This window comes from Streptococcus infantis, from assembly GCF_000963255.1.
Lineage (GTDB): Bacteria > Bacillota > Bacilli > Lactobacillales > Streptococcaceae > Streptococcus > Streptococcus nidrosiense.
Genome location: NZ_JYOV01000006.1, coordinates 1 through 57,671, shown reverse-complemented (window position 1 = coordinate 57,671; position 57,671 = coordinate 1). Strand labels below are relative to the sequence as shown.

The following is a 57,671-nucleotide window of genomic DNA, read 5'->3' as shown; positions in this document are numbered from 1 at the left end:
AAGTCAGCCTAGTTATCTTTGAAGATGTTTTAAGACTCTTGTTTGAACAGGATTTAGTGACTCGTCAGGAGATGAATCTATTACTAGCAATGGCGACAGACCGAGTTCTAGGTGAGGATGCCAATCTTATCCGTGCCAATATGCTCCGACAGTTATTACAAGAGGTAGATAGAAAGGGAAAATAGAACTAAATGAAATATTCAAAAGCATTGAAAGAATGTATAGACAGTGCCTTTCTGGTCGCAAGTCATTTTGGGGCAGAATACCTAGAGTCTTGGCACCTATTGATTGCTATGGCCAATCATAATTACAGTGTAGCTGGGACGACTTTAAATGAATTTCCCTATGAGATTGATCGTCTGGAGGAAGTTGCTGTAGAGCTGACTGAAACAAAGTATAGCGATAAGGAAAATTATCAGGAGTTGCCTTTTTCACACCGTTTGAAGGTATTGTTGTTGGAAGCAGAGCATGTAGCTTCTGTTGTGCATGCCAAGGTTTTAGGAACAGAGCACGTGCTTTATGCTATCTTACATGATGGCAATGCCTTGGCTACTCGTATTCTAGAAAAAGCGGGATTTTCTTACGAAGATCAGAAGGATCAGGTCAAGATTGCTGGACTTCGTCGTAGTCTTGAAGCGCGTGCTGGTTGGACTAGAGATGATTTGAAGGCCCTTCGTCAACGCCATCGTACGGTAGCGGACAAGCAAAATTCTATGGCTAATATGATGGGTATGCCTCAGACACCAAGTGGAGGTTTGGAAGATTATACGCATGATCTTACAGAGCAAGCTCGCTCAGGTAAATTGGAACCAGTCATCGGGCGTGACCAAGAAATCTCTCGTATGATTCAAATCTTGAGCCGTAAGACAAAAAATAATCCAGTCCTAGTTGGAGATGCAGGTGTCGGTAAAACAGCTCTAGCACTTGGTCTTGCGCAACGTATTGCCAACGGGGATGTACCTGATGAAATGGCTAAGATGCGAGTTCTAGAGCTTGATTTGATGAATGTGGTTGCGGGGACTCGTTTCCGTGGTGATTTTGAAGAACGTATGAACAATATCATCAAAGATATTGAGGAAGATGGCAAGGTCATCCTCTTTATCGATGAGCTGCATACCATTATGGGTTCAGGAAGTGGGATTGATTCGACCTTGGATGCGGCCAATATCCTAAAACCTGCCTTGGCACGTGGAACTCTGAGAACTGTCGGTGCAACCACTCAGGAAGAGTATCAAAAGCACATCGAAAAAGACGCAGCCCTTTCTCGTCGTTTTGCTAAAGTGATGATTGAGGAGCCAAGTTTAGCAGATAGTATGGCTATTTTGCAGGGCTTGAAAGCAACTTATGAGAAGCACCACCATGTCCAAATTACAGACGATGCAGTCGAAACAGCTGTCAAAATGGCACATCGTTATTTGACGAGTCGTCATTTGCCAGACTCAGCAATCGATCTTTTGGATGAAACGGCAGCAACAGTGCAAAATAAATCGAAACACGCTAAACAAGAAGAGTCAGGTTTAACACCAGCTGATAAGGCTTTGATGGATGGCAAATGGAAGCAAGCAGCACAGCTCATTGCAAAAGAGCAGGAAGCCCCTGTTTATAAAGATCTAGTAAAAGAATCTGATATTTTGACCACCTTGAGTCGCTTATCAGGAATTCCTGTTCAAAAATTGACACAAACGGATGCCAAGAAGTATCTCAACCTTGAAGCTGAACTGCATAAACGTGTGATTGGACAGGAACAGGCGGTCTCTAGCATCAGTCGTGCTATTCGCCGTAATCAATCTGGTATTCGTAGTCATAAACGTCCAATCGGATCCTTCATGTTCCTAGGACCAACAGGTGTCGGTAAGACCGAGTTGGCCAAGGCCTTGGCAGAAGTCCTCTTTGATGACGAATCGGCCCTTATCCGTTTTGACATGAGTGAGTATATGGAGAAATTCGCAGCCAGCCGTCTCAACGGAGCTCCTCCAGGTTATGTAGGCTACGAAGAAGGTGGAGAGTTGACCGAGAAGGTTCGCAATAAACCATATTCAGTCTTGCTCTTTGATGAGGTAGAAAAGGCGCACCCAGACATCTTTAATGTGCTCTTACAGGTTTTGGATGATGGTGTCTTGACGGACAGTAAAGGTCGCAAGGTTGACTTCTCTAATACCATTATCATCATGACGTCAAACCTTGGTGCGACAGCCCTTCGTGATGACAAGACAGTTGGTTTTGGAGCTAAGGATATTCGTTTTGATCAAGAAAATATGGAAAAACGGATGTTTGAGGAGCTGAAAAAGGCTTATCGTCCAGAGTTTATTAACCGTATTGATGAGAAGGTAGTCTTCCATAGCTTGTCAAGTCAAGATATGCAAGAAGTAGTTAAGATTATGGTCAAACCATTGATTGCTAGTCTTGCAGAAAAAGGAATTGACTTGAAACTCCAAGCATCTGCCCTTAAACTTCTAGCTCAGCAAGGCTATGATCCAGAGATGGGGGCTCGTCCACTACGCAGAACTTTGCAAACAGAAGTAGAAGACAAACTAGCAGAACTTCTCCTTAAAGGTGAATTAGAAGCTGGCAAGACTCTGAAAATTGGTGTTAAAGCTGGTCAATTAAAATTTGAGATTGTTTAAAAATGTGAGGTTGGAACAGATTGTTTCAGCCTCTTTTTTGAAAAGTTGTTGCCCAAATAGCTACTTGGATTGTGCATTTATTTTAAGGTTTTCAAAACAGAATTCTCCTGATCTGGTTTTGCATATCAAGTAAAAAATCTTATAATTTAGAAATGTTTTTATAAAAAATAATAAAAAAGTGTTGACAAAGGCAGAAAGATGAATTATAATACAAAATATAAAAAGTTATAAAAAGGTTAAACAGATATGAAAAAGAGTATAGCGGTGGTTTTTGGAACCTTTGCTCCCTTACATCAAGGGCATATTGATTTAATCCAAAGAGCAAAACGACAATGCGATGCTGTATGGGTGGTAGTTTCAGGTTATAAGGGAGATCGTGGTGAACAGGTTGGACTTACACTACAAAAGAGGTTTCGCTATATTCGTGAAGCATTTCGAGATGATGAGTTGACCTCTGTTTGTAAACTTGACGAAACCAATATTCCACGCTATCCAATGGGCTGGCAGGAATGGTTGGATCAGATGTTGCAGGCCATTTCCTATGACCAGACTGGTGAGGAACTAATCTTTTTTGTAGGAGAGTCCGAATACCAACAAGAATTGTCAAAACGTGGTTTTGAGACTGTTCTACAGGAAAGAAAATTTGGAATTTCGGCTACCATGATTCGAGAAAATCCAAGCAAATATTGGAAATATATCGCTCAACCTTTCCGCCGTCAGTTTACGAAAAAAGTGTTGATTATGGGAAGTGCGAGTAATGGGAAAACAACTCTAGCCAAGGATTTAGCTCGTTTTTATGATGCGCCAGTCAGTCTGGAATATGCTCGTGAGTATCAGATAAAAAATAATGTTCGAGATGATGAGCTTACCCCAAAAGATTATTATTACCTTCTTTTGGGCCAATACGACCAAACTTCCAAGTTAATCGATAGCAATGCCAATCGAGGCTTGGTCATTGCAGACACCAACTCATTGGTAACCAAGGGCTACTACGATTACTACATGGAAACTGAAGAGCAGGGGGATTTGTCTGTAGAGACCTTTGATAATCTCTTCGTTTCCATCTTAGCCAAGGAAAAGTGGGATTTAATCCTCTTTGTGCAACCTGTTGGCTCTTATGTCAATGATGGTTTTCGAGACATGACCATGGCAGAAGACCATATCCGTCATAGTTTTTCCCAGCATTTGGATATGATGAGGGAGCAATATCTAGCTACTATCCCTCATGTTTATCTAGCTGATGACTATCTAGGAAATTATGAAGCAGCAAAAGTAGCTATCGATGCCATTTACCAAGCAGATTAGGAGAAGAAAATGAAAAAAATAACTGAAAAAATTACTCGATTTATCGCAAATTTTAAAAATGTTCACGCAGAAGCTCGTAAAATTGGTTTTGCAGGAGTTATGCGTTTGCTTTGGAAAGACCTCTTTGTGGGACGCAGTCTTTTCCAGTGGCTCTATTTGATTGCTTTATCAAGTGTCCCTCTTATTCTGGAGTTTACACAAAACACGGAAAGTCATGACTGGGTTGGTCTCTTGGCCTCTTGGACAGGGATTGTCTGCGTTATCTTGGTTGCAGAAGGTCGAGCTAGTAACTACCTTTTTGGAGCTATTAACTCTGCTATCTACTTGGTATTAGCAATGGATGCTACTTTCTACGGAGAAGTTTTGACAACAGTTTATTTCTTTGTGATGCAGCCCATTGGTCTCTATACTTGGTTGTCTAATCGGATCAATGAGCAAGGAAAACCAGAAGAATCCCACTTTGAATCTAAGAAACTTGGCCTGATTGATTGGCTCAAATATTTGGCTTTGACAGCCATCATCTGGATTGGCATGGGCTTTGCCTACCAAAGTATCCATAGCGCTCGTCCTTTCCGTGACAGTGTTACCGATGCAACCAATGGTGTTGGTCAGCTCTTGATGACACGTCTTTACCGTGAGCAATGGATTTTCTGGATTGCTACCAATCTCTTTAGTATTTACCTCTGGTGGGGTGAAAATATCCATATCCAAGGTATGTACTGGGTTTATACCATCAATAGTTTAGTCGGTTGGTACCAATGGACAAAAGCTGTCAAGGAGGGATAAGATGACTGAAAGGATAATCCCGGATGGAATGACAGAAAGAGAATATTTTGAAATTCATGCGACTGAGAAGGAATTTTTAGACTGGTACTGCAAACAGGATCTTCCTCAGTATGAAAAACCGAGCGTGACGGTGGATATGGTAGCTTATTGCTTTGTGGAAGGGAAAATCAAACTCTTGCTGATCCGTCGCAAGGCCCATCCTTATCAAAATTGCTTGGCTTTGGTCGGTGGTTTTATGGATAAGAGCGAAGATGCAAGACATGCTTGTCAGCGTGAAGTGAGAGAGGAGGTTAACCTCGACCTTCCTTTGGAAAAAATCGAACAGTTGATGACAGTGTCTACCCCAGGTCGTGATCCGCGGGGCTGGGCGGTTACTATCGCCCACTTGGTGTATCTACCTAGCCGCGCACTTGATCTCGTTCAAGCTGGAGATGATGCCAAGGATGTGGTTTTTGTCGATGTTGATTTTCAGACGGGCAAATGCTTCCTAGAGGGACTAGAGTTGGAGGAGCACGCCTTCGCCTTTGACCATTATGCCATTATCCAAGAGTCTATTAAACGAATCCAAGGGCGTCTTGACTGGAATCCGACCTTTCTCTATCTGCTAGAGGAGGAGTTCACTGTCTATGAAGGGACCGAATTGGTCAATCTCATCAACCCAGGACGACCAATCGTCAGCAATAACTTTCTCGTAAAATACGGTGAGTATGTAGAAGAAGTTGGGCTCAAACGAGTGCCTAAAAAGAAACCAAGAAAAACCTATCGATTGAAATAAAAAGCTTTGGGACAGAAATCGATAGATCAAGTCTCGATTTCCTAGTCTCAGTCCTGAGAAGTTTCAACAAATCCGATGGCTGGTTCAAGCTTGAGAATAGAGAAAATAAAGTTTGCGTCACAAGCCAAGTCAGCTATCGTGTCAAAGGTTTATTATTCATAAAAAAGCGAGGTCGGGATTCTTCCCGGCCTCTTTTTGTTGTTATTTTTTGTTTAAGGATGTTTATCTTTTTTAGGATTACTCATAAAACGAATGAATAAATCTTTGTATTTATATTTTAAATAATGTTCGTGTAAGTACATTAGAGCCACATAAACAATCATGAAAATAGTGGTTAAGTAGAACAAATCAAATGTTGTTTGAGCGTAATGAGTAGCAACCCCATAAGAAGAGAAAGCACCAATAATCATCCAAGGAAGATATTTGTAATATTTGCTTGACATAGGCCTACACCTCCAATATCCTATTTCAATTTTATTATAGTCCTTCAAGAAAAAAATGCAAGCGATTACACTTTAAAATATAGCACTTTATCAGGAAGAACTTTTGTGTTTTTTAAATTCTTTACGAATAAAAGATATAGAAGGGGTAAGAAAATAAATATACTAAAAAATAATTCTAAAAAATTTTAGATAAATAGTTGACAGATTTAAAAACAAATATTACAATAATGTTACAAAAATATTTCTTAACATTTCAAAAATGTTACAAAGGAGCATAAAATGAAAAATAAAACTTCTATCAAATTAATGGCCGCAACTGTACTCGCTTCAACATTGCTATTGGGGGCTTGTGGTAATAAGAAAGAAAATACCACAAGTGATAGTTCTAGCAAGACAACACAAGCATCTTCTAGTTCTAAGGCAAGTTCTTCAAGTAAAGAGAACAAGACTCAGAAATCCTCAAGTTCAACTTCATCAGAAAAAGCTAAATCATCATCTTCTGATCAGTCAACGACTACTGCTAATCAATCGCAAGCAACACCAGCACCAGAAACAAAACAAAATCAAGAACCTTCTGCTAAGCAAACCCCTTCGCAAGCCCCATCCAATCAACAAGGAACACAAGCAAAACAGAATCAGTCGGCTTATGATCCAGCAACTGATCGCAAACTTCAAGACAAGCAGGCAGAACATAACAAACGTTATAAAGGTGTCTTGACTATGGTGGACAAAGATTTTTCGGCTGCGGCTGGAAATTGGAAGGGTGCGAATGGTGAAACGATCACTGTTTCATCAGGTGGTCAATTTACAGTAGAATCTGCTGATGGCAAGAAAGAAAACTACTCTATTCAAAGCTATTCTTATACCCTTGATGATGGGAAATACAATGCTGAAGTAGGTGGTGGAAAAGTCATCCAAATTACAACAGGTGCAGATGGTACTGTTTCAAGTGTTACTTTGATTAAGCCATAGACTTCAGTACAGAAATAATTTGTTTAAAAATAGTTCAGCTGAGGAGTACTACAGTATTCCGATTTGATAAGAAGTCATAAATGAACTCCAGAGATGAGACTAACTTAGGAATATATGTAATCATGTCTACCTGAACTGACCGTTTTTCACTTAGTTTCTTTCAGAGAAAGTGGTATAATGAAAAAATCAAAGGGAAACGAGTGATGAATCAATGCCAGATAAATTAATTTTACCTCAAAACACACGACTCATGGGAGTGTTCCTTGGCTTTATCGGTGGTTCTTTGGATGTATTCTGTCACATCCAGTACCATAGTTTGGTGGCAACGCAGACAGGGAACATTCTCCTACTGATATCAGATTGGCACGATTCACATGTCATCAATACCATGTTGAGATTCTGCTCGATTATATTCTTTTCCCTAGGCTTTCTGTTTGCCTTACACGTGAAAGAATATCGCAAAACAGCCTATTGGCGGGTTAAGATGCTACTTCCCTTATTTATCGGGACCCTTGTTTTGCCCTTCTTTTCTCGATTTCCTTTACTAGAAGTACCTTTTATTGCTTTTGGAACAGGCATGATGATGCTAACATTTACGGGTAGTTTGATTGAAGATCATCCCTATGTCATTTTTATGACCTCTGGAAATTACCGAAAGATGTTGACTGCTTTGTATCGCATCGTTAGAGGAGAAGGAGATGTTCAAGAATATCGTCGCCAAGCCTTGAATTATGGCATTGTTGTAGGCAGTTTCGTAGTAGGCGCTATTAGCTTGGCTGTATCTATGCATTTTCTCCATGAATGGTCTATTTGGATTGTCAGCTTCAATTTGTTTTTGATCATGGCATACTATATTGCTAGAGTGAAGCAACTAGATTTGCAAGATGAAAATATATAAAAAAGGCAAATCTCAAATTGAGGGATTTGCCGTTTTTGGTATGATGGACATGTCGTACATCTGAGGTGGAAGTCCTCCGTAGGACACACACTACCAGTGAACTTTTGAGCAACTGAATTTGTCCATTCGGGGATGTATAACTATTTCTTACTAGGGAATATGAAGCGCATAGTCATCATCATAGATGAGCGCTCGCGTACTAGCCTACGAGTGATTATCTAGAAGCGGTGGAAGAAGAAATCTACTTAAGCTAGGGTTTCCTAAATGGAGATAAGGTATCTAGCTGGGGTGATCACTATCAATTAGGGCTCAGAAGTCGGTACTTAAACATGATATATAAAAACCAGTCCTCGAAAAGCGCGGACTGGTTTCTTACTTGGTTTACTACCTTGAACGGCATGTACCATGGTGTGAGTGGGGTTAGTCTTAGCCGCTACTCGATTTTATTTCACCAACTTCTTCATCTCATCAATACGCGCTACGGTCGCGTCGTATTTGGCTTGGTAGTCGGCTTGTTTGTCGCGTTCTTTTTGGACGACTTCTGGTTTGGCATTGGCTACGAAGCGTTCGTTAGAGAGCTTCTTACCTACCATATCCAGTTCTTTTTGCCATTTAGCCAGTTCCTTGTCGAGACGAGCGAGTTCTTCTTCGACATTGAGGAGGTCTGCGAGAGGCAAGTAGATTTCTGCTCCTGTGATGACGCTTGACATAGCGAGTTCAGGTGCAGGGATGTTTGATGCGATTTCCAGGTGTTCTGGATTTGTGAAGCGTTTGATGTAGTTGACATTGCTGTTAAAGAAGGCTTCCAAGTCGCTATCGCTTGTCTTCACGAGAATGGTGATAGGCTTGCTTGGAGCAACGTTTACTTCCGCACGCGCATTACGAACGGCACGAATCAAGTCTTTGAGACTTTCCACACCAGTGTGGGCAACAAGATCTTCAAAGGCTGGATTAACAGTTGGGTAAGCAGCTGTAACGATAGAGCCTTCTGAGATTTGTCCAAAGATTTCCTCTGTTACGAATGGCATGATTGGATGGAGGAGACGAAGGATCTTGTCCAAAGTGTAAAGGAGAACAGAGCGTGTGATGACTTTTTCGTCCTCATTGTCGCTGTAAAGGACTTCCTTAGTCAACTCAACGTACCAGTCCGCAAATTCATCCCAGATGAAGTTGTAGAGGATGTGGCCAGCCACACCAAACTCAAACTTATCAAAGTTTTCAGTGACTTTTCCGATGGTTTCATTGAGGTTGTGGAGAATCCAACGGTCTGTGACGTTCCCAGCTTCCTTGTTAACAACTTTTTCCACATTGGCAGTAGCTTGCTCGAGGGTCAAACCTTCATTGTTCATGAGGATGTAGCGAGAGATGTTCCAGATTTTGTTAATGAAGTTCCATGAAGCATCCATTTTCTCGTAAGAGAAGCGGACGTCTTGTCCTGGTGCAGAACCGTTTGAAAGGAACCAGCGAAGGGCATCGGCACCGTATTTCTCGATGACATCCATTGGGTCAATCCCGTTACCGAGAGATTTAGACATCTTACGTCCTTGCTCGTCACGGATAAGACCGTGGATAAGAACGTTTTGGAATGGCTGACGGCCAGTGAATTCCAAGGATTGGAAGATCATACGAGACACCCAGAAGAAGATGATGTCGTAACCTGTTACCAAGGTTGAAGTTGGGAAGTAACGTTTGAAGTCTTCTGAATCGACATCAGGCCAGCCCATAGTTGAGAATGGCCAAAGGGCAGAACTGAACCACGTATCCAAGACGTCTTCGTCCTGAGTCCAACCGTCGCCTTCTGGAGCTTCTTCGCCGACATACATTTCACCCTCGGCATTGTACCAAGCAGGGATTTGGTGACCCCACCAGAGCTGACGAGAGATTACCCAGTCGTGGACATTTTCCATCCATTGGAGGAAGGTATCGTTGAAACGAGGTGGGTAGAATTCTACCTTATCATCTGTATCTTGGTTGGCAATGGCATTCTTAGCTAATTGGTCCATCTTCACAAACCATTGAGTAGACAAGCGTGGTTCAACCACTACACCTGTACGCTCTGAGTGACCAACACTGTGGACACGTTTTTCGATTTTAACGAGGGCGCCGATTTCTTCCAACTTAGCAACGACTGCCTTACGAGCTTCGAAACGGTCCATGCCTGCAAATTCAAAGGCCAAGTCATTCATGGTTCCGTCATCGTTCATAACATTGACTTGTGGCAAGTTGTGACGTTGACCAACCAAGAAGTCGTTTGGATCGTGAGCAGGAGTAATTTTTACGACACCTGTACCAAACTCAGGATCTGCGTGTTCGTCCCCAACGATTGGAATCAATTTATTAGCGATTGGAAGGATGACGTTTTTACCGATCAAATCCTTGTAGCGTGGGTCTTCTGGATTGACCGCAACGGCAACGTCCCCAAACATAGTCTCAGGACGAGTTGTCGCAACTTCAAGGGCGCGTGAACCGTCTTCAAGCATGTAGTTCATGTGGTAGAAGGCACCTTCCACGTCCTTGTGGATAACTTCGATATCAGAAAGGGCTGTGCGAGCTGCTGGATCCCAGTTGATGATAAACTCACCACGGTAGATCCAGCCTTTCTTGTAAAGGTCCACAAAGACCTTGCGAACCGCTTTTGACAAACCTTCGTCAAGCGTGAAACGCTCACGAGAGTAGTCTACAGAGAGCCCCATCTTGCCCCATTGTTCCTTGATAGTAGTGGCATATTCGTCTTTCCATTCCCAAACCTTATCGAGGAATTTTTCACGACCAAGGTCATAGCGGGAAATGCCCTCACCACGCAAGCGCTCCTCAACCTTAGCTTGAGTCGCAATCCCCGCGTGATCCATCCCTGGAAGCCAAAGCGTATCAAAGCCTTGCATGCGTTTTTGACGGATGATGATATCTTGCAAAGTCGTATCCCAAGCGTGACCAAGGTGAAGTTTCCCAGTCACGTTTGGTGGTGGAATCACGATTGAATAAGGCTTAGCCTTTTTATCTCCAGAAGGCTTGAAAACATCTTCGTCAAGCCATTTTTGGTAACGTCCAGCCTCAACCTCGGCTGGATTGTATTTAGGTGAAAGTTCTTTAGACATGTGTTTGTCCTTTCTAGTTATTAACTCGTTTCTCATCTATGACTTTATCTACTATTTTATCAACTAAAGTTTCAACCATAGATTTCATTTGTTTCTTAAATTCTTCGCTTTTTAGATAGTCTGTTATCAAATCTAAAATAAACTTAATAACAGCTTTTCCTCCTTTGACAGCTAAATTCCCAACATTTGCCATTTTATACTCCTTTTTTTAACTCACGAATAATCTTTTTCAGGTATTTATTCTTTGTTGTTTTCTCCAAGAAATCATAAGCACTTTGTTTTAGCTTTTCTTTTTCAATATCAGGATTGAGTTCAGCTTCAACTTTTAAAGCATGATATAGCGCTTTGGGTTTCAAATCAATACTTTTTTGAAATTCAGCCAACTGTAATTTGACTTCGTTATCAATCTTATCCTGTAACTGTGGTGTTATTAATTCAGCAGGTATAATTTCTTTATATTTATTTAATCCTTCGGATAAGTTTGTTTCAAAACGAACTAATTCTCTCTCTTGTTGATTTTCTACTTCTTTAATGATTAAATCTAAACTTTCCTTTTCCATATTTACATCTCAACTTTCTAACTAAAATTGTGAGTTTTCAACGAAGACTAAAAGATAGCTTTTTACTTAATACTTCCCACTCACTCTTCAGCAAGCCGTATCTCAAATCATCACAACGATTGCCTTGGGCATCTTTGTGGTCTCGGATGCGAGCTTCGAGGGTAAATCCAAGTTTTTCTGCGACACGTTGACTTTGGACATTATAGCCAAAACAAGTCAGCTCAATCTTGTGAAGACCCAATTCTTTAAAAGCCAGATCAATCAAGGCACTCGCCGCTTCTGGTACATAACCTCGTCCCCAAGAGTCTGGGTGCAAGGTATAGCCAATTTCTAGCACATCGTCTTCGTGGCGATGGTTGAAATCAACAGAGCCGATGACTTTATCGGTTCCTTTGACCACAATGCCATAACCAGCTGGGAGATTGTCCTTTTGATTGCGCTCAGGAAGGATATGCTCTAGATAATAAATCTCATCATCCAAGGTCTTGACGGGTGGAAATCCTGCTGGGTAAGAGACTTCTGGACGACTGGCATAGTCAAAGATATCCTCTGCATCATCTACTGTACGGACTCGCAGGACCAGACGATCCGTCTCGATTCGTTCAGGTAGTTCTGCTCTGGTCATCTTTTTTCCTCGCTTTCTTGATGAAGCTTCCCATGGGGGCGACTCGTTCATCTAGATAGCGGTAAACACGCTGATGGCCATCACCCATAAAGTAAGTCGGTGCAAAGCGGTCATTTTTAAAATGCCCTTTTTCGTCCAGTAGTTCTGAATCAGCCAATCGATCAAGAATCTTAGCAAAGATATGGCAGATGCCATCCTCCTCGATGATCCGATCTACCTGACAATCCAATACGACTGGGCAAGCCTCTAAAATAGGTGCCTGTGTCCGTTTAGAAATCTTATAGTCTAGTCCCAAGTGTTTCAACTTTTCTCGATGGCTGATAAAACCAGCCTGCTCCATTTCGAGCATGAAGTTTTCATCAGGGATGTTTACGGTAAACTGTTGATAATGCTTAATCTGGTCAGCCGCATTTTCCTCAGCACCAACACCGATGACCAGCCAATCGCCCAGGCTATAAGAGGAACTGCAGGTCGTGATATTGTGCCCAAAGTTCTGGTCCTGATATCCCAAGATGAAGATTGGAAAACCATAGTAGAGCTTGCTGGTGTTAAAAGATTGTTTCATGACAACCTCCTTTGGCTAGGGGTCTAAAATAAAAATCGCCCCTGCCATCAATCTGACAGGGACGAATGTGTTAATCCGCGGTACCACCCAATTTCGGGCAGATGCCCGCAGCTTTAATCTTCTTGTTTCTCTTTTATGACGTCGTTAGCTCGTCTTGCCGTACTTGAGTACAGCCTGCAACTCGCTGTCTAGTCCTAAAAGGAAACAAAAAGATTTATATTTCAATTTTTAATTTCATCCATTAGCAACCAGTTTTGACACATTTGTGGACTTCTCAGCACCGCCACTTTCTGTAAAATGTGGGACTCAAAACACCTCTAATGGCTTTATTTTAACAAGTTTTTGACGGAAAAGCAAGGAACAAGAAAGATTACTTGAACTTGATGCCGTTTTCTTTTAATTTCTTGATAGTAGCTGGACCGATTCCTTTCAAGGCAAGGAGTTCTTTTTCTGTCCAGTTTTTGAAGTCAGCAGCAGATTTGATACCTTCATCGTAGAAAGTCTTGGCACGGTCTACTGAAAGTCCGCCCAGATTCGCTGCGAAATCTTCTACAGAAGTAGCAACTTTTTGAGCTTGCTCTTTGGTTGCTTCTACAGTTTTTTCAACCTTTTTAGAGACAGCTTTACCTGCATCGCTTGCTGCTTTTTCAGCATGTTTTACAACTTTTTTTGTTTCTTCGACAACCTTGTTTACAGTGCTTGAAAATGCACCTGAGCGACGTAGGCTGTTTCTCAATTGTTTTTTACGTTGGAGTGTCTTTGACATGATAAAATCCTTTCAATAAAAAATCCCTGTGGCTGAACAAGGATCGAATCTCTATGATTTTATTGTATCAACTTTCTTTAGGAATTGCAAGGCTTGATATACTGGAAATATAGGAGATATATGGGAAATTTCGCCGTAGAATGATAGACGATAATAGAAGAAAAGTGAAAAATATGGTATAATGAAACGATAGATTTTTGAATAGGAATACAATCATGTTTGGATTTTTAAAAAAAGATAAAGCAACAGAAACCCCCACAATGGTGCCAGACCACATCGGTGTGATCATGGATGGTAATGGTCGTTGGGCTAAAAAACGGATGCAACCGCGTGTCTTTGGGCATAAGGCTGGGATGGATGCTTTGAGAACGGTAGCCATTGCTGCTAGTGATATGGGAGTCAAAGCCTTGACGGTCTATGCCTTCTCAACTGAAAACTGGACCCGTCCAGATCAGGAAGTCAAATTTATCATGAACTTACCCGTTGAATTTTATGATAAGTTTGTTCCCGAATTGCATCAGAAGAACATGAAGATTCAAATGATTGGGGAGACTGATCGTTTGCCGAAGCAGACTTTTGATGCTCTTAAAAAGGCAGAAGAGCTGACTAAGTTAAATACAGGATTGATTCTCAATTTTGCCCTTAATTATGGTGGACGAGCTGAGATTACACAAGCGGTCAAGTTGATTGCACAGGATGTTTTAGATGCTAAGATCAATCCTGGTGATATCACCGAGGAGTTGATTGGGGAATATCTCTTTACGGGACATTTGCCAAAAGTCTTGCGTGATCCTGACTTGATTATTCGGACCAGCGGTGAACTTCGTTTGAGTAATTTCTTGCCATGGCAGGCTGCTTATAGCGAGCTCTATTTCACGGATGTCTTGTGGCCTGACTTTGATGAGGAAGCCTTGAAAGAAGCTATCATCGAGTACAATCGTCGCAACCGTCGTTTTGGAGGAGTTTAGGAGATATTATGATACAGGATTTACAAAAGAGAACCCTTTTTGCTATCTTGGCCTTGGCTATCTTTATCCCAATCTTGGCGATTGGTGGCTTATGGCTCCAGATTGCCATGGGGATTGTGGCTATGTTGGGAGTACATGAGTTACTGCGCATGAAGGGTTTAAATACCATGACGCCTGAAGGACTCTTGACTTTACTAGCAACCTTTTTTCTGACTATTCCTTTGGAAAACTACCTGAAGTTTTTGCCTGTGGATGGGAACGTTGTTGCTTATAGTGTCGTGATACTGATTTTACTAGGGGCAACAGTCTTCAGCAAGAACTATACTATTGAGGATGCTGTTTTTCCGATTGCCATGAGTTTTTATGTTGGTTTTGGCTTTAATGCTTTGGTCGATGCTCGTATTGCAGGTTTGGATAAGGCGCTTTTGGGACTGTGTATGGTCTGGGCAACCGATAGTGGAGCCTATCTAGTAGGAATGAAGTTTGGTAAGAGAAAACTAGCTCCGAGAGTTTCCCCTAACAAGACCATAGAGGGTGCTATGGGAGGTATCTTGGCTGCTATGCTAGTGACTTTGATTTTTATGCTAGTTGATAGTACCGTTGCTTTACCTTATGGGATTTACAAAATGATGGTCTTTGCTATTTTCTTTAGTATAGCTGGTCAGTTGGGTGATTTGATTGAAAGTGCAATGAAACGTCACTTTGGTGTCAAAGACTCAGGTAAGTTTATCCCAGGTCATGGTGGGGTATTGGATCGTTTTGATTGCATGCTGGCTGTCTTCCCTATTATGCACCTCTTTGGCTTATTTTAAGGAAAGGTAAATAGAAATTAAATGATAGGATTACTAACATTTATCCTGGTCTTTGGGATTATCGTAGTGGTTCACGAATTCGGACATTTTTACTTTGCTAAGAAATCTGGGATTTTAGTTCGTGAATTTGCCATCGGTATGGGCCCCAAAATCTTTGCCCACATCGGAAAAGATGGAACTGCTTATACCATTCGTCTCCTGCCACTTGGTGGTTACGTTCGGATGGCAGGTTGGGGTGAAGATACGACAGAAATTAAGACTGGAACTCCTGCAAGCCTAACATTGGCAGCGGATGGTAAGGTCAAACGCATCAATCTCTCTGGGAAAAAGGTTGACCAGACTGCTTTACCCATGCAGGTTACCCAGTTTGATTTTGAGGATAAACTCTTTATTAAAGGCTTGGTCTTAGAAGAAGAGAAGACTTTCTCAGTTGACCATGATGCAACTATCGTGGAAGCTGATGGAACGGAAGTTCGTATTGCTCCATTAGACGTCCAATATCAAAATGCGACTGTCTGGGGCAAATTGATTACCAATTTTGCTGGTCCTATGAATAACTTTATCCTAGGAGTTATCGTCTTCTGGATTTTGATTTTCATGCAAGGTGGCGTTCGTGATACGCAAACGAACAATTTCAGCATTATTCCAGATAGTGCTTTGGCTAAGGTTGGAGTTGAAAATACGGCCCAAATCACTAAGGTCGGAAGTTATGAGATTTCAAACTGGTCAGATCTGATCCAGGCGGTTGATGCAGAAACCAAGGACAAAACAGCGCCCGTTTTGGATGTGACAGTCTCTGAAAATGGAACTGAAAAACAAGTGGGTGTGACACCTGAGGAAAGCCAAGGGCGTTATATCTTAGGTGTCCAGCCGAGACTCAAATCAGATATCTGGTCTATGTTTATGGGTGGATTTACAACTGCGGCTGATTCAGCTTTGCGCATCCTCAATGCTTTGAAAAGCTTGATCTTCCAACCGGATTTGAATAAACTAGGCGGTCCCGTTGCTATCTTTAAGGAAAGTAGTGATGCTGCAAAAAATGGTCTTGAGAATGTCTTGTTATTCTTGGCTATGATTTCCATCAATATCGGGATTTTCAACTTGATTCCAATCCCGGCGCTAGATGGTGGAAAAATCGTGCTTAATATCCTAGAAGCTATCCGTCGCAAACCACTGAAACAAGAAATTGAAACCTATGTCACTCTGGTCGGAGTTGTCATTATGGTCGTTTTGATGATCGCCGTAACTTGGAATGACATCATGCGAACCTTCTTTTAAGAATTAGAGGAGTCATTATGAAACAAAGTAAAATGCTTATTCCAACGCTTCGCGAAATGCCAAGCGATGCTCAAGTTATCAGCCACGCCCTTATGTTGCGTGCTGGTTATGTTCGCCAAGTATCAGCAGGAGTTTACTCTTACCTACCGCTTGCTAACCGTGTTATCGAAAAAGCTAAGAAGATCATGCGTCAAGAGTTTGACAAGATGGGTGCTGTTGAGATGTTGGCTCCAGCCCTTCTTAGTGCAGATCTTTGGCGTGAATCTGGCCGTTATGAAACCTACGGAGAAGACTTGTACAAATTGAAAAACCGTGAGAAGTCAGACTTCATCTTGGGGCCAACTCACGAAGAAACTTTTACAGCTATTGTCCGTGATTCTGTCAAGTCTTACAAGCAATTGCCACTGAATTTGTATCAAATCCAGCCTAAGTATCGTGATGAAAAACGTCCACGTAATGGACTTCTTCGGACCCGTGAGTTCATCATGAAAGACGGTTATAGCTTCCATGCTAACTACGATAGTTTGGATGTTACTTATGATGAGTACAAGGCAGCCTATGAGCGTATCTTCACTCGTAGTGGTTTGGACTTTAAAGCTATCATCGGTGACGGTGGAGCCATGGGTGGTAAGGATAGTCAAGAATTTATGGCCATCACACCTGCTCGTACAGACCTTGACCGTTGGGTGGTATTAGATAAGTCTGTTGCATCATTTGACGAAATTCCTGATCAAGTGCAAGAAGAAATCAAGGCAGAATTGCTCAAATGGATGGTTTCTGGTGAAGATACCATTGCCTACTCAAGTGAATCAAGCTATGCAGCCAACTTGGAAATGGCAACCAACGAGTACAAACCAAGCAATCGTGTTGTGACTGAAGATCAAGTGGCTCGCGTGGAAACACCAGGTGTCAAATCAATTGATGAAGTCGCAGCCTTCTTGAATATCTCTGAAGAGCAGACAATCAAGACCTTGGTTTATATCGCAGATGAAGAGCCAGTTGTGGCTCTACTTGTCGGCAATGACCAACTCAATGAAGTTAAGTTTAAAAACTACCTTGGAGCAGATTTCTTAGAACCTGCAACTGAGGCAGAAGTGAAAGAATTGTTGGGAGCGGACTTTGGTTCACTTGGCCCAGTAAATCTTCCAGAAAATGTCAAGATTATCGCAGACCGCAAGGTACAAGATAGCCGCAATGCTGTAGTGGGGGCTAACGAAGATGGCTACCACTTGACTGGTGTAAACCCAGGTCGTGATTTCACTGCTGAGTATGTCGATATCCGTGAAGTTCGTGAGGGCGAAATCTCTCCAGATGGACAAGGTGTGCTCAACTTTGCCCGTGGGATCGAGATTGGTCACATTTTCAAACTCGGTACTCGTTATTCAGCAAGCATGGGAGCAGATGTTTTGGATGAAAATGGTCGTGCTGTGCCAATCATCATGGGATGCTACGGTATCGGTGTGAGCCGTCTCCTTTCAGCAGTTATGGAGCAACACGCTCGCCTCTTTGTTAACAAAACTCCAAAAGGTGAATACCGTTACGCTTGGGGAATCAATTTCCCTAAAGAATTGGCACCATTTGATGTACACTTGATTCCAGTTAATGTCAAGGATGAAGCAAGTCTTGAATTGACTAATCGTATCGAAGAAGCCTTGGTCAACAAAGGCTACGAAGTCTTGACAGATGACCGTAACGAACGTGTCGGAGTTAAATTCAGCGATAGCGACTTGATTGGTCTTCCAATTCGTATCACTGTTGGTAAGAAAGCAGCTGACGGTATCGTAGAAGTGAAGATCAAGGCGACAGGGGATACGATCGAAGTTCATGCAGATAACTTGCTTGAAACCCTTGAAATCTTAACCAACAAATAAAATCTATAATCAGAAGAAAAACAAGACAAAAATGTAACTAGTTTTTGCCTTGTTTTTTCTGTATAATGAGAGAAAGTAAGACTCAATGAAAATCAAAGAGCAAACTAGCAAACTAGGAAACTAGCCGAAGGTTGCTCAAAACACCGTTTTGAGGTTGTGGATAGAACTGACGAAGTCAGTAACACATATACGGCAAGGCGACGTTGACGCGGTTTGAATTTGATTTTCGAAGAGTATAAACATTAAAAGCGTAAAAAGAGGTAGTACTATGCTAAAATTTCCAAAGGATTTTGTCTGGGGTTCCTCAACTTCTGGGCCGCAGACAGAAGGACGAGTGCCTGGTGATGGCAAGGGAGATAATCTCTGGGATTATTGGTTTCAAGTAGAGCCAAATCGTTACTACAATGGTATTGGACCAGACAAAACGTCGACCTTCTATGAAAACTGGGAAAAGGATATCGAACTTTTGTTAGAAACTGGCCACACAGCCTTTCGAACTTCTATCCAGTGGTCTCGTATTTTCCCACAGGGACGTGGGGAAGTCAACCCTCAAGGTGTGGCTTTCTACCGCCAGGTATTTGAAGCTATTAAGGCTAAGGGAATTCGTCTTTTAGTCAATCTCTATCACTTTGACCTGCCTTTTGCCCTTCAAGAAGATGGGGATGGTTGGGAAAATAAGGCAACCATCAAGGCCTATGAAGACTATGCTCGTTTCTGTTTTGAAACTTATGGAGACTTGGTTGACCAGTGGATTACCTTCAATGAGCCTATCGTTCCTGTAGAGTTTGGCTATTTTTATGATGCCCATTATCCACATAAGGTGGATACCAAAGCAGCGGTTAAGGTTGCCTATCATACCCAGCTAGCCAGCACTCTTGCAGTTAAGGCTTGTCATGAAGTCTTGCTTAGTTCTAAGATTGGGATTGTCCTCAACTTGACACCAGCCTATCCACGTAGCAAACATCCTGCCGATGTCAAGGCTGCTCGTATTGCCGACCTCTTTCAGGCACAATCTTTCCTAGATCCGTCTGTTTTAGGAGCTTATCCAGAAGAGTTGGTGGAAATTTTGGCTGAGCATGACTTGTTACCAGAATACACAGCCGAAGAGTTAGAACTCATTCGTGAGAACACCGTTGACTTCCTAGGAGTCAATTACTATCAGCCTTTGCGTGTTATGGCGCCGCGTTTTGCTAAGCATCCTGATAGCCCACTCTTGCCTGAGCATTTCTATGAGCCTTATGTCATGCCTGGTCGTAAGATCAATCCGCACCGTGGTTGGGAAATCTACGAGCAAGGGATTTATGACATTGCCCAAAACATCAAGGAAAACTACGGTAATATTGAGTGGATGCTGACTGAGAATGGGATGGGTGTTGAAGGTGAAGACAAATTCCGTGAAAATGGTATGATTCAGGATGACTACCGTATCGACTTTGTCAAAGGTCACCTTCGTGAACTTCATCGCGCTATCGAAGACGGCGCCAACTGTAAAGGTTACTTGATTTGGACCTTTATCGATTGTTGGTCATGGCTCAATAGCTATAAAAACCGTTATGGTTTGGTCGAGCTAGACTTAAAAACACAAGAACGTCGCCTGAAAAAATCAGGCCACTGGTTCAAAGAACTCAGTGACAATAATGGATTTTAAGAATATGAAGAGTGAGATGATTTTCATCTCATTTTTCTTATAGAATCATCACCAAGGTCTCACCATCACAGAAGAGAATGTTACAAGTGATATAGATGGTATCGTCTTTACAATGATTTACCCTCACCTCTCACCAATTTAAATGGCCACACAAGGAACTAAAAATGTCTACTTAATCAAGGCCTTTTCTAATGAGCAAATTTGTTGCAACTATAACTGACTAGTGATAAAATACCCGAATAACTAATACTAAAACGAGGAAATCAGTATGGTAGAACTAGGAATTTCAACATTTGGTGAAACAACAGCGCTAGAGGGGACTGGACAAGTTTACAGTCATGACGAACGAATCCGTCAGTTGGTAGCAGAGATTGAATTGGCTGATAAGGTTGGATTGGATGTTTATGGCATTGGGGAGCATCATCGGGAGGACTTTGCGGTATCAGCGCCAGAGATTGTCCTTGCAGCTGGTGCGGTGAATACCAAGAAGATTCGTTTGACCAGTGCTGTCAGTATCTTCTCAAGTATGGATCCCATCCGTTTGTTCCAACAATATGCGACCATCGACGCCCTTTCAAACGGTCGTGCAGAGATTATGGCTGGGCGTGGTTCATTCACCGAGTCCTTTCCACTGTTTGGGTATGACTTGAAAGACTATGAAGCCCTCTTTGATGAAAAATTGGACCTGCTCCAGCTAGCAAATGAAAACACCAAGGTGAACTGGCGTGGAGAATTGACCCAAAGTATTGCTGGAAAAGAAGTATATCCACGTCCAGTTCAGGAAAAATTGCCATTGTGGGTGGCGACAGGTGGTCATGTAGAGTCAACAGTGAAGATTGCTCAGACTGGTTTACCGATTGTCTATGCGATTATCGGTGGCAATCCTCACTATTTTAAAAAGTTGATTCAGGCTTATCGTGAGATTGGAAGTGAATCTGGTCATGCTGACAAAGACTTGAAAGTGGGCGCTCATTCTTGGGGCTGGATTGCTGAAGATGGCGAGCAGGCAGTGAAAGATTATTTCCATCCGACTAAGCAAGTGGTGGATGCTATTTCTAAAGACCGTCCACACTGGCAGGAGATGACCTATGAGCAATATTTGGAGCAAGTTGGTCCAAATGGCGCTATATTTGTGGGAAATCCAGACCAGGTAGCAGAAAAGTTGATCTGCATGATTGAAGATTTAGACTTGGATCGCTTTATGTTGCACCTACCACTTGGTTCTATGCCACATGATCAAGTTCTTAGAGCTATTGAACTCTTTGGAACGCAAGTCGCACCAAAAGTGCGTGCTTACTTTGCCATGAAAGAAGGGTTATAAAAAAATCCAATCAAATTGATAAAAAATCTATATACCCGTCTGATCTTTAAAAAACTAGAAATAAAAGGAACTCTGGAAAGCTAATAAAAACAAGCTTTTCGGAGTTTCTTTTATATATGAGATTAGTGAATTAATCTTTATTGAAAATTAAGATACTCCCTAAATGAGACTAGCTTAGAACAAGCCCACAAAAAGCATCAAGGCTGATAAAGCAATGAAAGCTAGGGTTGCAAGACCACGTTGGCCTGGGCTGTATATCTTTCGTTCGCCTAGAACTGGGAAGACGACAGCTAGTAATGCACCGCCGACAGCTCCCCCGACATGCCCAGCAAGGCTGATGCCAGGCATTAAAATACTTCCTACTAGGTTGATGACCAAGAGGGAGAGGTAGGATTGACCGAGCTGTTGAAGATAGGGGTTGCGTGAGGCATAACGGAGAACGACAATAGAGGCGAACATGCCATAGAGGGCAGTTGAAGCACCTGCAGTAATGGCATTGGGACTAAAAACGAGGACAAAGAGATTTCCCATCATACCTGATAGAAGGTAGATAAAGAAAAACTGTTTGGAGCCAAAGATTTGCTCCATCTGACGCCCTAAGAAGTAAAGGGATAGCATATTGACTAAAAAGTGCTCCAAGCCAATGTGGACAAAGGTTGCTGAGAATAGGCGCCAAATTTGTTCAGGCAAGGCCTTGATTGCTGGGGGATAAACAGCTCCGAATTTATACAAGGTGGCTGCGCTTGTGTAATTGAAACCACTGGTTAGAAACATGAGTATAAAAACCAGGGTTGTCACGAGGAGAAAGAAGCTCGTGACAGGATAACGACGATCAAAAATCTCTTTCATAGATGAGTACCTCCTCAACGGGAATATCGTGTGGATCAGGCTGGAAGTCCTGAATCTGACAAGGATAAAGTGTGCTGATGGTGTGACCAGTAAAATGCTCCAAGTAGCGGTCGTAGTAGCCACCACCATAGCCAACCCGATAGCCAGAAGGATTGAAAGCTAGACCAGGAACATGGATCAAGTCAATCTGAGAGGGCTCAAAGACAATAGCTTCCCCCTGCGGTTCAAGAAGTCCAAAAGAATTTCTTTCGAGTTTCTCTGGTTCATAGAGCACCAAGTCCATTTTCCCTTGTGGATAAGTTTTGGGAATGAGAATCGTCTTCCCATCTTTTTGAGCTTGTTCGATGAGTTCAGCTGTCTGAAATTCATGAGGAAAAGACAGGTAAGTAGCGATGGTTTTTGCTTCCTTATAAAAAGGATGTTGAAAGAACTGCTCTGTAAGCCAATCGTTCATGCTCTGCTTTTCTTCCTTAGATAGAGACTTGAGTTCTTGTAAGACCTGCTCGCGTAAGCTTTTTTTCATAGTTTACTCCGCAGCTTTCTTTGCTAAAAAGCTTGATACAGCTTCAACACCGACAGCCAGAGCTTCTTCCTTAGGACTCATCTTTGGATGGTGAAGAGCATAGGGACTATCAATACCTAGCCAGAACATGACTCCAGGAACCTTGGAGAGAAGATAACCAAAATCTTCTCCTGTCATAGCAGGTTCGATGTCGATTAGTTCAATGCCCTCTTTTTCATCAAAGAAGGTCATCAATTCCCGGGCTAGTTCAGGGTTGTTTTCTACTGGTAAATAACCTCCCTGCTTGAGTTCAACTTCCACATCCATATCAAAAGCAGCTGCGACACCTTCAGCGATAGCTTTGACACGTTTTTGAACCAAGAGGCTCATGCTGTGTGTGAGAGCTCGAATGGTTCCATGCAAGAAAGCTGTATCAGCTATGACATTATTGGTTGTACCAGCTTGAAAAACACCGAAAGTGACAACAGCTCCCTCGATAGGATCGACATTACGGCTGACGACTGACTGGACTTGGGTCACAAAATAGCTAGCTGCAACCAGAGCGTCGTTGGCTTCATGTGGAAAGGCAGCGTGACCGCCTTTACCCTTAAAGCGAATCTTAACTTCACATGTTCCAGCAAAGAGTGTATGAGTATTGGTCGCAATTTGTCCAACTTTTAAGTCGGGGCGAACATGGAGTCCATAGAATTGGTCAGGCAACCAGTCACCAAAGGCATCATCTTCATACATGAGCATACCGCCTGCCTCATTTTCTTCCGCAGGTTGGAAGAGAAAGAGGAGATTGTTTTTGGGTTGGTTTTCTAGAGCACGTTCGAGACTTCCAAGGGCAATGGTCATGTGAAAATCGTGTCCACAAGCATGCATGCGGTCTGGATGTTGAGAGGCATAAGGAAGGTCTGTTTGTTCAACGATTGGGAGTCCATCAATGTCTGTCCGCCAGCCAATGGTACGTTCTGGCTGACTTCCTTGTAAGTATACTAAAATACCTGTTCGCCAAGTACGAATCTGAACAAAATCCTTACCAGCTGTTAATGTTTCAATGACATTTAGTAAATAAGCGTGAGTCTTGAATTCTTCTAAACCAATCTCAGGAATTTGGTGAAGATCGCGTCGAGTTTGAATCAAATCTAACATAGTTAATTTCCTTCTATTGATACGAGAAAGAGGCTGGAAAAGTTTCCGCCTCTTTTACTAATTACAAGGTGCGAAGCGCATCTTCTAGCGCTGTTTTTTGTTGAGTTTGGCTATCGATTTCTTTGATAACACGAGCTGGAACGCCTGCTACCACAACATTTTCTGGAACATCTTGAGTGACGATGGCTCCTGCTGCAACAACAGAACCGCTACCGATTTGAACACCTTCGATAACCACAGCGTTAGCACCGATGAGAACATTGTCACCGACACGAACAGGCTCAGCACTAGCTGGCTCGATAACGCCTGCAAGAACAGCACCTGCACCAACGTGGCTATTTTTACCGACAATAGCGCGTCCGCCAAGGATAGCTCCCATATCAATCATAGTGCCAGCACCGATTTCAGCACCGATATTGATAACAGCTCCCATCATGATAACAGCATTGTCACCAATCTCAACTTGGTCACGGATGATAGCGCCTGGCTCGATACGTGCATTGATATCACGTTTATCAAGGAGAGGCACAGCAGAGTTGCGAGCGTCTTGTTCAACAACATAGTCCTTGTTTTCTGTAAGTCCTTCAAGAAGTGGAGCGATATCTTTCCAGTCTCCAAAAAGAACATTCCCAAGCTTGATAACAGAGGCAGGGATAGCTCCAGCAAGTTGCCCCTCAAAGGTCACTTTTACACTTGTCTTTTTCTCAGCATTTGCGATAAATTGGATAATTTCTTGAGCATTCATTTTTGTAGCAGTCATAGGTGTCTCCTCACTCTTTGTAATGCTTACTATTCTACCAAAAAAGGCTTTAATTTTGAAGCCTTAAGTGTTAAAAGAAGGTGTTTAATTCTTGGATTTAGATTCTTCAATGGACAAGAAAACCATAGGAACGATAATCAAAATCATGGCTAGTACCAAGAAACCATCCAGAACCATGCCAAGGAAAAGGACACTGAGGATAGCAGAGGATAGAGGTTCGCTTGCGCTAACGACCGACACCACCAATGGGGAAACGAGAGAGACGGCCTTCATCGATAGGAAAAAGGCAAAGGCAGTTCCCAAAAAGGCAATAGTCAAACAAATACAGATACTGATGGCATCAACCTGGAAGCTAATCTTATAAACGGGGTAGAGAAAATTACTAAAAAGTCCAGCGATAATCATTCCCCAGCCAACAGTTGGCACAAAACCGTATTTTTTAGCGAAACGTTGGGGTAAGATGACATTGAACATGACGCCTAGGGCACTGAGAAGTCCAGTCAGTAAAGCAAGAGGAGTGATGGATAGCTTAGAAAAATCGCCTTTGGTAGCCATCAAAAAGACCCCAAGCATAGCAGTCAGAACATAGAAGATCGCTTTTTTAGAAGCTTTTTTCTTGTAGATAATGCGGTTGTAGATAAGAATGAAGACAGGACTGATAAATTGTAGGATGGTTGCAGTTGTAGCGTTGGAGTACTCCACACAGAGATAAAAGAAAAATTGTACGGAGAAGATCCCTAAGATAGCATAGGCGAGAAAAGGAAGGTAGTTGTTTCGATTTCTCCAGATATCGAAAAGCTGGAACCGGAGTTTAAGGCTAGATAAGATGATTACGAAACTACCTGCGACGAGTAGACGCATAGAAGTAATCCACCCTGAAGAGACTTGATAATGTGAAAAAAAGTACTCTCCTAAGATTCCACAGATCCCCCAGATCAAGCCAGATAGGAGAGAATAAATGGTTCCCTTAAAAATATTTTTTTGATATTTATTCATGTTGCTATTGTACCATGAAATGAAAAAAGAAAAAAGAGAGTGGAGAAAAATCATTTCTTTCCCACTCTCAATAATTGTGCTGTTTAGTTAGCGCCGTTGATTGCTACTTCTGCTATTGGAACTAGAGCTACTATTACTGTTCCCGTTACTATTAGAAGTATTATTACGATTATTGTTATTGTTGTTATTGTTACTGCTATTGTTTGATGAGGAAGAAGATGCTTTTGGTAGACTTCCTAAAATGGTGTTCCAAGCATTTTGGTAGTCAGAATCGCTTCCACCAATAGCAAATTTGTAGCTAGTAGTTGGAGCACCAGCTTGGTTTGCCCAGTAGCTAGTCACCGTTTCTCCGCTCAGATTAATTTCTTTTCCATTAATAGTCACCTTTCCTGGCTTTTGACCAGTTGATTTGAGGACTTGTGATGAAGTGACACTTGAATCGAGTTTGAAACGTTCTGAACCCCAAGCAGAAGGGGCTGCTTGCTGAATGGCATTTACCAGATGAGCCATATATTTTGCATTGCGGTAGTAAGCTCCCTGGGCTAGAGAACTGTTGTCGTCATGTCCAACCCAGCCTCCCAGAGTTAATCTTGGAGTAGAGACCATGAGCCACATATCTCCTTCTTCATTGCTTGTACCAGTTTTTCCGATCCAGTCAGCACCTGCTAGACTGGAATTGATAGAAGCCAGATCAGTTTGGAAGCTTGTAGTAACTCGAGATGAAAGCACCTCTCTTAGCAGACTCTGCATAATGGTTGCAGTAGCTTTAGAGTAAACTTGGATGGGTTTAGCCTGATGCTCATAGAGAACCTCACCGCTCGTTTTCTCAATTTTTGAGATCATGTATTTCTTATGATAGGTACCATTGTTAGCGAGTGTTTGGTAACCATTGGTATGCTGGGCTACAGTAACTTCAATTCCTCCTCCCATAGGAAGACTTTCAATGCCGTATTCTGGGATTTCATAGCCCATTTTTTCCATGTAAGAACGGACATCAACCCCTTTTTCACGGAGCATTCGGTAGGTCCAGTAGGCTGGGATGTTCCAAGAATAGTTCAGAGCTTCTTTAAGGTCTATCATGGCTGTTCCAGGACTGTTGACATGCATGATTGGAGTTCCGTTAGAGAAGTTTGTTGGATAGTTAGAGAGGATGCTAGCACTTCCCATAAGCCCTTGGTCGATAGCAATACCGTAGGCCAATAGTGGCTTGGTAGTGGAGGCAGGGGAACGTTTGGTATCGAAGGCGTGATTGTTTTGATTGGTCTGATAATCTCGTCCACCTACAAACCCTAAAATCGCCCCAGTTTGATTGTCCATCAAGACATTCCCGACTTCAGGTTGACCCGAGCTATCATTTAGAAGGTATCCGTAGTTTGTTACGGCATTTTGCATAGCAGTATGAATCGTTTTATCGATGGTAGTTGTAATACGGTAACCACCGTTTTGGATTTCTTTTTCGGCCAATTCTCGATAAGATTTTCGGATCGATTCGTTCTGTAGTTCTTGGTCAGAAACATTGTCCTTTTGCACCAGATAATCATACATAATCTTGGTAGCCTCATCGAGTGCAGTGAAGTAGAGGAAGCCTTTAGAGGTAACGCTAGCATTTTCTGCTGGCAAGAAATCTTGCTTAATGTCATAAGCCTTGTAGGTTTCGTAGTCTTCTTGACTTAGCACTCCAGTTCTGTACATATTGTAGAGAACATCTTTGGAGCGCTTAATACCGAGTTCAATATCTTCCTCGCTCTTCATCTCACCAGTAGACTCGTAAGGTGAGTAGGAAATAGGGCTTTGTGGTAAACCTGCTAGGAAAGCAGCTTGAGGAATGGTTAGTTTGCTTGCATCCACCCCAAAAATCCCTTTGGCAGCCTGTTGAGCCCCTGCGATATTTTGACCTTTATTGTTACGACCAAAAGGAGCGACGTTGAGATAGGTTGTTAGGATTTCGTCCTTGCTCATGGCTCTTTCTAAGGCCAAGGCGTCAACGATTTCACTGGCTTTACGGGCAAGCGTAGGAGCATCACCAACTACTTGTTGTTTGATGAGCTGTTGTGTTAGGGTAGATCCTCCACTGGAAGAACCAAGTCCGATGAATTTTCCTAGACTGGCACGAATAACCGCTTTAGGAACGACACCGTTGTGCTCTGCAAAGTGTTCATCCTCGGTTGCAACGATAGCTTGCTTGAGGTTATCTGAAATGGCATCTGATGATACAGATGTGCGAAGTAGATCGCTTTCGATAGCGCTAATCATGGAACCATCTGCATAGCGGATTTCAGAGATGGATGAAATATTATTGACCTGCTTGATCAAATCCTCCGTTTGAGGGACACTAACTTGATCAAAGAGAGAAACAGCATACCCCAAGGCAACCCCTGTTCCAAGGAGACCGCCAATAAAAGCTAGGATGAAAAGTGTGTTAAAAGTTGCCTTTATTCCAAGTAAAATTTTTGCAAATAAAGTCCAGATATCGAATGGTGTTTGCGTTTGCTTTTTCTTCTTAGAATTTTTTCCACTCTTTTTCTTTGTATTCATTTTAGAAATTGTTAATTTTAGAGACCCAAGTAAGGCCAGTCCTTTTTCTTTGATTCTTGTTACATGTTTGTTCATAGAATTCCTCACTCTTTATTATTATACCATAAAAGCATCTCTTGCAAGAAATTAGGCTTAAAACAGGGCTTTGGATAGGGATTGGAGTTCGAAATTTAGACATCAAAAAAGCCAGATTTAAGTTAAATCTGACTGTTTGACAAATTGTTATTTTTCTCCTGAAAGTTCTTTTCCAAGATTAATCAAGTAGTCCTTCAAGTGGTCTTTGACTTGTGGGTGTTTAAGAGCGTATTCGATGGAAGTCTTCATGAATCCAAACTTGTCTCCGACATCGTAACGAGAACCTTTAAACTCACGAGCAAATACTCGTTGGGTTTTGTTGAGAGTATCGATAGCATCTGTTAGCTGGATTTCATTTCCTGCTCCTGGTGTTTGATTTTCAAGAATACCGAAAATCTCAGGTGTGAGGAGGTAACGACCGATGATGGCTAGATCACTTGGTGCGTCTTCAGGTGCTGGTTTTTCAACGAAGGTTTCAACACTGTAAAGACCGTTATTTCCTTCACCCTGAGGAGCGATAACACCGTAGGCAGAAACTTCTTCGTGTGGGACAGGCATTACGGCGATAGTAGAAGCGTGAGTCTTCTCATAATCATTCATGAGTTGTTTGGTCAATGGCACAGCTTTGTCATCAGTGATATCCATGAGGTCATCTCCAAGCATAACCACAAAGGGTTCGTTTCCGACGAAAGCTTTGGCTTGTAAGACGGCATCTCCGAGTCCACGTGGGTGTGTTTGACGGATGAAGTGAAGACGCATACCAGTTGTTTCGTCAACTAGTTTCAAAAGGTCGGTTTTTCCTTTTTCCTTGAGGTTGTATTCTAGTTCAAAGTTTGAGTCGAAATGGTCTTCGATAGAACGTTTTGACTTTCCTGTTACCACAAGAATGTCCTCAATTCCAGACTTAAGAGCTTCTTCAACGATAAACTGGATGGTTGGTTTATCCACGATTGGCAACATTTCTTTGGCCAAAGCTTTAGTTGCAGGTAGGAAACGAGTTCCAAGTCCCGCAGCAGGGATAACGGCTTTTCTAACTTTTTGCTTCATGAGCTTCCTTTCTAACGGTGACTAAGACCACTCGTTCTCTGCCTTGAACTCATTGCTCATGAGTTCAGAAACGGCATCCTTAATATTAACATTTTCATAAATAACTTGGTAGATGGCTTGGGTAATAGGCATATAAACTCTGAGTTCTTGCGCCAATTCGTAAGCAGCTTTGGTTGTTGAAATACCTTCAATGACCATTCCCATATTTGCTTCGATATCTGCCAAGGCTTCACCGCGACCAAGAGCATCTCCAGCACGCCAGTTACGTGAGTGGACAGAAGTTCCTGTAACGATTAAATCCCCAACTCCAGAAAGTCCACTGTAAGTTAATGGATTTGCTCCAAGTTTAACTCCCAGACGGGTAATTTCTGCCAGCCCGCGCGTGATAATAGCAGCTTTTGCATTATCACCAAATCCAAGTCCATGAAGGGCACCTGCACCAACAGCGATGATATTTTTAAGAGCACCAGCTGTTTCCACTCCGATAACATCCGTATTGGTGTAAAGGCGGAAGTAGTGGTTGCTAAAGAGTTTTTGAACATATTGAGCAGTCTGTAAATCTTTAGAAGCAGCCGTAATCAAGGTAATATCACGTACAACCGTTTCTTCTGCATGGCTAGGACCAGATACAACCACAATCTCACTACGCAATTCTTCAGGGATTTCTTCTTCTAGAATGGTTGAAAGACGTTTGTGACTATTTGGTTCGAGGCCTTTTGAAGCATGCATGACCACCGCTTTATGATCCAAAACAGCAGCCACTTGTTGAGCTACCAATCTGGTCACCTTGGTTGGCACCACAAACAAGACAGCATCAACACCCTTCAAGGCTTCTGCCAAATCATGATAGGCAACAATTTTTTCGTCTAATACAGTATCCTTAAAATAGCGTTTGTTAGTATGTTGTGTATTAATTTCATCAATTTGATCAGGAATATTTCCCCAGATACGCACTTGGTGTCCGTTGTCATTTAGAACTTGTGACAGCGCAGTACCCCAAGAACCAGGCCCTAAAACAGCGATGGTTTGTTTGTTCATATTTTCCTCCTTCTGAGAAAGCACTTTCCTATATTCTACCATAAAAAGGACTATCATGCATCTATATAACTAGCTAAGATATGTCCTATTGATAGGAATCTGTATTTATCGAAGATGATGATTCGGGAAAATCAAAAGTAGAGTTATAAAAAAACAGCCAGGGGGAATTGGCTGTTTTAGTAGGAAAAAAACTAGAGCGTAATGCTGTTATTTTTAGAAATTTTCATAAATAGTAACAAGGAAGTAACTGTCAAGATAGTGAGGATAGTAGATAGGGCTGCTGCCACACCATAATTCCCACGAAGTACTTCAGTGTAAATAGCTACGGTCATTGTTCTAGTTTTAACGTTATATAAGAGAATGGAAGTAGATAGTTCCGAAATCATTGTTACCCATGAAAGGATTGCTCCTGAGATGATCCCTGAAAGCATCATTGGGGTTGTGATTTTAGTAAAGGTATTGAAACGGCTACTTCCCAAGCTTTCTGCTGCTTCTTCAATACTAGGAGCAATTTGTTGCAAACTAGCAACTGAAGAACGAATGGTATAAGGAAGTCTTCTGACAGATAAGGACATAATCAAGATGAAGGCTGTTCCAGTAATCATCAGGAAACCACTTCCGAAGAGGCCTGTATTGAATGAAGAGATAAAGGCAATACCGAGTACAGTTCCTGGTACGATATAAGGTACCATACTAAGACTATCGATTAAGTTGGTAAATAGGTTACGTTTGCGAACTGCAAGATAGGAGATAAAGGTCGCAAAGACAACAACGAGAACCAAGGCAAGGAGAGGGATACGAATGGTATTAAAAATAGCAGATCCCATACGGCTAAAGGCAGTCTTATAGCTGTTTAGTGAATATCCTTTGACGAAAACCATACCAGATGTTTTCAGGAAGGATGTATAAATCAAGTAAACTTGAGGCAAAACAGAGAATAAGATAATGCCATAAACTGTCACATAAATAGCAGCCATCTTCCCTTTTGTCGTTTTCTTAGGTTCAATTGGATGAAGCGAGTTCATACTGAAACTGTAACGATTTGAAACGTATTTTTGGATGAGGAAGATAACTAGGGCGATTGTAATTGCCATAATTGCTAAGGCTGATGCGAAGGCAGAGTTGCCTCCTACTTCACTGATAAACTGTGTATAGATCAAGACTGGGAAGGTACGATATCCCTCACCAATCAACATCGGAGTACCAAAGTCCGAGAAGGCTCTCATAAAGACGAGGAGTGCAGCTGCTAGTAAGGTTGGAACCAAGAGAGGTAAAACGACTGTTACAATTCGTTTTAGACCGAAAGATCCCATGCTTTCAGCAGCTTCCAAGAGGGAGTTGTCGATACTCTTCATAGTCCCAGCTACGTAAAGAAAGACGAGAGGGAAGAGTTGAAGTGTAAAGACAAGCACAATACCTTTGAAACCGTAGATGTCAAGACCTGGCAAGTGAAGTGTGTTGGTTAGAAACTTTGTGATAACCCCGTTTCTTCCCAGCAATAGAATCCAAGAATAGGCACCTACAAAGGGAGCTGACATGGATGCGATGATAATCAAGATTTGTAAAAATTTCTTTCCCTTGAAGTCATACATTGAAAAAAGATAAGCTAGCAAGGTACCAACAAGGACAGAAGTAACGGTGGCAGTTACAGAAACCTTGAAACTGTTGATAAGGGTTTCAGAGTAGTAAGATTTGCTAAAGAAAGTAACAAAATTTTCTAATGAGAAATGCCCTTCATGTACTAGTGCCTGTTTTAATACCGTAACAATTGGATAGACCAGAAAAACAAGATAAGTAAGGAAGATGAAGAAGGAAGACGCAGTCCAGATATTTAGTTTTTTACGCTCCATGGCTGACTCCTTTTATGAGATTGCGCGAACCATCTTCAGAGAAGACATTGAGTTTCTGAGTATTGATACGCAAACGAACGCGATCTCCTTTTTTCAAATCTTCTTCAAATGTAGATTCTTCACTTACCTGAAGTTTTGAAGCAAATCCTGTCTCAATGAAGTATTCGGTATTAAGTCCAAGATAGACACTGTCAGTAATTGTTCCATCGATTGGTCCGTTTTCGTCACGGATAAATTCTTCGGGACGAATGCTGACATGAATAGCTTGTTCTTCCACCTGGTCTAGTGCTGGAATACGAAGAGAATAACCATCTTCAAAGACGATGTAAGCTCCGTCAGCTTGCTTTTCCAAACGAGCAGGGATTATATTTGTTCTACCAATAAAGGTTGCAACAAATTCATTTGCTGGTTTGTGGTAGAGCTCTTTTGGACGACCAATTTGTTGAATAACCCCGTCTTTCATAACAGCAATTTGGTCAGAAATGGCCATAGCTTCTTCTTGGTCGTGAGTTACATAGACAGTTGTAATACCAACTTCGTGTTGAATTTCGCGAATAGCCTGACGCATATCCAAGCGAAGTTTGGCATCTAGGTTACTGAGGGGTTCGTCCATGAGGAGAACGCTAGGATTAACAGCCAAGGCACGTGCTAGGGCAACCCGTTGTTGCTGACCACCACTAAGTTTATCTGGTTTACGATCAGCATACTGGGCAATCTGCATCAACTCAAGGTATTTATTTGTTTGTTCGATGAGTTCATCTTTTGGAACTTTCTTTTGCTTGAGCCCGAATGCAACGTTATCACGCACTGTCAAATGTGGGAAAATTGCATAGTTTTGGAAAACCATCCCAATGTTTCGCTTGCTGGGTTCCATGTTGTTGATTTTAGTATCGTCGAAGTAGAACTCTCCTCCTTCGATGCTATTGAAACCTGCAATCATACGAAGTAAGGTTGTTTTCCCACAGCCTGAAGGCCCAAGGAGAGTGAAAAGGCTCCCCTTAGGAATGGTCACGCTTAGATTTTCGATAACAGCTACATCGTGATAAATTTTCTTGGCATTGATAATCTTGATCTCACTCATAGTCAACCTCTTTTACTGTTTAGATTGGATATCTGTAAAGACTTCGTTGTATTTCTTCACGATATCTGATTTATTTTTGATGACATAATCATAGTCTTCAGTTAGTGTTTTAATTTGTTCGATTGGTTTCATGTTTTCGCTAGTTTTAGCATTTTTACGAACTGGACGGTTAGTAGTTGTTGTACCAAGCGTGTCTTGGACTTCTTGAGAAATGATGAAATCGATAAATTTCTTAGCGTTTTCCATATTTTTAGCGTTTTTAATAATAGCAGCGCTAGCAGGCAGGAAGACAGTACCTTCTTTTGGATAAACAACCTTGATGTTAGCTCCGTCGTTTAGAAGTTTCACTGCGGGGTCTTCGTAAGAAAGACCAACAGCCATTTCTCCATCTGCTACGGCCTTGTAGACGCCAGATGAACTTGAGCCGATTTTACCGTCAATCAAAGTAAAGAGATCTTTGACATAAGTCCAAGCCTTGGCGTCTGTATAGCCGCCCTCAGCTTGTAACATGTTTGTTAGTTGAGCAAAGGCGCTAGAAGAGTTGGCTGGGTCTGCAGTTGCGATTTTTCCTTTGAGTTCTGGTTTGATGAGGTCGCTATAACCTTCAATATTCATCCCCTTAGTCAAGTCAGGGTTGACGATCAAAACACTACCATCCAATGTATAAGGAGTTGAGTAGCCAGTTGTATTTTGATATTCTTTAATGACATTATCGTTTTCCGTTGATACGTAATTTTCAAAAAGTTCCCCGTGGGTAGCATATTGGGTATAGGAACCACCAAAGATGATATCTGCCACAGGGGCTTCTTTTTCAGATTCTAGTTTTTTAAAGAGTTCACCTGTTCCTGCTTGAATGAGTTCAACCTTGATACCATACTTTTCTTCAAAAGCAGGAATAGTTGCTCCAATCAATCCCTCTGAGTTTGGGGAGTAGACTACTAGAGTATCGCTTCCTCCATTTTCAGCTGCTTTTTCTCCTGAAGCGTCATCAGAAGAGCAGGCAGCAAGCCCCAAAATAGCAAGTCCACACGCAGCATAATACATCCATTTCTTTTTCATGATGGATACCTCCATAGTTTTGTTACCTCTATTGTAAAGCAATGAAAGCGCTTTTAAAACCTAAAATTCTATCCTAATGGGGTAAAATTCTCTACAAAAAAGAAGAACAGTGTCTAAACTATTCTTCCAATGGATTTTAACTCTTTAGGAGAGATATGAAAGTATTTCTTAAAAACTTTACCAAAATATTTATAGTCTGAAAAGCCGACTTCTTCAGCGATTTGGCTAAGAGGGGAATCAGGATGTTGACTCATCTTTTCAACGGCTTGTTTTAAACGATACTGAAGAATGTATTCGTTCAAGGTGATAGGGAAATCTTCTTTGATAACCTTGTAGAGATAACTTTCGCTATAGCCTAGATTCTCTGCAATGGTCGAAATGGTAAAGTGCAGGTAGTAGTGTTGGTGTACAAATTCGAGAATTTGTTGAATCAATTGGTTTTGAGGATTGATTTTTTGAAGCGAGGTGACAAAGGCTTGGTAGTCTTGTAAAAATGGATTGGTTTGGTGTTGATCCATCTTGAGGCGCAGAGTTATTTTTTCTAAACACTCTGTTAATTCTGCGACATTTATGGGTTTTGGGAGGAAGTCCACTGCTCCGAATTGCATAGCCTTTTTTGCGTTTTGGAAATCATTATAGCCTGAGAGGATCACTTTTTCATAAGAGAGTGAACGAGTCGCTTCAAACATCATAAAAGCATCCATGATGGGCATGGTAATGTCTGTCAGGACGATGTGTGGTTTCTCTTTTTGAATTAACTCCATGCCTTCTTGTCCGTGACTTGCAGTTCCAACTACTTGAATGCCTAAGGCTGAGTAGTCTACGGCAATTTCAAGCCATTTTCGGATCAGGTGTTCGTCTTCGACAATGATTAACTTAAACATGCGTTCTTCCTTTCGTGACAAATTTTACCCAGGTTTCACCTTGCGGGTTCACTCCTAAATCTAATTCGACATTTTCAAAAAAGTTATTCAATCGTTTGTAACTATTGACAATACCGTGCTGTGTATGTGGGCTGTCCAAGGATTCTAAGATATGTAGGCGTTCTTGTTTGGTTAGACCACCAGCATTATCCTTAACGATAAAGGTCAGTGCTTCCTGCTCTTGAGTGATTTGGATAGAGATGGCAAGGTCGATACGATACTGCCTTCCGTATTTTAGAGCATTTTCTACAAGGGGTAATAGGAAAAGTTTTGGAATAGTTTGGGAATGTAGATTCTCAGAACAGTCAATCTGATAAGAAAAATGTTCAAATCGAATCTGATGGATTTTCAGATAAGCTTCGATAATCTCTAGGTCCTGCCCAATAGTCGTTTCTTTTTCTAGTTCAGTTACACTATATCGTAGGATGCGTGTGAGATTTTGAATTAGATCTTGAGTAATACTGGCATCAATCATACTCGTGATTTTAATAGTTTCCAAGGTATTGTAGAGAAAGTGAGGATTAAACTGAGCTTCCAGCATCTTTCTTTCAAAGACCCACTTTTCTTTCTCAATGGTCAACATCTTTTGATGGAGCTCATCCAACTCTTGGAGCATATCGGTGATTTTCTCAGCAATCAGTTCAAATTCATCCCCAGTACGGAGAGTGAGTTTCTTTTCCTTTTTCTTGGGGATTTCCTGTAGTTGATAGACCAGACTTTCAATAGGGCCAGCATTGTGCGTCGCGATTTTATAAGCAATTCGTCTCGCCTGCCAGAAGTATAATAGAAAGATACAGAGTGTTAAGACAGAAGCAAGCCCTAGTAAACTCGGAATGGGAAAGAAAGATTGAAAGGTGTAGATTGAGAAAATCGGTTCAATTTTACGTTTTTCAATCAGAAGTGGATTTTCAACGTACCAATGAGTTTTAGACTGGAGTAATTTTTCATCAAATTTTTCCAGAGTTGATTGAGTAAATTGATTGGTATTACTAGAGTAGATGTTTCCAAAAGTATCTGTAATGGCGTATTTTGAATTGATGAGAGGAATACTGGATACAAATTCATTTTCATTTACAAAAGAAATGCTATAAGCCTTAACTCGTTGATTTTGAACGATAGGCATAATGAAGAGTGCGTAATGTTGTTTATCTATTGACAAAGCAACCTTTTCTGTAATAGTTCCTTGAATCGGATTTTGAATTAACAATTTTAAATAATAAGGAGCTAAAATAGTTTCTTGATGGTTGCGATTGGTACTAAAGAGAAGTTCTCCTGTGTCGTCAAGGATGATAAAATCAGAACTGAGTTTCAGTTGAGCTTTTGTTTCATAAAATAGACTAAAGAGTTCTCGGTCAGTGTGTTTACCCTCTAAAAATTCTGGAATCATTTTTTGATTCATGGTCTCCAGTAATTGATAGTTCGCTTGTTTCATGTTCCGAATATGCTGGACGATCTGTTGGGTATCCTTGGTGAGTTGTTGCTTTTGCAGGAAATAGGAAAAACCAAACAGGAGAATGAGGAGTAAAAACGAGGTAGCTAAAGCAGCCAAAGAACTACGGTGAAGAATTTCTTTTTGGAGAGAATGTTTAAAAGAATGGGCCATAAATTACCTCTTATAAAGAGCATACTAAAGTAAGTATAGCAGTATTAAAAATGGAAGGCAAGGTGAAAAGAGAAAAGAGTTGAAAAGAAAGAGACTAAATCCCCCTAAAAATGGTATAATAGGAGCATCACGAAAATTGGAGAGACGCTATGAGTTTTTACAATCATAAAGAAATCGAGCCTAAGTGGCAAAAATACTGGGCTGACAATCACACTTTTAAGACAGGAACAGACGCTTCAAAACCTAAGTTTTATGCGCTTGATATGTTCCCTTACCCATCTGGAGCGGGTCTGCACGTAGGACACCCAGAAGGCTACACAGCGACTGATATCCTCAGCCGTTTCAAACGTGCGCAAGGCTACAATGTCCTTCACCCAATGGGCTGGGATGCCTTTGGTTTGCCTGCAGAGCAATACGCTATGGATACAGGTAATGACCCAGCGGAATTCACAGCAGAAAACATTGCCAACTTCAAACGCCAAATCAATGCGCTTGGATTCTCTTACGACTGGGACCGTGAAGTCAATACTACAGATCCGAACTACTACAAGTGGACGCAATGGATCTTCACTAAGCTTTACAAAAAAGGCTTGGCTTATGAAGCTGAAGTGCCAGTAAACTGGGTTGAAGAATTGGGAACAGCTATCGCCAACGAAGAAGTTCTTCCAGATGGAACATCTGAGCGTGGAGGCTATCCAGTTGTCCGTAAACCAATGCGCCAATGGATGCTTAAAATCACTGCCTATGCGGAGCGCTTGCTCAATGATTTGGATGAGCTTGACTGGCCAGAGTCTATCAAGGATATGCAACGCAACTGGATTGGGAAATCAACTGGTGCCAATGTCACTTTCAAAGTAAAAGGAACAGATAAGGAATTCACCGTCTTTACCACTCGTCCAGATACCCTTTTCGGAGCGACTTTCACTGTTTTGGCTCCTGAGCATGACTTGGTTGACGCTATTACAAGCCCAGAGCAGGCTCAAGCTGTGGCTGACTACAAACACCAAGCTAGCTTAAAATCTGACCTAGCTCGTACAGACCTTGCCAAGGAAAAAACAGGGGTTTGGACTGGTGCTTATGCTATCAACCCTGTCAATGGCAAGGAAATTCCAATCTGGATTGCGGACTATGTTCTTGCTAGCTACGGAACAGGTGCTGTTATGGCTGTACCTGCCCACGACCAACGTGACTGGGAATTTGCCAAACAATTTGACCTTCCAATCGTAGAAGTGCTGGAAGGTGGAAACGTTGAAGATGCTGCCTACACAGAAGATGGCCTTCATGTTAATTCTGACTTCCTAGATGGATTGAATAAAGAAGACGCTATTGCCAAGATTGTGGCTTGGTTGGAAGAGAAAGGTTGTGGACAAGAGAAGGTTACCTACCGCCTCCGCGACTGGCTCTTTAGCCGTCAACGTTACTGGGGTGAACCAATCCCAATCATTCATTGGGAAGATGGAACTTCGACAGCTGTTCCAGAAAGTGAATTGCCACTTGTCTTGCCAGTAACCAAGGACATCCGCCCTTCAGGTACTGGTGAAAGCCCACTGGCCAACTTGGCAGACTGGCTTGAAGTGACTCGTGAAGATGGTGTCAAGGGTCGTCGTGAAACAAACACCATGCCACAATGGGCTGGTTCAAGCTGGTACTACCTCCGCTATATTGACCCACACAATACTGAGAAATTGGCTGATGAGGACCTTCTCAAACAATGGTTGCCAGTAGATATCTACGTGGGTGGTGCAGAGCATGCTGTACTTCACTTGCTTTACGCTCGTTTCTGGCATAAATTCCTCTATGATATCGGTGTTGTACCTACTAAAGAACCATTCCAAAAACTCTTTAACCAAGGAATGATTTTGGGCACAAGTTACCGTGACCACCGTGGTGCTCTTGTAGCGACTGACAAGGTTGAAAAACGTGATGGTTCCTTCTTCCATGTGGAAACAGGAGAAGAATTGGAGCAAGCACCAGCCAAGATGTCTAAATCCCTCAAGAACGTAGTCAACCCTGATGATGTGGTGGAACAATACGGTGCCGACACCCTTCGTGTCTATGAAATGTTTATGGGACCACTTGATGCTTCCATTGCTTGGTCAGAAGAAGGCCTGGAAGGAAGCCGTAAATTCCTTGACCGTGTGTACCGTTTGATTACAAGTAAAGAAATTGTTGCGGAAAATAATGGTGCTCTTGACAAGGTTTACAATGAAACCGTTAAATCTGTCACTGAGCAAATCGAGTCTATGAAGTTCAACACAGCTATTGCTCAACTCATGGTCTTTGTCAATGCGGCGAACAAGGAAGATAAACTCTATGTGGATTACGCCAAAGGCTTTATCCAATTGATCGCACCATTTGCACCTCACTTGGCAGAAGAACTCTGGCAAACAGTCGTAGCAACAGGTGAGTCTATCTCTTACGTAGCTTGGCCAACATGGGATGAAAGCAAAATGGTTGAAGACGAAGTCGAAATCGTCGTCCAAATCAAAGGAAAAGTCCGTGCTAAATTGATGGTCGCTAAAGACCTTTCACGCGAAGAATTGCAAGAAGTGGCTCTGGCTAACGAAAAAGTTAAGGCAGAGATCGATGGCAAAGAAATTGTGAAGGTGATTGCGGTACCTAATAAACTCGTGAATATTGTCGTTAAATAACGAGTTTATTAGCCCTATCTGCCACCTTCAATAGTCCACTGGACCATTGAAGCCAACCAAACTTGTAAATATTGTTGTGAAATAAAAAATGAATCCTTCAGAGCTAAGCTTTGGAGGATTTTTAAATTGGATTATGCTATAATTATCTTAACTAAGATAAAAACACAGTTCTGGTTGGTAGTCCAGACGTAGGCAAGCCTATCAGTAACCTTCCTCCTTGGTTGTCCATTCTTAGGGATAGATTTAAGGAGGTGCTGTCATGGAAACAATTTCAATTGGATTGACAGTTTATTTTGAAGATGGATTTTGGCATGGTTTGTTTGAACAAGTGTATCGAGAAACTTATCAAGTTTGTCGTGTGACATTTGGTCAGGAGCCAAAAGATGATGAAATTCTAGAGATTTTACAGACTCAGTTTACTCAATTATCTTTTAGTCCAGAAACTACAGTTAAGCAACATGTAAAAATTAAGAATCCTAAACGATTACAACGAATGGTGAGGAAACAAGTAAATCAAAAAGTTTCTTCCAAGTCGAAAGAACTATTGCAGTTGCAGTATGAGGAAAGGAAAAAGATTTCAAAACATCAATCTAGTGTCCAAAAGCAATTGCTCAAACAAGAGAAATTCGAACGCAAACAGCAAAAACGTAGAGAGAAGCACAGGGGGCATTAACTCACTTGTTTCCATATTTGATCAATCCTCCATAAACTGGAGGATTTTTTGAATATTATGTGTGAGATGTGATATACTATTCACATCTTTAAACTTATAAGAGTGAGATAAGGAGAAAACTATGCCAGTAAATGAATATGGTCAGATGATTGGTGAACCTGTAGACGATACACCTGGAGTTTTACCGTCGCTTGTACGGATAGAAGGACAGTATACGATTATCGAAGCTCTGTCAGTGGAAAAGCATGCGGAGGATTTGCTGGCTGTTTATGGCCCAGAATCACCTCGAGAGATGTGGACCTATCTCTTTCAACCACCAGTAGAAAATCTTGAAGAATTAATTGTTGCTTTAAAGCAGATGATTGAGCGCAAGGATCGCTTCTATTATGCGATTATTGATAAAGCGACTGGAAAGGCGCTGGGGACTTTTTCTCTCATGCGTATTGACCAAGCTAATCGCGTGGTTGAAGTTGGCGCGGTGACCTTTTCTCCGGCTCTCAAACAGACAAGGATGGGAACAGAAGCCCACTATTTGCTTGCTCGTTATGTCTTTGAAGAGCTTAACTATCGCCGTTATGAGTGGAAATGTGATGCACTAAATCTACCTTCTAGAAAAGCGGCAGAACGTTTGGGTTTTATCTACGAAGGCACTTTCCGTCAAGCTGTTATTTATAAAGGGCGTACCAGAGACACGGACTGGATGTCTATGATTGATAAGGACTGGCCAAGGGTTAAAGTTCGTTTTGAATCGTGGTTGCGTTCGGATAATTTTGATGAAAATGGGCAACAGTTGAAATCCCTTAGAGAATGTTAGAAAGGTTTGCTATGATTAAGATTACAAAAGAAACATCTGTTTCACTTGATGACGTTTTGCATCTCTACCAGGCAGTTGGTTGGACAAATTATACAAATCAGCCCCAAATGTTGGCCCAGGCTTTGTCTCATTCGCTAGCGACTTATCTTGCCAGTGATGGTGAGGAAATCGTTGGTCTAGTTCGCTTGATTGGAGACGGTTTTTCTTCGGTTTTTGTCCAGGATTTGATTGTTTTGCCTAGCTATCAACGCCAAGGGATTGGCAGCACCTTGATGAAGCAGGCTTTATCCGATTATAAGGATACCTACCAAATCCAACTAGCGACAGAAGAGGCTGAAAAGACTCTTGGATTTTATCGTTCCTTAGGTTTTGAAACCTTGTCTAGCTTCCAGTGTACGGGCATGATTTGGGTGAATCGAAAAAAATTACAATAATTTTTTTCTCTTAAGCTAACTTTAAGTCTTCTTCTGTATCATGTAACCATTAAATAAAGACCTCCCAATACTCTTCGAAAATCTGCCCATACTTCGTTAGAGTCGACTTACCTAACTTTAGTTATGCTTGCGTCGCTCTGCCTAGTCTGATTTCGATTTTCATTGAGTAACCTTTATTTAATAGAAATCCTAAACTTTTTTCATCATAATCTCCTAATAAAGTCACCAAATTCGGTGGCTTTTTTGTTTGATAAAGAAAAGTCTCCCTAGTGAGTCACTAAGGAGAGAAATGGCTAAGATTCTTTTTTGAGTTGTTGATTTCGATACTGTCTGGGAGTTAACTGGAAGTGTTGTTTGAATTGTCGATTAAAATTTGAGAGGTTAGTAAAACCGACCTGGCTTGCTATTTCTTGAACGCTTTGATTGGTCTGTACGAGCTTTTCGCAAGCTTTTTCCAAGCGCAATCGTATGAGATACTCCATACAACTTGTCCCGGTGTGTTGTTTGAAAATATTCATAAAGTGATTTTTGCTGTATCCAAATGTAGCAGCAAGCTGGTCAATTTGAATGGGTTCTGCATAGTGTTGCTCAAGATAACCTATCATCTCTTTTAATTTCTGGTATTTTTGATAGGTATCATCTGTATAGTGTCGATTGACATACCTATACTTAAAGAGAAGATAGAGAAATTCATAGAGTTTCGCTTTTAAAAGGAGATCATAATAAATACTCTGCTCTTCAAGGATAGAAAAAAGAGATAAAAGACAATCACGAATCGGTTCATAAGCATGATCATCTGGCGAAATCCGAGGAGTGAGATAAAAATGCCCAGAGTATATTGGTTGAATATAGCGTTGGCTAAAGCTGTCAATTTGACTTCTACCTAGGAAATCTAGATGGATACGAAAAACTGTAGAAACTTGTTCTTGATTTTCAATAGGGTAGATAGCGTGAGGAGAAGTTGGCTGAATTAGAAAAATATCGCCTTCATGACTTTCAAAGCGCTCAGAGTTGATATAGAAGGTAGCAGTTCCTTTTTTGACATAGACAATCTCGAGTTCAGGATGCCAATGATAAATGGGATTAGAAGATTGCTTAGATAAGATTTGTTTTTCAAAATCATAGGGAAAATCAGATGGGTTATCTCGTAAAAGTCTTGACTGCTGAGCCATGATAAAACCTCCCAATAAGCTATTTCTAGTTTTATTATACCAAAAAAGGGTGGGACAAAGAATCCCGACCCTGCCTTAAATTAGCAATGAGTATTTGATGAGAACTTCTTTCTCTAACCTTTTTTCTTCATATAAAGGAAGTTAAGGAGAAGCCCCACAACTGCGAGAGCGATAGCAACGTAGAATGCGGCACTGTAATTTCCATTGTTAGCTGCTGCCATTTGAACCGCAACTTTAGGTGCAAAAAATGCAGCTAAAGAATAACCTGTGAAGACGATACCGTAGTTAACTCCCTGATTAGCAGGTCCGTAGTTCTCCATGACAATAGATGGGAAGACGCCCATAACACCACCGAAGCAGATGCCAAGGCCGATGATTCCTAGAGTAAAGCCAAATTGACCAGGGACGATTGTTAAGGAGAAGAGAGCCAATACGATAACAGAATAGATAATCAACAAGGTCTGAGAACGACCAATTTTATCAGAGAGTGAACCCCAGATAAAGCGGCCACTAGAGTTTGCGATTGAATAAAGAGAGACATAGAGAGCTGCTGTACCAGCAGATAGTCCAAACATTGATTGACCAATTGGGGATGCTTGAGAGGCGATCATCAAGCCAGAAAAAGCACCGACAAAGAACATGCTGATAATGATGTAGAATAAAGGACTTTGTAGCATTTCTTTCCAGTTTTTATTGGCAGGTCCTTGTTTAGTTTGTACAGGAGCTTTCCAACCTGCTGGTTGGTAGCCACTTGGTGCCGCCTTGATGAAGAAAATGGCACAGATAATAACAACAATATAGACAAGTCCAATTGTTCGAAAAGCAAAGAAGGCATCTTGTTTTTGAATGAGACTACTTGCAACTGGTGACGCGATAACTGCAGCAAATCCCATACCTCCTGTTAGAATCCCAGAAGCTAAACCACGTTTATCAGGGAAGAGACGAAGAGAGTTTGAGAGGGCTCCTGAATAAGCAAATCCTTGACCAAGACCTGCCATCAAACCATAGGTCAAATAGAGCATGGCTGGTGAGCTTGCATAACCAGTTAGGAAAAAGCCACTAGCAAATAGAAGGGCACCAAGGGCGATTGTCCATTTTACATATCCCTTATCTACCAGATACCCTCCAAGAATCATAGGAATAGGTCCGATAGCTGAGTTGATGGCAAATGCAAGCATGATTTCGGACATAGACCAACCTGTTGAAGAACTTAGAGGTCCAGCGAAAACGGAAAAAGAATAGACAGCACCTGTACAGAGAAGAATAGCAGTTGATGCAGCTAAAACTTGCCAACGATTGAATGTCTCTTTCATAAAAAGACCCTCCTTTAACTTAATACATATTTTCACAAAGACTATAACATAGTTAAAAATGAGGGTCAATACTTTCTTGGAAAATATTGTTAATTTTTTCACTAACTTATACTAAACTAAGATAAACTGATAGAATAACACAATGTTTTAGGATTATCGATTTACATGATGGCCTAAAGTTGTATAATGATATTAAATCAAACAAATAAAGGGGGTAGCAAGATGAAATTAGTTGCTATCGTTGGAACAAATTCTGACCGCTCAACCAATCGGAAACTCTTGAAATTTATGCAGAAGCATTTTTCAGATAAAGCCGATATTGAGGTATTGGAGATCAAACAATTGCCAGCATTTAACGAACCTGAGGACAAGCTAGCACCAGCCGAAGTTCAAGCTTTTTCAGAAAAAATCCTTGAGGCAGATGGTGTGATTATATCAACGCCTGAGTATGATCATACGATACCAGCACCCTTGGCTTCAGCCTTGGAATGGATTGCCTATACCAGTCGTGCTTTGATTAACAAACCAACGATGATTGTAGGAGCTTCTCTTGGATTGCTTGGAACATCTAGAGCCCAAGCGCACTTGCGTCAGATACTTGATGCGCCTGAACTGAAAGCAAGAGTGATGCCAGGAACAGAATTTTTCCTAGGACATTCTGAACAGGTATTGGACGACGACTATAATTTGAACAATGCTGAAAAAGTCGCAGAGTTGGAAGAACATTTTGCAGAATTCCAAAATTTTGTTGAACTAACAAAGGCTTTGGTCAAACCAGAAGATACAAATCGTAAGAAATCTTTCATCTGGGAAGAATGGTTGAAAGCATAAGTATTTCAAGAAAGGAGAACAATCCATGAAATTAGTAGCTATTGTTGGTACCAATGCCAAACAATCCTATAACCGTAGTTTGTTGCAATTTATGAAAAGACATTTTGCGTCAAAAGCTGACATTGAAATTTTAGAAATTACCGATGTACCAATGTTCAATGAAACCGATGATCAAACAGATACACCTGTTATTCAGAAGTTTAACAAAGCAATTTCGGAAGCTGATGGTGTCATCATCTCTACACCTGAACACAATCATACAATCCCATCAAGTTTAAATAGTTTGCTTGAATGGTTGTCTTTTAACATTCATCCACTAGATGGGAAGCCAACCATGATTGTCGGAGCTTCCTATGATGTTCAAGGCTCTTCACGTGCCCAACTTCACCTTCGTCAGATCCTTGATGCACCTGGAGTAAATGCAACAGTTATGCCAGGAAGTGAATTTTTACTTGGTCGAGCTCATCGAGCATTTGATGCAAATGGAGATCTGATAGATGAGCGAACTGTTGATTTCTTAGATAGCTGTTTCTATCGTTTCCTTCGCTTTGTCTCTGTTGCAAACCAACTAAACCTTCCTGAAGAAATTCGATTTGAACCAGGAACATACCATGTTACAACTGAAGGTCATAATGGTAAATTACCGATGGACGTCACCGTTTCTGAAGATCGTATTGAAAAAATTGAAATCGATTCTTCTGGAGAATCTTCAGGGATTGCAGATGTCGTCTTCACCCGTATTCCAGCGGAAATCATTGAGGGGCAAACCTTAAATGTTGATGCGGTGTCAGGAGCTTCTGTGACTTCAAATGGTGTCTTGGACGGAGTTGCGCGTGCGGTTAAACAAGCGGGTGCAAATCCAGATGTTTTACGTAAACGTTCAAAAGCTCCATCTGCTTTGGATAAAGAGGATAAAACTTATCAGGCAGATGTTGTCATCGTCGGAGGTGGAGGTGCTGGTTTAGCTGCGGCAGCTGCAGTCTTGCAAGCTGGTAAGAAGCCGATTGTTGTTGAGAAATTCCCAGCAATTGGAGGAAATACCGTTCGTGCAGGTGGTCCAATGAATGCACCAGATCCAGCATGGCAAGGGACCTTCGCAGCTCATCCAGGTGAGGCACATACGCTTCAAGAATTGATTGCGACAGATGAATCAACGATTGACCCAGAATATTTAGAGGACTTTAGAGCCTTGAAGGTTGAGGTTGAGAAGTATTTGCAGGATCCAAGCTATTTGTTTGATTCTACCTTACTTTACCGTATCCAAACTTATATCGGTGGAAAACGAAAAGATTTACAAGGACATGAAATTCATGGCCAATATGATTTGGTTTCTGTATTGACTGAACGTGCCCTAGAGTCTGTTCGCTGGTTGGAAGACATCGGTGTTGAATTTGTTCGTAGTGAAGTAACAATGCCAGTTGGAGCCCTTTGGCGTCGTGGCCATAAGCCAGTTCAACCACTGGGTTATGCCTTTATCTCGGTTCTACAAAAATATGTTCTAGAAAATGGAGGCAAGATCTTGACGGACTCGCCGGTCAAAGAATTGCTTGTAGAAGAAGGGGCTGTCAAGGGTGTCAGAGCAGAAGGTCGAAATGGTCAAACCATTATCGTTCATGCAGATGCCGTTGTTCTAGCTTCTGGAGGATTTGGTGCCAATACCAAGATGCTACAAAAATACAATACCTACTGGACTGAAATCGCAGATGATATTGCTACCTCTAATACACCAGCTGTAACAGGAGATGGAATCCTCTTAGGTCAAAGTGTAGGTGCAGATCTAGTGGGTATGGGCTTTAGTCAAATGATGCCAGTATCCGATCCAGTGACAGGAGCCCTCTTCTCAGGACTTCAAGTTCCTCCAGCTAACTTCATCATGGTAAATACTGAAGGTAAGCGATTTGTGGATGAGTACGGTAGCCGAGACAAGTTATCTCAAGCAGCGATTGATAATGGAGGCTTGTTCTACTTGATTGCAGATGACCGCATCAAGGCAACAGCCTACAATACTAGCCAAGAAAAAATTGATGCCCAAGTCAAAGCAGGCACTCTCTATCGTGCAGATACGATAGAAGAGTTGGCTGTTCAGATTGGTATGGATCCACAGGTGTTAGCAGATACAATCAAGAAGTACAATTCTTATGTGGATGCAGGATTTGACCCTGAATTTAATAAGGGTAGTTTCGATCTCAAGTGTGAGGTCGCACCATTCTACGCAACACCAAGAAAACCTGCTGTTCACCATACAATGGGTGGACTCAAGATTGATACTTCAACGCACGTTTTGAATGAACAAGGTCAGATTATTCCTGGTTTGTATGCTGCTGGAGAAGTCGCAGGTGGACTTCATGCAGGTAACCGTCTAGGAGGGAATTCACTTACGGATATCTTTACGTTTGGACGTATTGCAGGTCAAACAGCTGTTCAAGAAAATTGTTAATAATGGATTTAAATTCTTAAGCTAACTTTAAGTTTGCTTGTGTATTATGTAATCATTAAATAAAGACCTCCTAATACTCTTCGAAAATCTCCCCATACTTCGTTAGAGTCGACTTACCTAACTTTAGTTATGCTTGCGTCACTCTGCCTAGTCTGATTTCGATTTTCATTGAGTAACCTTTATTTAATAGAAATCCTAAAACTTTTTTCATCATAATCTCCTAATAAAGTCACCCAATTTGGTGGCTTTTTTGTTATGTGACTTTCAGCGATATTTCATTTGTATTCGTTGTTTTGAACAAAATTAAAAGTTCGTGTCAAGGAAAACGTGGATATCCATATAATACAAAGATCGTCTTATATTCTTCCTAGTATTGAACATATTGATGCCTTTAATATTGGTGTTATTAAATTTTTTAATGACCTACTTGAGATCCTGATAAAAAGTATCTGATTTATCGTGGTTTTATCAAAAGGTATCGAAATATGACTCTGTTTGAAAGAATTGAATTTTTCAAAAAGAAGATTGTCGAGGAAATCTCGCGTAAAAATATACTATCTAGTGAGGAGGTAAGGCTATGAGAAAAATACTTTTCTTGATTAAAATCTATATCTAGTATATAATCAATCTATATCGTATAGATTGGAGATATATCATGGCTATAAGCGTATCGAAACAATACAATTTCAAACTAAATGAAGCTACTATGGAGCAAGCTAGAAATATTATCAAGGAAAAGGGCATGACAATGACAGATGCTATTTCTTTATTTGTAGAGCAAATAGTCTTAGAGCAAGATTTGCCTATTAAGACGGCCGAAGATTTGCATAGAGAGCAGTTGATTGCTGAATTACAAGCTCAATCTGAACGTGCCTTGAGAGAATATGAGGCAGGCGAAGGAGCTTCTCTAGACAATGTGAGGGCACGCTATGGCTTATAAAGTGATCCTTTCAAAAGAAGTTGAACAAGCTATCGACAATATACACGACTATATAGCTACGGTACTTTTATCCCCTCAATCTGCTAAAAATACTGTGACAAAAATTTTAGATGGTTTAAAAAGTTTAGAAGTCTTTCCTGAGACTGGTTTTGATGCTGATGTGAAAATCGGTGTAAAGATTAATAGTAAGTATCCTACACGAGGAAAAATTATAGATCAATACGTTTTGCTTTACTTTGTTGATCAGACACAAAAGACTGTTTTTCTCTCCCATTTATTTCATACCAAGAGTGACTATGTTACCTTACTACAAAAAGACAATAAAAAAAGTTCAAAATCTTAAGCTAACTTTAAGTTTGCTTGTGTATTATGTAATCATTAAATAAAGACCTCCTAACTTTATTTAATAGAAATCCTAAACTTTTCTTTTTCATAATAATCTCCCTAATGAAGCCACCTAATCAGGTGGCTTTTTTGTTTGTAGGCTGGATTTTTGCTATAATAGGAGCATGAGTAGAATTTTAGATAATGAAATCATGGGCGATGAGGAGTTGGTAGAACGTACCCTTCGTCCCCAATATTTACGTGAATATATTGGTCAAGACAAGGTTAAAGACCAGCTTCAAATCTTTATTGAAGCAGCAAAAATGCGTGACGAGGCGCTAGACCATGTTCTTTTGTTTGGCCCTCCAGGTCTCGGGAAAACAACCATGGCTTTTGTCATTGCCAATGAACTGGGAGTCAATCTCAAACAAACGTCTGGTCCCGTTATCGAAAAAGCCGGTGATCTGGTAGCGATTTTGAATGACTTGGAGCCAGGAGATGTTCTTTTCATTGATGAGATTCATCGCTTGCCTATGTCGGTGGAAGAGGTGCTTTACAGTGCTATGGAAGACTTCTACATCGACATCATGATTGGTGCGGGGGAAGGTAGTCGCAGTGTCCATCTAGAATTACCACCTTTTACCTTGATTGGTGCGACGACACGAGCAGGAATGCTGTCAAATCCTCTTCGTGCACGTTTCGGGATTACTGGCCACATGGAGTATTATGCCCATGATGACTTGACAGAGATTATCGAGCGGACGGCAGATATCTTTGAGATGGAAATTACACATGAAGCTGCTGCTGAGTTGGCCCTCCGTAGTCGTGGGACTCCTCGTATCGCCAATCGTCTCCTCAAGCGCGTGCGTGACTTTGCGCAGATTATGGGCGATGGCTTGATTGATGATGTGATTACGGATAAGGCTTTGACTATGCTGGATGTAGACCATGAAGGTTTGGACTATGTGGACCAGAAAATTCTCCGCACCATGATTGAGATGTACGGTGGCGGTCCTGTCGGTCTAGGAACACTTTCTGTTAATATCGCGGAAGAACGTGAGACGGTTGAGGATATGTACGAACCTTACCTGATCCAGAAAGGTTTTATCATGCGAACTCGTTCAGGACGAGTCGCGACAGCTAAGGCATATGAACATTTGGGGTATGAATACATTGAAAAATAAGGCTGAAATTTTAGATTCTTTCAGAGAAAATCCTGATATGATGGCTATTCTGACTATCATCCGTGACTTGGAATTAAATGATTCCTGGTTGGCAGCAGGTTCGGTCCGAAATTTTATCTGGAATCTCTTGTCAGATAAGCCAGCCTTTGACCGTGAAACGGATGTGGATGTGATTTTCTTTGATCCAGATGTGAGTTATGAAGATACGCTGGCTATAGAAAGCAAGTTGAGGGAGGACTTTCCCCAGTATCAGTGGGAGCTGAAAAATCAAGTCTATATGCATCAGCATAGTCCCCATACGCCTCCGTATAGAAATTCCTGCGATGCTATGAGTAAATATCCTGAACGTTGTACGGCAGTAGGACTTCGCTTGCATGCTGACGCAACTTTAGAGCTCTTTGCGCCTTATGGTTTGGAGGATATTTTGAACTTTCAGGTTGCTCCAACTCCCCATTTCTTAGAAAATCAAGACCGAATGAAGCTCTATCAAAAGCGTTTATTTAAGAAAAACTGGCGAGAAAAATGGAAAAATCTCACATTTAAAAATACTTAAGGAAACTTTAAGATAGGAGCTGTATACTTATTTCATAAGTTAAGAAGAACTTAACTTTAACTCCTAAAACTTTTTCATAATAATCTCCCTATAAAAAATTAAGTCGCCCAATCAGGCGGCTTTTTTTGTTGGATCGTAACAGCGCTATATATGTAAATAACTTTTTAAACTATATTATTTATGTCTGCAAAGAGGTATTTAATTAAGCGTTTCTAAAAAATATGAATCCTATAGCATATTTTATTCTACATGTATAGAATAAGACTCTGGTTGTTAGTATTAATATATTTTTTATTAAAATGTTTGGACAAGAGGGGTGAAAATGTGCTATAATAAAGTGTTTTAGAGAACAATCCTATCTGAATTTTAAAGAAAATAACATCGGTTAATATATTTATAAGAGAGACGAAAACTCAAATAGAGAACTGATTTATGGTTTAATCGTTTTTGATAGTTTGTTTTTTAGAAAAAATGATCTCAAGGAGAAAAAAACATGTTTTTTAGACGTCAAGAAGGACGATATAGAGAAACTGATCGTGTTACCCGATATAAGTTGATTAAGTCGGGGAAACATTGGTTACGTGCCTCAACGTCACTATTTGGCTTGTTTAAAGTTCTTCGTGGTGGTATTGATACAGCCCAAGTTACAACTGAAGTTGTAGAAGATCGTGTATCTACCTCCCTAACTGGATTAGATATCCTCAAGGGGATAGCTGCCGCAGGGGCAGTGGTTGGTGGTGGAGTTGCCACTCACACGCAAGTCCATGCCAATGAACAGGTTGCTGTAGAGAAGGTGGTTGATGGAACCGACAACCTAGTCAATTCTGATCAGGTCGTTTTGGGAACGGTCAATAAAGATGATGAGCAACAGACTTCTGTTTCAACATCTACCTCTGTTAGTGAGAGTGTCTCAATCTCTGCTTCTACAAGTGCCTCTATTTCGGCCTCAACAAGTGCATCAGAGTCCGTAAGTGCCTCAACCTCAGCTAGTACTAGTGCTAGTGTGTCATCTTCAACTTCTGCTAGTACTTCGGCTTCATTGAGTGATTCTACCTCAACATCGGCTAGTTCTTCGACTGTTGCAAGCAGTTCCCTCTCTGAGTCTTCGCATGTAGAAGGTTCACAGACGGCTCCTAGCGAAGATGCTATCAGTAATGACGGAGCATCCGGAGCCACGGTTAAGGCTAGCGATATTAAGGTTAACCCTAGTCTTTCTAGTGCCCTTTCAACAGCGGAAAACTTCACAAGTCAAAACGCGAGCCTGACAGCTACTACAACAGCGACTCTTGCTGCGACAACGACAGCAGAAGTCAGCGCTAAAAAGCAAGCAGAAGACCGTAAGAAACTAGCTGCTCTTTCTGCCGAGATGGGTGAATATCTGGCTAAGGTTGCTGGTCTACCAAATACCGATTCAGCCATCACTAAGGTGAATGCTGCTGTAGTAGAGATTGAAAAAGCACTTGCAAATCCAACTGGTGATTTGACAGCAGTCGTGCAAAGAGCAACTTCGGCTCGTAACTCTATCGCCAATGCTGTTTTACGTGCAAATTCAGGTCAACGTGATAGCCGTAATGGGCAAGCGATGCCAACAGGGGACGGTCTCAGAGGATTCTCGCCTCGAACTCAGAATGAACAAACAACAGCTAGTATAGTATCTGGAACTTTTGCGCCTACTAGTCGTGAGGTAAAATGGACAATCTTTATGAATGCCCAGAGTGCGCTTACCTATGCCGGTTTGATTGCTAGGGTTGACCCGAATACGACAATCACAGCAGCCTATCTAAATGGTGTGAGAATGGACTTGCAAAGCCAGTCCAACAATGAGTATATTTTCCAGAATCGTCATGGCTACAATAGAAATTTGGATGCCACTATTGAGATTTTTGCAACAGCCAATAATAGCTCAAGTCAGGCGACCTTGAATGCACAAGTTGCGACAAGTAGTAAGGAGTTTTCAGCAAGTAACCCTCCTGGCAACTACACTTCTGTAATGACTAATAGTGTTACAACAGGAAGAACATCAGATAGAGCGCCAAAAATTGAATTGCCATCTTATCTTACTTTCTTTAATGATGACAAGTTTGAAACGGCACCGAATACGCCTGTAGCTTTAAAATTCTCCGATGATTTCCAATTGAAGAGATTTATTGCTTACCCATCTCCAGTGATTACTGGTTTGAATGGTCATTTCCCGAAAAATAATTTGTTTCAGGTGTTTGACGGAAACAATAGATTTAAGGGATGGGCGAAGTCTTGGACTTCTACTATAGATGGTACAATCGGTCGAGAACTATCTGATGGTCGATGGAATCCTATGACTCCAGGAAGTTATACTCTTGAGTTTGGGGTGACGGATTCAAGCAATAATGAGACAAGAGCGACAATGACTGTTTACATCAGAGGTTTCAACGAACGTAACAATCCTGTTAGTGGTGAAACTGTTACAGTTAACAATCCATCTGCCTTGAGTCCTACTGAAAGAGCTCAAATTCTTGAAAACTTCAAAACAGCAAATTCAAGTATCCTTTCTGGTTCAGACTATACTAAGGATGGTGTAACGGGTAACATTACGGTATCTGAAACAGGTGAAATCACCATTACCTACCGTGATAACACCGTGGATGTCGTTCAAGCAAACGTAGAAGCTGAAACTGTACGTCCTGTGACTTCTGTTACAGTGACGCGTGATGGTCAAACCATCCCAGCGACTCCGAGTCCAGATGTTTCCCGTGGAGATGAGCATATCGTCTATGCTGGTGATGACTTTACAGTTGATTTCACAGCGTATGATAATAGTGGGAAACTAAAAGAGTTTAAGATTATCTCCAAAGCGGACGCTAATCGACCTGCTCTAACAACCAACTTCTTCCAAGGTGATAATGATACAGGAGATGAGTATGGTACAGGTGTGGTTGACCATCTAAATAGTGGCGATATCAATGCTACTGAGAGCAGTCCAGCTCATATCGTTGTAAAGGCCCATCTTAGGGATGATTTGGAGTGGAAGTCAGGAAATACTTGGCAACGAAATGCGGTTGCTACCGACCAAGTAAATAATCGAAATGTCACAACAGGAACTGGTAATGTTCGTATCACTCAAGGTCAGCTGAAAGACCGTCTTAAAGTGACCGATCCTGACTTTACACCAGTTGTAGATAAGAATAATTTGACAGAAGGTGAAAAAACAGATGTCAAGAATGCTATCTATGCTAAGAATAATCAGACAACTCACCGTATCCTAGATATTGAAGTTACAAACAACGGTACAGCAACAATTGTCTACAAAGATGGTACACGTAGTACTCCAATTCCACAGTCGGTGACGGTCAATGAACGTCCAAAACTGGTAATTCCTTATAGCAGACCAGATGTCAAGGAAATCGATATTTATCGTGGTGAGCCTACTAACATCACCTTTAGTGCGACCGATGATTCTGGCAAGATTTCTTCATTGAAGTTTGAAATGCAACAAACTGCGGATAATGCAAACGGAAACAACTACGCAGGCTATATTGGTCTCAATCGTTCAAATCCAATCACCAGTTTGACTGATCAAGCAAATGCAACCATTACTATCACAGGAACACTAGATAAAAGTATCCCAGCAGGTAAAACTTTTGAACGCTATTTGATGGCGACAGATGACAAAAACACTCCTGATAGTAATCATGCTAAAAATGGTGTTGCTGACAATGGTTATGTCAAGTTTGTGATCAAAAACCAGACTGATAAATATACTGCTGTAGCGAAGGTACCAACTGTCTATACTTATGTTGGTGAAACAGCTAGTGATTTGTCAAATGCTGCCAACTTTGTTCAGCTTGAAGGTGGCAAACAATTACCACAAGGTGCAACTGTTACTTGGAAGACGCCAATTGACACAACTAACTCTGGAAATAATAAAACAGCTGTAGCAACAGTCACATACTCAGATGGTTCTACGGATGATGTTACTGTTACATACAGTACCATGACCTCTATCGCGCCAAAAGCTCCAATCAATGACATCCAAGGAACGACTCCTCACAATGGGGATGGTTCAAAATGGCTTGACTATGTATATCAAGCGGGGGATGATTGGTTCCCAAGTGGCTCTCAACAAACATGGACGGATGAACATGGAACTCGCTTATCAAATGCTCCTATCACTACGACAGAAGCTGGACAACAACGCTTCAAACTAACCTTTACGTTCCCTAAAGGACGTCTGGGTGAGACAGATAGTGCGAAATTGCTTAGCAAGACCGTAGATGTTATTCATAATGTCTACAAGTTTGAGTCTAATCGTTCTTATACCTTTACTCAAGGTCAGACAAGTGATGCTGCTTATCAACAAGTGGTTGCAAATCCAAGAGATTCTATCACCAAGGTGACAGGTAGCCCTGACTATAATGTAAATAATACGAATTTCAGATGGGTTGATGGGGCTCCAGACCTTTCAACTGTTGGTCGATTTACTAAGGATGTAGAAGTTGAGTTGCCAGCAGATGGTACAGGTACACGTGTCAAACAGCGTGTCCCAATCACTTACACAGTCAATCCACAAGCTCCACAAATCACTGATGATCAAGTAAATAATACAGGTGGTTTACCAAACAAGGCAATCACTGTTACGAATGTCACACCTGGAGCTCTTGTAACATTAACATTAGCTGGTCATACATTCACCAAGACTGCTAAGGACAATGAAACAAGCGTCACATTTGATCCGACGGAGGATTTGCAGGATGCTTATGATGGCAATAACGGTCTTCTTCCAACAGGCAATGTAACTGTTAAGCAAGAGAAGACAGTCAGTCTACCGGGTGGTGGAACTGAAACCTTGACTTCAGCTACAACGACGAAGACGATTACCAAGGAAACTGAAAGTCCAGAAGCTACCTTTGAACTTTATGTCAAGAACGATAAGACTGGCCTATGGGAAAAACAAACGATCAAGAATAATGTTCGTCCAGGAGTCAGTGGTTACGAAGTCTTCGCAGGCGATGAGATTAAAGTTGTTTTAACTGCTAAAGATAATAGTGGTAAGATTAAAACTCTGAAACTTTACGATGGAAGAAATGATCAAAGTAAAATCTTCCAAGATGGTTATTCAACAAATGATAATGCACCTGGATTCAAGGATACGCCAACTGAAGCTTCAGCAACTAATCCGAAAGTACTAGAGTACACGACTACTTATGGAGAAAATGTACAGTATGCAGATGGTAACAAATGGTCTCGTAATGTCAGAGCTGTAGATTTATCAGATAATGAGATTAGAAATCCAGCGACAGTAGTTGCACAAGGGAAACTGAATGAAAAATTCCCAGGTATTAAACCAAGTAGTGCTATCCAAGTTTCTAATCTAACTTCATTGACACAAGATGATCTTGATAAGATTCTTGCTGCAGTGAAGGCAGTCAACCCTGAGTCAGATTTCCGTATTAAATCGTACGATATTGATAGCAATGGAACTGTGACAATTACCTACAAAGATGGAACAAAAAACACAGTAACTCCAGATTTGTCAGATTCGGATCACAAGTCAGAATCAGCAAGTACGTCCGCCTCAACAAGTGCAAGTACATCTGCATCAGAGTCGGCTTCAACGAGTGCATCAGCCTCAACGAGTGCAAGTACATCTGACTCAATAAGTGCAAGTGCATCAGCAAGTACGTCAGCCTCAACAAGTGCAAGCACCTCAGCAAGTACGTCGGCTTCAACAAGCGCAAGCACGTCAGCAAGTACGTCGGCCTCAACAAGTGCAAGTACGTCAGCAAGCACGTCGGCATCAACGAGCGCAAGTACTTCAGCAAGTACATCTGCTTCAACAAGTGCAAGCACATCGGCAAGTACGTCAGCGTCAACCAGCGCAAGTACATCGGCTAGCACGTCAGCGTCAACAAGTGCAAGCACGTCAGCAAGTACGTCGGCATCAACAAGTGCAAGCACATCAGCAAGTACGTCGGCTTCAACAAGCGCAAGCACATCGGCAAGCACGTCAGCTTCAACAAGTGCAAGCACGTCAGCAAGTACGTCGGCCTCAACAAGTGCAAGCACGTCAGCAAGTACATCAGCATCAACGAGCGCAAGCACATCAGCAAGTACATCGGCATCAACAAGTGCAAGCACATCGGCAAGTACATCGGCATCAACAAGTGCAAGCACATCGGCAAGCACGTCAGCAAGTACATCGGCTAGCACGTCAGCATCAACGAGCGCAAGCACATCGGCTAGCACGTCAGCATCAACAAGTGCAAGCACGTCAGCAAGTACGTCAGCCTCAACAAGTGCAAGTACATCTGCTAGCACGTCAGCATCAACAAGTGCAAGTACATCTGCTAGCACGTCAGCATCAACGAGCGCAAGCACATCAGCAAGTACATCGGCTTCAACAAGCGCAAGCACGTCCGCGTCAACAAGTGCAAGCACATCTGCTAGCACGTCAGCATCAACGAGCGCAAGCATGTCAGCAAGTACGTCGGCCTCAACAAGTGCAAGCACGTCAGCAAGTACATCAGCGTCAACAAGTGCAAGCACATCAGCTTCAACAAGTGCAAGCACTTCAGCAAGTACGTCGGCCTCAACAAGTGCAAGCACATCAGCAAGTACGTCAGCATCAACAAGTGCAAGCACCTCAGCAAGTACGTCGGCATCAACAAGTGCAAGCACGTCCGCAAGCACGTCAGCATCAACGAGCGCAAGCACGTCCGCAAGCACGTCCGCTTCAACAAGCGCAAGCACGTCCGCAAGTACGTCAGCCTCAACGAGCGCAAGTACATCAGCATCAACAAGTGCAAGCACGTCAGCAAGTACATCCGCATCAACAAGTGCAAGTACATCAGCAAGCACATCAGCAAGCACATCAGCAAGCACATCTGCATCAACAAGTGCAAGCACGTCAGCAAGTACGTCCGCTTCAACAAGTGCAAGTACATCAGCAAGCACGTCAGCTTCAACAAGTGCAAGTACATCAGCAAGTACATCGGCATCAACAAGTGCAAGCACATCGGCAAGTACGTCAGCGTCAACCAGCGCAAGTACATCTGCTAGCACGTCAGCGTCAACAAGTGCAAGTACATCAGCAAGCACGTCAGCTTCAACAAGTGCAAGTACATCGGCTAGCACGTCGGCTTCAACAAGTGCAAGCACCTCAGCAAGTACGTCAGCCTCAACAAGTGCAAGTACGTCGGCAAGTACATCAGCCTCAACGAGCGCAAGTACGTCAGCTTCAACAAGTGCAAGCACATCGGCTAGCACGTCCGCATCAACGAGCGCAAGCACATCAGCAAGTACATCCGCTTCAACAAGCGCAAGCACGTCAGCAAGTACGTCAGCCTCAACAAGTGCAAGTACGTCGGCAAGTACATCCGCATCAACGAGCGCAAGTACATCAGCAAGTACATCCGCATCAACAAGTGCAAGCACGTCAGCAAGTACATCCGCATCAACAAGTGCAAGCACGTCAGCAAGTACGTCCGCATCAACGAGCGCAAGCACATCAGCAAGTACATCCGCATCAACAAGTGCAAGCACGTCAGCAAGTACGTCGGCCTCAACAAGCGCAAGCACGTCAGC

General features: G+C 41.7%; 46 protein-coding genes (1 of these 46 running past the window's edge). 24 read left to right on the top strand and 22 right to left on the bottom strand.

The annotated features are described in order from the left end of the window. The 5 genes from TZ96_RS02700 to TZ96_RS02680 all read left to right on the top strand — a co-directional run. Nucleotides 1-185, top strand: partial view of a CtsR family transcriptional regulator gene (locus TZ96_RS02700; RefSeq protein WP_001237459.1) — the 3' portion only. Its footprint begins 274 nt before the window's first position; only the last 185 of its 459 coding nucleotides appear in the window; its start codon lies off the left edge, out of view; its stop codon occupies nucleotides 183-185. A 6-nt stretch (nucleotides 186-191) separates the two neighbouring features. After that, nucleotides 192-2,624, top strand: a complete 2,433-nt coding sequence (locus TZ96_RS02695; protein ID WP_045762776.1) for an ATP-dependent Clp protease ATP-binding subunit — start codon at nucleotides 192-194, stop codon at nucleotides 2,622-2,624. Nucleotides 2,625-2,870: 246 nt separating this feature from the next. Next, a complete protein-coding gene (locus TZ96_RS02690) occupies nucleotides 2,871-3,929 on the top strand; it encodes an AAA family ATPase (RefSeq protein ID WP_045762775.1) in 1,059 nt (352 codons plus the stop codon). A gap of 9 nt (nucleotides 3,930-3,938) precedes the next feature. Further along, complete coding sequence (gene pnuC / locus TZ96_RS02685) at nucleotides 3,939-4,715, top strand: nicotinamide riboside transporter PnuC (RefSeq protein WP_000724355.1); 777 nt, start codon at nucleotides 3,939-3,941, stop codon at nucleotides 4,713-4,715. Between the two features lies 1 nt (nucleotide 4,716). Then, nucleotides 4,717-5,490, top strand: a complete 774-nt coding sequence (locus TZ96_RS02680) for an NUDIX domain-containing protein (RefSeq protein ID WP_000140041.1) — start codon at nucleotides 4,717-4,719, stop codon at nucleotides 5,488-5,490. A 212-nt stretch (nucleotides 5,491-5,702) separates the two neighbouring features. Here TZ96_RS02680 and TZ96_RS02675 read toward each other — a convergent pair whose 3' ends face one another. Continuing rightward, a complete protein-coding gene (locus tag TZ96_RS02675; RefSeq protein WP_045762774.1) occupies nucleotides 5,703-5,933 on the bottom strand; it encodes a hypothetical protein in 231 nt (76 codons plus the stop codon). Nucleotides 5,934-6,212: 279 nt separating this feature from the next. On the opposite strand from TZ96_RS02675, the gene TZ96_RS02670 reads away from it, so the two are divergent. Beyond that, a complete protein-coding gene (locus TZ96_RS02670) occupies nucleotides 6,213-6,905 on the top strand; it encodes a hypothetical protein (protein WP_045762773.1) in 693 nt (230 codons plus the stop codon). 211 nt (nucleotides 6,906-7,116) lie between these two features. After that, nucleotides 7,117-7,803, top strand: coding sequence for a YoaK family protein (locus TZ96_RS02665; RefSeq protein ID WP_045762772.1), 687 nt, complete (start codon nucleotides 7,117-7,119; stop codon nucleotides 7,801-7,803). A gap of 443 nt (nucleotides 7,804-8,246) precedes the next feature. Here the strand turns inward: TZ96_RS02665 and TZ96_RS02660 are convergent, their stop codons facing one another. From TZ96_RS02660 to TZ96_RS02635, 6 genes are all read right to left on the bottom strand, one after another. Further along, entirely contained in the window at nucleotides 8,247-10,898 is a 2,652-nt protein-coding gene (locus tag TZ96_RS02660; RefSeq protein WP_045762771.1) for a valine--tRNA ligase, read from the bottom strand. Between the two features lie 13 nt (nucleotides 10,899-10,911). Then, complete coding sequence (locus tag TZ96_RS02655; protein ID WP_045762770.1) at nucleotides 10,912-11,091, bottom strand: hypothetical protein; 180 nt, start codon at nucleotides 11,089-11,091, stop codon at nucleotides 10,912-10,914. Between the two features lies 1 nt (nucleotide 11,092). Further along, a complete protein-coding gene (locus TZ96_RS02650) occupies nucleotides 11,093-11,458 on the bottom strand; it encodes a hypothetical protein (protein WP_045762769.1) in 366 nt (121 codons plus the stop codon). Between the two features lie 37 nt (nucleotides 11,459-11,495). Then, entirely contained in the window at nucleotides 11,496-12,083 is a 588-nt protein-coding gene (locus tag TZ96_RS02645; RefSeq protein ID WP_045762768.1) for a GNAT family N-acetyltransferase, read from the bottom strand. After that, complete coding sequence (locus TZ96_RS02640; protein WP_045762767.1) at nucleotides 12,061-12,648, bottom strand: flavin reductase family protein; 588 nt, start codon at nucleotides 12,646-12,648, stop codon at nucleotides 12,061-12,063. Before TZ96_RS02640 ends, TZ96_RS02645 begins: the two co-directional genes overlap by 23 nt. Nucleotides 12,649-13,018: 370 nt before the next feature. Next, nucleotides 13,019-13,414, bottom strand: a complete 396-nt coding sequence (locus tag TZ96_RS02635; protein WP_045762766.1) for a helix-hairpin-helix domain-containing protein — start codon at nucleotides 13,412-13,414, stop codon at nucleotides 13,019-13,021. 215 nt (nucleotides 13,415-13,629) lie between these two features. Between TZ96_RS02635 and TZ96_RS02630 the strand changes: the two genes are divergently transcribed. The 6 genes from TZ96_RS02630 (at nucleotide 13,630) to TZ96_RS02605 (ending at nucleotide 21,312) form a co-directional block, all read left to right on the top strand. Further along, nucleotides 13,630-14,382: an isoprenyl transferase gene (locus TZ96_RS02630; protein ID WP_045762765.1), complete on the top strand. Its 753-nt coding sequence runs from the start codon at nucleotides 13,630-13,632 to the stop codon at nucleotides 14,380-14,382. Nucleotides 14,383-14,390: 8 nt separating this feature from the next. After that, nucleotides 14,391-15,194, top strand: coding sequence for a phosphatidate cytidylyltransferase (locus TZ96_RS02625; RefSeq protein ID WP_000613843.1), 804 nt, complete (start codon nucleotides 14,391-14,393; stop codon nucleotides 15,192-15,194). A gap of 21 nt (nucleotides 15,195-15,215) precedes the next feature. Then, nucleotides 15,216-16,472, top strand: coding sequence for an RIP metalloprotease RseP (gene rseP / locus TZ96_RS02620; protein WP_045762764.1), 1,257 nt, complete (start codon nucleotides 15,216-15,218; stop codon nucleotides 16,470-16,472). 17 nt (nucleotides 16,473-16,489) lie between these two features. Next, nucleotides 16,490-18,343, top strand: a complete 1,854-nt coding sequence (locus TZ96_RS02615; protein ID WP_045762763.1) for a proline--tRNA ligase — start codon at nucleotides 16,490-16,492, stop codon at nucleotides 18,341-18,343. 268 nt (nucleotides 18,344-18,611) lie between these two features. Then, nucleotides 18,612-19,991, top strand: coding sequence for a glycoside hydrolase family 1 protein (locus TZ96_RS02610; RefSeq protein WP_045762762.1), 1,380 nt, complete (start codon nucleotides 18,612-18,614; stop codon nucleotides 19,989-19,991). Nucleotides 19,992-20,259: 268 nt separating this feature from the next. Next, nucleotides 20,260-21,312, top strand: a complete 1,053-nt coding sequence (locus TZ96_RS02605; protein ID WP_045762761.1) for an LLM class flavin-dependent oxidoreductase — start codon at nucleotides 20,260-20,262, stop codon at nucleotides 21,310-21,312. A gap of 174 nt (nucleotides 21,313-21,486) precedes the next feature. On the opposite strand, the gene TZ96_RS02600 is transcribed toward TZ96_RS02605, so the two are convergent. The 13 genes from TZ96_RS02600 to TZ96_RS02540 all read right to left on the bottom strand — a co-directional run bounded on the left by TZ96_RS02600 (nucleotide 21,487) and on the right by TZ96_RS02540 (nucleotide 36,785). Beyond that, nucleotides 21,487-22,161 (bottom strand): rhomboid family intramembrane serine protease, encoded by a 675-nt coding sequence (locus tag TZ96_RS02600; protein ID WP_045762760.1) that lies wholly within the window; start codon nucleotides 22,159-22,161, stop codon nucleotides 21,487-21,489. Beyond that, nucleotides 22,145-22,684, bottom strand: coding sequence for a 5-formyltetrahydrofolate cyclo-ligase (locus TZ96_RS02595; RefSeq protein WP_045762759.1), 540 nt, complete (start codon nucleotides 22,682-22,684; stop codon nucleotides 22,145-22,147). Before TZ96_RS02595 ends, TZ96_RS02600 begins: the two co-directional genes overlap by 17 nt. 3 nt (nucleotides 22,685-22,687) lie before the next feature. Then, entirely contained in the window at nucleotides 22,688-23,818 is a 1,131-nt protein-coding gene (locus tag TZ96_RS02590; protein ID WP_045762758.1) for an N-acetyldiaminopimelate deacetylase, read from the bottom strand. 61 nt (nucleotides 23,819-23,879) lie between these two features. Continuing rightward, on the bottom strand, nucleotides 23,880-24,578 hold the full coding sequence (dapD, locus tag TZ96_RS02585) for a 2,3,4,5-tetrahydropyridine-2,6-dicarboxylate N-acetyltransferase (RefSeq protein ID WP_045762757.1): 699 nt from the start codon (nucleotides 24,576-24,578) through the stop codon (nucleotides 23,880-23,882). 84 nt (nucleotides 24,579-24,662) lie between these two features. Next, on the bottom strand, nucleotides 24,663-25,574 hold the full coding sequence (locus TZ96_RS02580) for a DMT family transporter (RefSeq protein ID WP_045762756.1): 912 nt from the start codon (nucleotides 25,572-25,574) through the stop codon (nucleotides 24,663-24,665). A gap of 87 nt (nucleotides 25,575-25,661) precedes the next feature. After that, nucleotides 25,662-28,184 carry a penicillin-binding protein PBP1B gene (gene pbp1b, locus TZ96_RS02575; protein WP_075230452.1) on the bottom strand — a complete coding sequence of 841 codons (2,523 nt, stop codon included), beginning with the start codon at nucleotides 28,182-28,184 and terminating at the stop codon, nucleotides 25,662-25,664. Between the two features lie 147 nt (nucleotides 28,185-28,331). Then, nucleotides 28,332-29,231 carry a UTP--glucose-1-phosphate uridylyltransferase GalU gene (gene galU / locus TZ96_RS02570; protein ID WP_045762755.1) on the bottom strand — a complete coding sequence of 300 codons (900 nt, stop codon included), beginning with the start codon at nucleotides 29,229-29,231 and terminating at the stop codon, nucleotides 28,332-28,334. 21 nt (nucleotides 29,232-29,252) lie between these two features. After that, complete coding sequence (locus TZ96_RS02565; protein ID WP_045762754.1) at nucleotides 29,253-30,269, bottom strand: NAD(P)H-dependent glycerol-3-phosphate dehydrogenase; 1,017 nt, start codon at nucleotides 30,267-30,269, stop codon at nucleotides 29,253-29,255. A 191-nt stretch (nucleotides 30,270-30,460) separates the two neighbouring features. Next, a complete protein-coding gene (locus TZ96_RS02560; protein WP_045762753.1) occupies nucleotides 30,461-32,119 on the bottom strand; it encodes an ABC transporter permease in 1,659 nt (552 codons plus the stop codon). After that, on the bottom strand, nucleotides 32,109-33,200 hold the full coding sequence (locus TZ96_RS02555; protein ID WP_045762752.1) for an ABC transporter ATP-binding protein: 1,092 nt from the start codon (nucleotides 33,198-33,200) through the stop codon (nucleotides 32,109-32,111). Before TZ96_RS02555 ends, TZ96_RS02560 begins: the two co-directional genes overlap by 11 nt. Nucleotides 33,201-33,212: 12 nt before the next feature. After that, nucleotides 33,213-34,259 (bottom strand): ABC transporter substrate-binding protein, encoded by a 1,047-nt coding sequence (locus tag TZ96_RS02550; RefSeq protein ID WP_045762751.1) that lies wholly within the window; start codon nucleotides 34,257-34,259, stop codon nucleotides 33,213-33,215. Nucleotides 34,260-34,372: 113 nt separating this feature from the next. Then, nucleotides 34,373-35,143, bottom strand: coding sequence for a response regulator transcription factor (locus TZ96_RS10090; protein WP_045762750.1), 771 nt, complete (start codon nucleotides 35,141-35,143; stop codon nucleotides 34,373-34,375). After that, complete coding sequence (locus tag TZ96_RS02540) at nucleotides 35,136-36,785, bottom strand: sensor histidine kinase (protein ID WP_045762749.1); 1,650 nt, start codon at nucleotides 36,783-36,785, stop codon at nucleotides 35,136-35,138. The genes TZ96_RS10090 and TZ96_RS02540 overlap by 8 nt, the downstream gene beginning before the upstream one ends. A gap of 149 nt (nucleotides 36,786-36,934) precedes the next feature. Between TZ96_RS02540 and leuS the strand changes: the two genes are divergently transcribed. The 4 genes from leuS (at nucleotide 36,935) to TZ96_RS02520 (ending at nucleotide 41,357) form a co-directional block, all read left to right on the top strand. Next, on the top strand, nucleotides 36,935-39,436 hold the full coding sequence (gene leuS, locus TZ96_RS02535; protein WP_045762748.1) for a leucine--tRNA ligase: 2,502 nt from the start codon (nucleotides 36,935-36,937) through the stop codon (nucleotides 39,434-39,436). A 259-nt stretch (nucleotides 39,437-39,695) separates the two neighbouring features. Next, a complete protein-coding gene (locus TZ96_RS02530) occupies nucleotides 39,696-40,109 on the top strand; it encodes a YjdF family protein (protein WP_000447946.1) in 414 nt (137 codons plus the stop codon). 121 nt (nucleotides 40,110-40,230) lie between these two features. Beyond that, on the top strand, nucleotides 40,231-40,923 hold the full coding sequence (locus tag TZ96_RS02525; protein WP_045762747.1) for a GNAT family N-acetyltransferase: 693 nt from the start codon (nucleotides 40,231-40,233) through the stop codon (nucleotides 40,921-40,923). Between the two features lie 11 nt (nucleotides 40,924-40,934). After that, on the top strand, nucleotides 40,935-41,357 hold the full coding sequence (locus TZ96_RS02520) for a GNAT family N-acetyltransferase (RefSeq protein WP_045762791.1): 423 nt from the start codon (nucleotides 40,935-40,937) through the stop codon (nucleotides 41,355-41,357). 293 nt (nucleotides 41,358-41,650) lie between these two features. On the opposite strand, the gene TZ96_RS02515 is transcribed toward TZ96_RS02520, so the two are convergent. Together TZ96_RS02515 and TZ96_RS02510 are read right to left on the bottom strand one after the other, a co-directional pair. Then, nucleotides 41,651-42,529 (bottom strand): AraC family transcriptional regulator, encoded by an 879-nt coding sequence (locus tag TZ96_RS02515; RefSeq protein WP_045762746.1) that lies wholly within the window; start codon nucleotides 42,527-42,529, stop codon nucleotides 41,651-41,653. A 113-nt stretch (nucleotides 42,530-42,642) separates the two neighbouring features. Further along, the gene (locus TZ96_RS02510) at nucleotides 42,643-43,842 is read right to left on the bottom strand and encodes an L-lactate MFS transporter (RefSeq protein ID WP_045762745.1); all 1,200 of its coding nucleotides are present in this window, start codon (nucleotides 43,840-43,842) and stop codon (nucleotides 42,643-42,645) included. A gap of 222 nt (nucleotides 43,843-44,064) precedes the next feature. Between TZ96_RS02510 and TZ96_RS02505 the strand changes: the two genes are divergently transcribed. The 7 genes from TZ96_RS02505 to TZ96_RS10590 all read left to right on the top strand — a co-directional run. Beyond that, entirely contained in the window at nucleotides 44,065-44,673 is a 609-nt protein-coding gene (locus tag TZ96_RS02505) for an NADPH-dependent FMN reductase (RefSeq protein WP_045762744.1), read from the top strand. 25 nt (nucleotides 44,674-44,698) lie between these two features. Next, nucleotides 44,699-47,110 (top strand): flavocytochrome c, encoded by a 2,412-nt coding sequence (locus TZ96_RS02500; protein ID WP_045762743.1) that lies wholly within the window; start codon nucleotides 44,699-44,701, stop codon nucleotides 47,108-47,110. A gap of 655 nt (nucleotides 47,111-47,765) precedes the next feature. Then, nucleotides 47,766-48,050, top strand: a complete 285-nt coding sequence (locus tag TZ96_RS02495; protein WP_045762742.1) for a type II toxin-antitoxin system RelB/ParD family antitoxin — start codon at nucleotides 47,766-47,768, stop codon at nucleotides 48,048-48,050. Then, nucleotides 48,040-48,393 carry a type II toxin-antitoxin system RelE/ParE family toxin gene (locus TZ96_RS02490; RefSeq protein WP_045762741.1) on the top strand — a complete coding sequence of 118 codons (354 nt, stop codon included), beginning with the start codon at nucleotides 48,040-48,042 and terminating at the stop codon, nucleotides 48,391-48,393. The genes TZ96_RS02495 and TZ96_RS02490 overlap by 11 nt, the downstream gene beginning before the upstream one ends. Nucleotides 48,394-48,559: 166 nt before the next feature. Further along, entirely contained in the window at nucleotides 48,560-49,558 is a 999-nt protein-coding gene (gene ruvB / locus TZ96_RS02485; protein WP_075230451.1) for a Holliday junction branch migration DNA helicase RuvB, read from the top strand. Next, nucleotides 49,539-50,111: a nucleotidyltransferase family protein gene (locus TZ96_RS02480; protein WP_045762740.1), complete on the top strand. Its 573-nt coding sequence runs from the start codon at nucleotides 49,539-49,541 to the stop codon at nucleotides 50,109-50,111. Before ruvB ends, TZ96_RS02480 begins: the two co-directional genes overlap by 20 nt. A 493-nt stretch (nucleotides 50,112-50,604) precedes the next feature. Continuing rightward, nucleotides 50,605-57,671 (top strand): accessory Sec-dependent serine-rich glycoprotein adhesin (locus tag TZ96_RS10590; protein WP_142322006.1); only part of this gene is annotated, 7,067 nt, incomplete at its 3' end.

Coding starts and splice junctions, on each gene's coding strand:
- TZ96_RS02695 (WP_045762776.1), top strand. CDS start 192: ATGAAATATTCAAAAGCATTGAAAGAATGTATAGACAGTGCCTTTCTG.
- TZ96_RS02690 (WP_045762775.1), top strand. CDS start 2,871: ATGAAAAAGAGTATAGCGGTGGTTTTTGGAACCTTTGCTCCCTTACAT.
- pnuC (WP_000724355.1), top strand. CDS start 3,939: ATGAAAAAAATAACTGAAAAAATTACTCGATTTATCGCAAATTTTAAA.
- TZ96_RS02680 (WP_000140041.1), top strand. CDS start 4,717: ATGACTGAAAGGATAATCCCGGATGGAATGACAGAAAGAGAATATTTT.
- TZ96_RS02675 (WP_045762774.1), bottom strand. CDS start 5,933: ATGTCAAGCAAATATTACAAATATCTTCCTTGGATGATTATTGGTGCT.
- TZ96_RS02670 (WP_045762773.1), top strand. CDS start 6,213: ATGAAAAATAAAACTTCTATCAAATTAATGGCCGCAACTGTACTCGCT.
- TZ96_RS02665 (WP_045762772.1), top strand. CDS start 7,117: ATGCCAGATAAATTAATTTTACCTCAAAACACACGACTCATGGGAGTG.
- TZ96_RS02660 (WP_045762771.1), bottom strand. CDS start 10,898: ATGTCTAAAGAACTTTCACCTAAATACAATCCAGCCGAGGTTGAGGCT.
- TZ96_RS02655 (WP_045762770.1), bottom strand. CDS start 11,091: ATGGCAAATGTTGGGAATTTAGCTGTCAAAGGAGGAAAAGCTGTTATT.
- TZ96_RS02650 (WP_045762769.1), bottom strand. CDS start 11,458: ATGGAAAAGGAAAGTTTAGATTTAATCATTAAAGAAGTAGAAAATCAA.
- TZ96_RS02645 (WP_045762768.1), bottom strand. CDS start 12,083: ATGACCAGAGCAGAACTACCTGAACGAATCGAGACGGATCGTCTGGTC.
- TZ96_RS02640 (WP_045762767.1), bottom strand. CDS start 12,648: ATGAAACAATCTTTTAACACCAGCAAGCTCTACTATGGTTTTCCAATC.
- TZ96_RS02635 (WP_045762766.1), bottom strand. CDS start 13,414: ATGTCAAAGACACTCCAACGTAAAAAACAATTGAGAAACAGCCTACGT.
- TZ96_RS02630 (WP_045762765.1), top strand. CDS start 13,630: ATGTTTGGATTTTTAAAAAAAGATAAAGCAACAGAAACCCCCACAATG.
- TZ96_RS02625 (WP_000613843.1), top strand. CDS start 14,391: ATGATACAGGATTTACAAAAGAGAACCCTTTTTGCTATCTTGGCCTTG.
- rseP (WP_045762764.1), top strand. CDS start 15,216: ATGATAGGATTACTAACATTTATCCTGGTCTTTGGGATTATCGTAGTG.
- TZ96_RS02615 (WP_045762763.1), top strand. CDS start 16,490: ATGAAACAAAGTAAAATGCTTATTCCAACGCTTCGCGAAATGCCAAGC.
- TZ96_RS02610 (WP_045762762.1), top strand. CDS start 18,612: ATGCTAAAATTTCCAAAGGATTTTGTCTGGGGTTCCTCAACTTCTGGG.
- TZ96_RS02605 (WP_045762761.1), top strand. CDS start 20,260: ATGGTAGAACTAGGAATTTCAACATTTGGTGAAACAACAGCGCTAGAG.
- TZ96_RS02600 (WP_045762760.1), bottom strand. CDS start 22,161: ATGAAAGAGATTTTTGATCGTCGTTATCCTGTCACGAGCTTCTTTCTC.
- TZ96_RS02595 (WP_045762759.1), bottom strand. CDS start 22,684: ATGAAAAAAAGCTTACGCGAGCAGGTCTTACAAGAACTCAAGTCTCTA.
- TZ96_RS02590 (WP_045762758.1), bottom strand. CDS start 23,818: ATGTTAGATTTGATTCAAACTCGACGCGATCTTCACCAAATTCCTGAG.
- dapD (WP_045762757.1), bottom strand. CDS start 24,578: ATGACTGCTACAAAAATGAATGCTCAAGAAATTATCCAATTTATCGCA.
- TZ96_RS02580 (WP_045762756.1), bottom strand. CDS start 25,574: ATGAATAAATATCAAAAAAATATTTTTAAGGGAACCATTTATTCTCTC.
- pbp1b (WP_075230452.1), bottom strand. CDS start 28,184: ATGAACAAACATGTAACAAGAATCAAAGAAAAAGGACTGGCCTTACTT.
- galU (WP_045762755.1), bottom strand. CDS start 29,231: ATGAAGCAAAAAGTTAGAAAAGCCGTTATCCCTGCTGCGGGACTTGGA.
- TZ96_RS02565 (WP_045762754.1), bottom strand. CDS start 30,269: ATGAACAAACAAACCATCGCTGTTTTAGGGCCTGGTTCTTGGGGTACT.
- TZ96_RS02560 (WP_045762753.1), bottom strand. CDS start 32,119: ATGGAGCGTAAAAAACTAAATATCTGGACTGCGTCTTCCTTCTTCATC.
- TZ96_RS02555 (WP_045762752.1), bottom strand. CDS start 33,200: ATGAGTGAGATCAAGATTATCAATGCCAAGAAAATTTATCACGATGTA.
- TZ96_RS02550 (WP_045762751.1), bottom strand. CDS start 34,259: ATGAAAAAGAAATGGATGTATTATGCTGCGTGTGGACTTGCTATTTTG.
- TZ96_RS10090 (WP_045762750.1), bottom strand. CDS start 35,143: ATGTTTAAGTTAATCATTGTCGAAGACGAACACCTGATCCGAAAATGG.
- TZ96_RS02540 (WP_045762749.1), bottom strand. CDS start 36,785: ATGGCCCATTCTTTTAAACATTCTCTCCAAAAAGAAATTCTTCACCGT.
- leuS (WP_045762748.1), top strand. CDS start 36,935: ATGAGTTTTTACAATCATAAAGAAATCGAGCCTAAGTGGCAAAAATAC.
- TZ96_RS02530 (WP_000447946.1), top strand. CDS start 39,696: ATGGAAACAATTTCAATTGGATTGACAGTTTATTTTGAAGATGGATTT.
- TZ96_RS02525 (WP_045762747.1), top strand. CDS start 40,231: ATGCCAGTAAATGAATATGGTCAGATGATTGGTGAACCTGTAGACGAT.
- TZ96_RS02520 (WP_045762791.1), top strand. CDS start 40,935: ATGATTAAGATTACAAAAGAAACATCTGTTTCACTTGATGACGTTTTG.
- TZ96_RS02515 (WP_045762746.1), bottom strand. CDS start 42,529: ATGGCTCAGCAGTCAAGACTTTTACGAGATAACCCATCTGATTTTCCC.
- TZ96_RS02510 (WP_045762745.1), bottom strand. CDS start 43,842: ATGAAAGAGACATTCAATCGTTGGCAAGTTTTAGCTGCATCAACTGCT.
- TZ96_RS02505 (WP_045762744.1), top strand. CDS start 44,065: ATGAAATTAGTTGCTATCGTTGGAACAAATTCTGACCGCTCAACCAAT.
- TZ96_RS02500 (WP_045762743.1), top strand. CDS start 44,699: ATGAAATTAGTAGCTATTGTTGGTACCAATGCCAAACAATCCTATAAC.
- TZ96_RS02495 (WP_045762742.1), top strand. CDS start 47,766: ATGGCTATAAGCGTATCGAAACAATACAATTTCAAACTAAATGAAGCT.
- TZ96_RS02490 (WP_045762741.1), top strand. CDS start 48,040: ATGGCTTATAAAGTGATCCTTTCAAAAGAAGTTGAACAAGCTATCGAC.
- ruvB (WP_075230451.1), top strand. CDS start 48,560: ATGAGTAGAATTTTAGATAATGAAATCATGGGCGATGAGGAGTTGGTA.
- TZ96_RS02480 (WP_045762740.1), top strand. CDS start 49,539: ATGAATACATTGAAAAATAAGGCTGAAATTTTAGATTCTTTCAGAGAA.